The organism is Rhodoferax sp. EU05-FHT12H12 (assembly GCF_058791215.1).
The window spans coordinates 114,433-161,266 of the sequence record NZ_JBYTDI010000003.1 but is presented as its reverse complement, the minus strand read 5'-3'; the positions used below and the strand labels follow the sequence as shown (position 1 = coordinate 161,266).

The following is a 46,834-nucleotide window of genomic DNA, read 5'->3' as shown; positions in this document are numbered from 1 at the left end:
CGCTTACTTTGCTGTGATCAGCGAAGCCTTGAATTATGACACACTTTTTGAAGCCCTGTCAAATCAAGCAAAAGTTTCTGCTTGATTTTTTCGCTCATTCATAAGCGGGGTCGCAGTGTAGCAGAAGAAATCATCTACACGCGATATCGATCTGAAGATCCTTTTAAGCGCTGAAGCAAAGCCGGTGCGATGTCAGTCAAGGGAAGAACCTCGTCAGCGGCACCATTTAAAATTGCCTCACGCGGCATTCCAAATACGATGCAACTCGCCTCGTCCTGCACATAGTTGTAACTACCCGCATCCCTCATCTCTTTCATAGCTTTTGCACCATCATTGCCCATACCCGTCAACATGATTCCAAAAGCGTTGCGGCCAGCCACCTTTGCCGCCGAACGAAAAAGAACCTCGACAGAAGGTCGATGGCGATTAACGAGTTCTCCATCTGCAACCACACACACATAATTAGCCCCACTCTTTTCAACCCAAAACTGCTTGCCACCTGGGGCTACATAGGCATGGCCAGGCAACACACGTGCGCCATTGGCCGCCTCCTGCACAGTAATTTGGCAAAGCCCATTGAGGCGCGCAGCGAAGCTAGTTGTAAATCCAGGGGGCATGTGCTGAGTAATTACCACGCCAGGAGAGTCGGCCGGCAATCGAATCAAGATCTCCTTGATTGCCTCGGTGCCGCCAGTTGACGCACCAATAAATATCAATTTCTCCGTCGAGATGCGGCCAATAGCGATCGGTGCGCTATTGAGACTCGACAACTGCTCAGCCCCCACCGGAGGCGAAGCAACGCGGGAAATTTTCGGGATTTTTGCCGCCGCAGCCACCCGAATCTTGTCAACAATATTGGTCGCAAGCTCCTTGATTCCGTCTACCAAACCGATACGCGGTTTAGCCACGAAATCCACAGCGCCCAACTCCAACGCCTTCATTGTGACCTCAGCGCCACGCTCTGTGAGCGTGGAGATCATCACAACCGGCATGGGGCGCAATCGCATCAAACGCCCTAAAAAATCGAGGCCATCCATTTTCGGCATCTCGATATCAAGTGTGATGACATCGGGGTCCAACTCACGAATCATCTCGCGCGCGACAATCGGGTCATTCGCCGCACCGACACACTGCATATCCGCCTGCTTATTGATGATCTCAGCCAACAAACTCCGCACTAGGGCAGAGTCATCCACCACAACGACACGAATTTTCTTCATCACTACTAACTCAAAAAAGATCTACAGAGCCACCCTGCGTAGACTTCGCAACGGAGGCCGCATTGCCACGCCGCTCCTCGACAGCCAAGGTCTCAGGATGCGAATGTGCCAAGCGCTTCACCAAAGCCTTCCCCGTCACTGGGAAGAAACAAACCTTGCGAGGGTGGATATCCAAAACATCCTGCGATACGACAGGGATGCGCTCCGTGGCAAGATAGTCCAATACAAATTTGGTGTTGCGCTCACCGACATTCATGGTGGTGAAGCCGGCCATCACCTGCGCCCCGCCAAAAATCTTCGCCTGCATTGTTTCTCGCCGGGCTCCCAATTTCAGCATTTCGTTGATTAGCAACTCCATTGCGTACGAGCCATACCGCCCAGAGCCATCCGCTCCGTCACCATCGGGCAGCATGAAGTGATTCATTCCGCCGGTGCGCGCTTTTCCGTCCCAAATGCAGGCGGCAATGCAAGACCCCAGAACCGTCATGATCACGAGATCTTCATTAGAAACGTAGTACTCACCAGGTAGTACTTTCACAGCATCGTATTGAAAGTGATGATCGGCATAAAAGAAAGATGCCTCTCCAGGCTTGCGTGGTTGAGCTTTTAAATGCTCAATTCGAGACACACGCCCGCTTGCCAATGTCTTTGTAGACGGGGCAGCGGCGCCACCTCTGAGAGCTCCCGAGACGAAACTACTTGAAGTTGAAATCATTTGAAGTTGCTATCCAAACAGTTGAGTCGTTTTCTGGTTTCTGATCTGCCGAGGGACTCTCACCTACAACGTTCGTAAACAGTTTTGCCTTTGAGAACAAAAAGATCTCGCGAATCACTGAAGTTCTCAGCATGTCCAACGAACAACAAGGCGCCAGGCTTCATGAAGCGGTGGATTTTCTCCAACACCCTCCTCTGTGTTGCGCTATCGAAATAAATCATCACGTTTCGACAAAAGACAGCATCAAAAGGATCTCGGAATGGCCAGTCGTCCTTGATGAGGTTCACGATTAAGAACTCAATTGCATGACGCAACTCAGGCTTTACTCTGACCAACCCAGCATTGCCCGCTTTTCCGCGCAAAAAATACTTACGCACAAATTCGGCCGGAACCCCTTTTAGCCCCTCCTGCCGATAGACTCCCTGTGCGGCAGTTGCCAGCACCTTTGAATCAATGTCACTTGCTTGCAATGAGAATTTCGACTTGCCAAGCACCTCTGATGCTGTCATAGCGATTGAGTACGGCTCCTCGCCAGTGGACGCTGCGCTACACCAAATCCTGCACTCGGGTGATGACGTACGAGATTTCAAAAAATCTGAAAAGATTTCGAAATGGTGATGCTCCCGAAAAAAAGAGGTGAGGTTAGTGGTCAGCGCATTAACAAACTCCTGCCATTCGGGCCCGTCTGTTGACTCCAGCCAACTCAAATACTCTCTGAAACTGTTATGCCCAGTATCCCGCAATCGTCGCGATAACCGGCTATACACCATTGCATGCTTGCCATCATGCAGGCTGATACCGGCACGCTGATAGATCAGTTTTTGAACATGGTCGAAATCGGAGTTAGTCCACGCGAATTCACGACCTTGCATCTCTCCGGCGGCTTGAGTGGGTGGCAAAGCCATGTTGCGAATGCGCTCCAAAATTTGATCAAGTGGCTAATCGGACGCGCTGACCAGTCCCATCTCAGAAGCAGACATTAGCCGCTCTATATCAAGAAGAATCAGCATCCTGTCGCCAACAGACCCCAACCCAAGTACAGCAGCACTATCAATCACACTGTCGATGTCCGGCGCTGACTTCAAATTCTCTGGAGGCAACTCCATCACATCACTTACAGAGTCAACCACAATGCCTACGATGCGGCTTCGCAAATTCAGCACGATTACGACGGTAAAAGAGTTGTATTCAGCCTTGGAACAATTGAACTTCAACCGCATATCCACGATGGGAACAATAGTTCCACGCAAATTGACGACACCCTTGATGAAGTTTGGCGCGTTAGCCACCCGAGTCGGCGGCTCATACCCGCGAATTTCCTGGACTTTCAGGATGTCGATTCCGTACTCTTCTTGATCCAACCTGAAGGTCAAATACTCCCTCGCGCCAGAGGCCGTCAACTCATTCAGCTTTTCCATCATTCCCATGGTCTTCTCCTTAGGCTTTTATCAATGACGTGAGCGTCTCACCAACGCCCCCGTATCAAGGATCAAAGCAACCTTGCCATCTCCCAAAATGGTCGCACCGGATACATTCGGCACCTTTCGATAATTCGACTCTAGGTTTTTGACAACAACTTGTTGCTGCCCAAGCAATTCGTCCACCAGTAGGGCGACTCGAATACCCTCCGCCTCGACAACCACCATGATGTCACTGGAGCGCTCGAAATCGAAGCGCGGGATCTGGAAAACCTTCTCCAGCTCAATCACTGGCATGTATTCATCACGCACCTTCACCAGCTGCGAGCCCTGCCCAACCGTACTAACGGCATCAGCCTTTACCTGGAACGACTCCACCACCGACGACAGCGGCAAAATGTAGACTTCGTCTCCAACTCCGACGGACATTCCATCCATGATGGCCAACGTCAAAGGCAGACGCACAGACACCTTCATTCCATAGCCCTCAGCAGAGTCAATCTCCACTGTGCCATTGAGGGCTGCAATGTTGCGCTTCACAACATCCATCCCAACACCCCGTCCAGAGACGTCCGTAACCACCGCAGCAGTGGAAAAACCAGGTGCGAAAATGAGTTGCCAAACTTCGGCATCTGACATTTGATCGGACACATCCAACCCTCGCTCTCGCGCTTTCGCCAGGATCTTCGGGCGCGACAAACCACGACCATCATCACGGACTTCAATAACGATTGAGCCCCCTTGGTGTGACGCGGACAAAGTGATGGTTCCAGTTTCTGACTTCCCCGCCGCAATACGATCTGCAGGCATCTCAACGCCGTGATCGCAGCTGTTTCTGACTAAGTGGGTCAAAGGATCCGTAATTTTCTCGACCAAGCCCTTATCCAACTCGGTCGCCTCGCCCTGGGTTACAAAATCGACTTTCTTGCCGAGCTTTCCCGCCAAGTCACGCAGCATGCGCGGGAAACGACTGAAAACAATAGACATTGGAATCATTCGGATCGACATGACTGACTCTTGCAGATCACGCGTATTTCGATCCAAATCAGCCAAACCAGTCAATAGTTGCTGATACACAGCGGGGTCCAGCGCGCGGCTGTTTTGCGCCAGCATGGCCTGTGTAATCACCAACTCACCAACCAAGTTAATGAGTTGATCAACCTTGCTAATCGCGACTCGTATTGTGGCGGCCTCAGGCTGGGACGCCGCAGCCGCGGAAGCAACCTTTCCCGGCGTAGCTTTGGGAATAATTAGCGCAGGCTCCATTACAGGGGTAGCCACAACCTCTGTTGTGGATGGAGTTTGCGGCGCACCCGGTGAACCATCAAAAAACCCAAACCCAATCTGATCAATGCCCCCGCTCTGGACAACCGGGGGCTCAACATGATCCGTCGATTGCTCCAGAATTGCGACTTTTTCTCGCGCAACATGGAAGGCAAACAAATCCAACAAGTCCTCATCACTAGACGTGGTATCCACGTCAAAGACGCGCACGCCAGAGCGATCGCTCACGGCCGCCTTAATGCTTCCCAAGCCGGGGATATCTCTGAACAGCTCTTGAATAGCATCCGCTTGCTCGGGTCGATCGAGTGGACCAATGCTGATCTGTAACCCACGTACGCCATCAGGTCGCGCAGCGGGTTTAGGTGGCGCGGGGAGCGGGGCCGCCGCGACAACCGGAGCCACCGCAGCCGCAACAGGAGTCGGAGCAGGACCGCCGCCAGCAGCGAGCACGCTGATGCGCCGAACCAAATCAGCAGTGGGAGGAGCAACTCCCTCGCCACCCGACTGATGCCGTGCAAGCAGGCCCCTGGACGTATCCGCGGACTCCAACAGCACATCGACCATCGCAGCATTGGGTTGAAGTTCGTGGCGACGCAAACGATCTAGCAGAGACTCCATTTGGTGAGTCAGCTCCGCTACATCCGCAAAACCGAATGTTGCAGCCCCACCTTTTACGGAGTGTGCGCACCGAAAAATTCCATTCAACTCTTCGTCATCGGCAGTTTCCAGATTCAGATTCAGAAGCATGTGCTCCATCTGATCCAGATTTTCTCCAGCCTCTTCAAAGAAGATTTGGTAAAACTGACTTAAGTCAAAATCTCCGCCAGCACCACCTTCGGTATGCATTTCAGCCATCTGAATCTCCTGTTTTCTGCGTCCCGGTTGAATTTTTGAATTTCAACGAATTACTTTTTTGATCACATCGAGCAGTCGCGCGGGATCAAATGGCTTCACCAACCATCCGGTGGCTCCCGCGGCACGTCCGGCCTGCTTCATCAGGTCGCTCGACTCAGTCGTCAACATCAAAATGGGGACCGTCTTGAATTGCGGATGCTCGCGCAATTTGCGTGTCAGACCCAAACCATCCAAACGCGGCATGTTCTGATCAGTCAGCACCAAATCGAAACTCTGCGCCTGCGCCTTCTCATAGGCATCTTGCCCGTCCACGGCCTCAACCACTTGGTAACCAGCCCCAGTCAACGTAAAGGAGACCATTTTCCGCATAGACGGCGAGTCATCAACAGCAAGGATTAAAGGCATGAAAGGCTCCGAAATATTCCGTTAAAAATGTGGTGAAAATCAAAAAAGCTCAATGGATCCGGCATCCATTTCGTCTTGGGTCACAGGATTCGGCCGCTCCGGCACCTCCTCAACAAAAGGAACCGCCTCTCCGTCCTCTGTCCCCATGGACTCTGAGGCCAGCCGATACGCACAACCTTGCAAAATTTTGGAAGTATGAACAATCAGTTGGGAAGCCATATCTTGGAACTGCAACTCAGTGACGGCTGCCCGCAGAGTACTCCGCACCAATTCCAACTCTTGGGACTCCATAAGCGCAGGTGACGCAAGATTCGCACTTGCGGTTGTAAAACGCTCCATGAGGTTCTCCATGGTATGCGCCAGCAAGCCGTCCAAGCGAGTTAAATCATGTACGACCACCAATAGGGAATCTTGAACCTCTGCAACGAGCATAACCGGCAGTTGCACAGCAGGAGCAGCAGGCGAAATCGACGAAGGTTCCATTGTCTTTTTTCCTCTTTGCCTGTCTTTATACCAATCCGCGGCATCCTTGTGAATCACCAAACCAAACCACGCACCTAGCGTATCAGGAATCTGACCCGCTCAGGAAAATTCTGAGTGCGCCGCAGGGTGATGACCATGGGCTCAACACCAATGGCGCCGGTACCATAATGAACCATGATATCGGCAACATTCAGCGCAAAAAGCAACGCCAAAGCGGTAAACATCCTCCACTTAGAGGACTCGTTGCTCGACCATCAATTGGCAGCAAGGATCCTGTCCAAGGCGGAGACACCGTTTAATTTGGTGCGTGTTGATACCTTGCCCATGTTCAAGAAAGCGATGGCCGAAGGGAAGTACCAGTTGGTCATTGCCGATTACCGACTTGGAGACTTCACTGCCATCGATGCCTGGAATTGCCTGGACGACCGCCACAGTGATACCCCCTTCGTTATTTTGTCAGGCACCATCGGTGAAGCCGCAGCGGTCGAGGCTATTCACATTGGTATTAGTGACTATTTGCATAAAGATGAGATCACTGCATTGCCCAGGATCATCCAAAGGACTCTGGATCTGCAGGCTATCAAGGCCGCAAAGAAGAAAACCGACCAGGAATTAGCGCTCTCCGAACAAAGAATTTCTGAACTGGCAGGGCATCTGCAAACCGCCATCGAGCGTGAACGTGCATCCATTGCGCGTGAGGTACATGACGACATTGGCGGAGCCCTCGCCGCCGTCCGATTAGACTTGGGATGGCTAGCACGCCACACTACAGACACGCGATGCTTGCAGCATATTGCCTCTGCCAGCGACATGATCCAGCACGCTGCGCACGCCAGCCAACGCATCATGAAAAATCTTCGCCCAGCCATCCTGGATCAAGGACTCGTTCCCTCGATTGAATGGTTGGCAAGAGAGTTTGAACGAAGGACCATGTGTACCGTGGAGGTAAACGCAGCCACGGAGGCCATGACACTGACACCTGACGTCATGTTGACAGCCTATAGAACGGCACAAGAAGCACTGACCAATGCATCGAAATACGCTATTGATAGCAACCTACGAATTGATATCTCTAATTTGGGTGGCGTACTCACCATAGAAATTGCGGATAGGGGGCCCGGCATGGAAAAAGCTGCACTGCAAAAGCAAAACTCTTACGGGTTACGCGGACTCGCCGAACGCGCAAAGTCGGTCGGCGGCTGGCTGGACGTCAGTTCAACGCCACGCAATGGGACTACGATTACGCTATCGGTCCCATTGAATGGGCCTGCACATCCGACAGAAGAGAGTGAGTCATGATCCACGTTGTACTGTGCGATGACCATGCCATGATCCGCCGTGGAATTCGCGACACCCTGTCGGAGCAAGTGGATATAAAGGTGACGGGAGAGTCGGGCAGCTACGCTGAACTGAAAGACGTCCTACGCGATAGTCCATGCGATGTCCTGGTACTGGACCTCAATTTGCCTGGTCGAGGCGGTCTGGAGGTTTTGGCATCCATTCAAGACAGCCACCCCAATATCCGCGTGTTGATCGTGTCCATGTTCTCGGAAGACCAATACGCCATCCGCAGCCTCAAAGCGGGGGCCTATGGGTATTTGAACAAAGCGGGAAATCCGGATGAACTAGTTGGTGCCGTCCGGTCGGTCGCCCAAGGACGCCGATACGTCACACCATCCGTTTCCGAAATGCTGGTGGAGCAACTATCCAACCCAAACGCAGAAACCCTTCATTCCCGCCTGTCAGAGCGCGAACTGCAAACCTTGCTGAAAATTGCCTCTGGCAAACGCTTGGCAGACATTGCGGAGGAACTGATGCTGAGCCCAAAGACCGTCAGCGTATACCGCGCACGGCTACTGGAGAAACTGGGACTCAGCAATAACGCCGAGCTAGCGGTGTACGCCATCCGAAACGAACTGGTCTAAGCCCGATCACGATCCTGAAAAGATGCCAATCGCCCTCTCCATCAACGCAAGCATCGGCTGATCCAACGCAGGTAGCGTCACAGCAATCCCTACGATCCCCACCACCAAAGTCACAGGGAAACCCACAGCGAAGATATTGATCTGCGGTGCAACGCGGGAAATAATACCTAGTGCCAAATTGGTGAACAGCAGCATGCCAACCATGGGCAGCGCAATCCACAGTGCACTGGCAAACAAATCAGTACCCAGCCGGTAAAGTTGCATGGCAGCAAGAGACTCCAAGAACTTTGGGCTAACAGGAAACGCATCAAAACTTTTGGTGACTGCCAGCAGCACCATGATGTGGCCGTTGAGCACCACGAACAGCAACGTTGCCATTTGCCCGAAAAAACGAGCCACAGCGCTGCTTTGAGAGTTCATCGATGGGTCAAAGAAGGATGCAAAATTCAAACCCATTTGAAATCCGACCACCTCACCAGCCAGCTCTATGGCAGCAAACACCAAGCGCACGGCAAATCCAATCGACAGGCCAATCAGAACTTGCTGCAGCACGACCGCAAGGGCATCAGGCGACGCGATGCTGTAATTGAGGGAGGAAGGAATGGTTGCTTGACAAGCCAGCGCGACAAACAAAGCCAGCGCCACTTTGACGCGCATGGGCACGGCCCTGGACGACAAGACCGGCGCGGAGGTAAAGACAGCCAAGACGCGCAAAAAGGGCCAGAGTAAAGGCGACAGCCAAGCCAGAATCTGCGCCTCCGTAAACGCAATTCCAGGCATGCCGTTCAAACCACTGAAGCTGGAATGGCCTCAATCATCCGCCGGATGTACTCCACCAACATGGTTAGCATCCAGGGACCTGCAATGGCAAACACCGCAATCACCGCCACCAACTTTGGCACAAAGGCCAAGGTAGCCTCATGAATCTGGGTCACTGCTTGAAAAAGGCTTACCAACAAGCCCACCAACAACGCGGCCCCCAACACGGGTGAGGACACCATAAGCAGCATCAACAATGCCTCTTGCCCCATGGTCAGAACGGTTTGCGCATTCATACCCTCTCCTCAGGTCACAAAGCTTGCTGCCAGAGAGCCGACCAGCAAATTCCAGCCGTCGGCCAACACAAACAGCATCAGCTTAAAGGGCAAGGCCACCAGCACCGGTGACAACATCATCATCCCCAAAGACATCAGCACGCTGGCCACCACAATGTCGATCACGAGAAATGGGATGAAAATCATAAATCCGATTTGAAATGCCGATTTCAGCTCACTGATCACAAAAGCGGGAACCAACACCCGCAGAGGCGCAGTATCAGCCTTCACACCGGCATCAAGTTTGGCCAACTTCGCGAACAAGGAGAAATCAGATTGGCGCGTTTGCTTGACCATGAACTCACGCAAAGGCAGCTCCGCTTTGCCAAGCGCCTGCTCAAACGAAAGGACGCTTCGGCTGTAGGGTTCGTACGCATCGGCATACATCCGGTCAAATGTGGGCCCCATCACGAACAAGGTGAGAAACAAGGAGAGTCCAATGATGACCTGGTTCGGCGGGGAGGATTGGGTTCCCAGCGCTTGCCGCAATAGAGAAAGCACAATCACAATCCGCGTGAAGCTTGTCATCATCAATAACACCGCAGGGATGAACGACAGCGCGGTGAAAAACAGCAAGGTCTGAATAGGAACAGAAAAATTCATCCCTCCGCTGCCGGTGCCGACCAGCAAGGGCAGTTGCCCAGGAGTCTGTGCAAATCCCACGGCAGCACCCCCAAGGCACACAACACCCAGACCGAAGCGAATCCAATTACCGAAGCGTCCCAAGCACATCGTTTCTTTCAAATTTCAGGCGAACTGCTCATGCACGCGGGTGCGGTAGCGTCTCAGAGTCCTCATCACGGGACACGGCGACGCTGACTGGTGCGGTGTGCAACAAGGCAATGGACTGCACACTCACCCCCAAAGTCAGCCAAACCCTTGCGTTATCTGGGCCGACTTCAACTGTAACCACTCTTTGATTGGGGCCTACCGCCACTGCAGAAATAAAGCGACTTTGCCGGCCTGCGTCCATCACCCCAGACGCCATGCGCCCACGCAGCCAACGCAAAAACCATGGCAATGCAGCCAGAGCAGCCAAAAAAGCGCCAACCAAAAGCAGTTGCTGCGTCATATCGATCCAGACTAATTCTTGCTGACGCGCCGCAACCGCTCAGAGGGGGTCACCACATCCGTGAGTCGGATGCCGAATTTGTCGTTCACCACCACCACTTCACCTTGGGCGATCAGATAACCGTTGACCAGGACATCCATGGGTTCGCCCGCCAATGCGTCCAACTCCACCACCGACCCTTGGCCCAACTGCAGGATGTGTTTGATGGGAACCTTGGTACGCCCGAGTTCTACAGAAAGCTGTACGGGGATATCCAACACCATATTGATGTCGTTGGCATGCCCCTCGCCGCCCGAACTGAACGGTTTGGGTGGCTCACCAGACAAAGGGCCACCGGACTCAGGCCCGGACTCCGTGGCTTTCTGCTCCAGCAGCGCCTCCGCCCAGTCGGCCATGCCATCGTCGGCAGCAGTGTCTTCGGGTTTTTCTTCAGATGCCATTTCGTTCTCCCAACCAGTTTTGGTCGTTGCCCCGCAGCGCTTTCTCTATGCGAATGGCGTACTTTGAATTGTGAGTGCCGTATTGGCACTCAAAGATAGGGACACCATCCACCGTTGCTTGGATGCGTGGCTCACGGTTCAGTTCAATGAAGTCCCCTTTTTTCATGACAAGCAATTGCTCCACCGTCGCATCCGCGCGCGCCAACTCGGCCACCAGCGTGACCTCTGCGGCTTGAATCTCCCGCGTAAGCACATTCACCCAACGGCGATCCACCTCTATGGAGTCCCCCTGGGTGGATGAGTAAAGCACATCCCGAATAGGCTCCAACGTCGAATACGGGAAACTGAAATGAATTGCGCCTGTGATATCCCCAATTTCCAACTGAAAAGAGGTCGAGATCACAATTTCGCTGGGCGTTGCGATGTTGGCAAACTGCGGCTGCATCTCGCTGCGCTGGTACTCCAACTCCAGCGGATAGATGCCCTTCCAAGCCTTTTTGTACTCTGTGGTAATGACTTCCACCAAGCGATTGATGACACGTTGTTCTGTCGCAGAAAAATCACGTCCTTCAATTCGGGTCTGAAATTTTCCGATTCCGCCATACAAGGTGTCGATCACACCGAAGACCAACGCCGGCTCACACACGATCAAACCACTCCCCCGCAACGGACGGATGGCCACAATATTGAAATTGGTCGGAACTGCCAATTCGCGTAAAAAAGCGCTGTAGCGCTGCACCGCCACCGGGCCTACCGAAATTTCAGGGCTTCGGCGAATAAAGTTAAACAAACCCACGCGCAGGTTACGCGCAAACCGCTCGTTGACGATTTCCATCGTGGGCATGCGCCCACGAACGATTCTTTCCTGGCTAGAAATGTTGTAAGAGCGGACTTCGCCGTGCTCAGCAGCTTCCTCGACCGTCTTCTGGCTCTCGCCAGTAACGCCTTCCAGGAGCGCATCAACTTCCTCTTGAGAAAGAAACGACTCACTCATAGTTCAGTCCTGTTCACCCCTATTGCACAATGAAACTGGAGAAAAGCACCCCGACCACAGGGTACTGAATCGGCGCGGGTTTACTTTTCTTCTTTTTGGTGGATGCAGTTTCCTCTTCATGCGCATCTTCACCCCCGCCAAAGGGGATGGAGGCAACCTGCAAAATATCAGCGGCCAGTTTTTCTTTGCCCTCTGCCTTGAGCAGCTCCTCTGCAGTCCGCTGAGAGATCAACATCAAAATGCCGCTGCGGATGGTTGGCAGGTAAGCCTTGACAGAATCCGACGACTTGGCATCCATCACCTCCAAAGTAATGCCTATCTGCGCCACTCGCTCACCGCCAGGATCGGCCAGATTCACCACCATAGCATCCAGCGGCAAATACGCGGGAGGGGCCTTGGGATCGGCGTGGGCCGCTGCTTTTGTGGGAGCGACCTCCTCCCCATCTTCGGAGGCAGCACGCTGTTTGCTGATGACAAAGAAGGCAGCGGCACCGCCCAACACAAGCACCAACACAGCAGCCACGATGATGATCAGCATCTTTTTGCTCTTGGCGGGGGCCTTGGCGGCATCTGCGGCATCGGGTTTTGCTGACACGGTTGGATCCTTACATTAAAGACGGTAGTCGGATTATTGATGGAGTCACAGGCCACCTAAGCACGAATAAGGTGGGATATTCAGCCACCGCTGCCATTATTGACACAAACCTAGACTCACACGAAGAGATCCAATGCCCTGCCCTGGGGAATCTTGGGCCGCGCCGGACTGTCTGCAAGCACTGGCACCTGGACCGCTATGCTTGCCTGCCGCCCTTCTTGGCGTGGCCGCCCCCCCCCATGCCCCGATGCCTCACCACTGTGCGAAGTGCCAACGGACATGCCAGTCAACACCACCCCCTGACGTTGTAGCGAATCCTTCAGTTGCTCAGCGGCCTTCTCAATGGCATCCCGTGCGTGCAATTCATCCGTTCTAAAGGAAACCTGGGCTTCATTTCCCTGCATGCTAATACTCACTTCAACCGGGCTCAAACCCATGCCATCCAGCGTGAGTTCAGCATTCTGAACATCCTGCGCAATCCAATAGGTCACCTGCTCCGCGACATAAGACTCGATCGACCCACTGGCTTGGGTGGCCACCACACCATCCATCCCCATGGGGGCAGATGTGGACTGGGGTTGCAAGTACACCGCATCCGCAGACACCGGCTTGCCGGCAACCGGTTCCCACAGACGGCGCTCTGCCATGGGCGCCTGGCCGGAGACGGGGGCGGGTACGACCCGGTTTTCCATGCCCACGGTAGACACCAGCTCTTGCAGATGCACCATCTCCATGTCAACCCGTACTTGCGCGGTATCGTCGCCGGCGGGCTGCGCGGCTGGCAGGGGGGTGGCCTGCGCTTTCTGCAAGTCTGCCGTACTGACCGGTTTGGCGCTCTTGTGCCCCGCCGCCAAAAGTCCGGTAGCAACGGCACTCTCCGCGCCCGATGCAGACCAGGAGGGCCGCTTCACACCGAAAAAAGCAGCCCCTTGCTGGGAGGGCGCGTGCTCCTCGGATGCGGGCGCAGTCTGCCCTGCGGTCACGGGCACACCCAATACCCAGCCGGCCAAGGCCGTTACATCAGTCGCAGACGCTAGCGCATCCTCATCCTGGGGCTCGCCCCCAGCCAACGCACCACTGCCGTCGCCCAATAAGTCCGATGCATCCGCAGCCACCGTAAGCGCATCGTCTGCGGCCCCTAGCATGGCGAAAAATCCCGACGCGTCGCCAGCAAGTGCAGGTGCGCCCTTTCCTTTGCCGCCGGCAGCAGTTGGGGGCGTTTTGGCCAGGCCGTGACCGGCGGAAGTTGTTTCGATCGTCATCGTGTGTCCTCCAAATGGGCAGCTGCCACCCTGCGTGCGTGGACCATGGCAGCCATTTCATCCATACGCCCCTGCTCGCGACGCTGCTCGGTGGCCGCCAGCGACAACTTGCGCGTCTCCAGCACCTGCTTCAAACCCGACACCCGCATCTCGGCCTGCACCAGCGAAGCGCGACATTGGGCTTCCTGCCGCGCCAGATTGGCAATCACGCCATCCTGCATGCCCATGGCGTGCTGCAAGCGCTCCACAAACTGGTAATGGTGCCGAATCAACTCTGGCGACAGGGCTGTGTGATGGCCCTGTATCCAGCGAGCATCGGTATCTTGGGCATAACTTTGCAACTGCTGCAACTGCTGCTGCCCCATCTGCGCCTGGCGTTGTGCCCGCGCCAGCACCTGTGCCAGCTCGTCGCGCTGGCGCTCAGCCAGCTCAATCGCAAGTTGCAGACCGTGGAAGGAGTGGTTCATGGTGAGTTTCAAGAAAGCGCATTAGGGGCCAGGCCGCGACAGGGAGGTACACATCTCCATGCCCAGCAGGGCCTCCTCCATGCCAGAGGCTTCCAACATGTCCTGCTGCAGGAACTGGTGCATGGGCGGATGCAGGGCAATGGCCTCATCCAGCAGGGGGTCTGAACCTTGCGCATAGGCACCAATTTGCACCAGATCCCGTCCTTTTTCGTATTTGGAGTACAGGCTGCGGAAGCGCCGAGCCAGCTCAAAATGCGCGCGCGGCACCACGTTGTGCATCACCCGCGAGGCGGACTGCTCGACATCGATGGCCGGATAATGCCCCGCCTCCGCCAAGCGCCGGGACAGCACAATGTGCCCATCCAGAATCGCACGCGCAGCATCGGCAATCGGGTCCTGCTGGTCATCCCCCTCGGACAGCACGGTGTAAAAAGCCGTGATGGACCCCACACCATGCAAGCCATTGCCGCTGCGCTCTACCAACTGCGGCAGCTTGGCAAAGCAGGACGGTGGATACCCCTTGGTCGCAGGCGGTTCGCCAATCGCCAACGCAATCTCACGTTGTGCCATGGCATAGCGGGTTAGCGAGTCCATGAGCAGGAGCACATGGCGGCCCTGGTCCCGAAAATGTTCGGCAATCGCCGTCGCATAAGAGGCGCCCTGCATGCGCAGCAGCGGTGGCGCATCCGCAGGTGCGGCCACCACCACCGAACGCGCGCGGCCATCCGCCCCAAGAATGTCTTCAATGAATTCCTTGACTTCCCGGCCCCGCTCGCCAATCAGGCCCACCACAATCACATCCGCCTGGGTGTAGCGCGCCATCATCCCCAGCAACACACTCTTGCCCACGCCCGAACCCGCAAACAGACCCAGACGTTGACCGCGCCCGACGGTCAGCAAGGCGTTGATGGAGCGAACGCCGGTATCCAGGGGGTCGCGCACAGGCGCACGGTCCATGGCATTGATGGGTTTGCGGTCCATGGGCTTGGACACCACATCTTGCAGCGGCCCCATGCGGTCCATAGGCGCCCCCTGAGAATCCACCACCCGCCCCAACAGGCCATCACCCAAGGGCAGGCGCAACAGACCGGCGGCATTCAGATCACGGGCGGGGGGGGCTTCGCCCAGACGTGGCACGGGCACATAGGCCGACGCAACGGCCACACCGGCACCACTGGAAAGGCCATGGACGTCACCCGCGGGCATCAAGTAGGCACGGTCGCCAGAAAACCCGACCACCTCGGCCAGCACCGGCTCGCGCGCCTTCATGGTCACCACACATTGCGAGCCTACGGGCATGCGAATTCCGCTAGCCTCTAACACCAAGCCAGCCAGGCGCGTCAGGGTCCCCCGGACCTCCAGCGTAGATTCTTGGGCTACCTGCTGACGTGCGCCCTGCAAAAAAGCCTGCCACTTGGGCGCAGATGAGCTGGTTTCATGCATCGTCATCACGCGGCTCCCAGGGGCTGTCAAAACCCAAACTGGCCAGCGCACGCTGCCAGCGCTTCTGAACCGTGCCGTCCACCACCGTACCGGCCGACTCCACCAGGCACCCCCCGCGGGCTACGGAGGCGTCCGGCAGCAACGTCAGGGCCAAGCTGGAAAACTCCTGTCGCAACACCTCCGCCAACACCTCCAAGTCCAGCGGGTGCAGGCGCACCACGGCAGCTTTGCTATCGACGGCCAGCATGCCCAGCGCCTCGCGCACCACGGGCTGCAGGGCGTTGGGATTGGTGGAGAGTTCATGGCGCAGTACCTGCCGCGCCAACTCGCAGGCCAGCTCCAGCACGCCCTGGGCCATCACCTGCTCCGAAGCCGCCAGCTGGGCGCTGGCCTGCTCGAACAGGGCCGCAAAGTTGGCTGTGAGGTCCTGGCCCTGGGTGGCAATGTATTCGTTGATCTGGCGCTGCCCCTCCAGCGTGGCCTGCGCGTGGCCCTGGGCATACCCTTCGGCGTACCCCTCGGCATAGCCAGCTTGGCGGGCCCCGTCCTCTTTGGCCTGTTCCTCTGCCTCTGCCTGGGCTTTGAGCTTGGCGGCAAAACGCACCGCCGATTGGTCTACGGCGCCAAAGTCCCACTCGGTAACGGTGGCGACATCTTCGCCAGAAATAAAGCGTGCTTGGTTACGGGACATCAGACCATGGCGTCGTCGCCACCTCCACTGCCAATGACAATTTGCCCCTCGTCGGCCAGGCGGCGCACCGTCTTGAGAATTTCTTTCTGCTGCGCCTCGACCTCGGACAAGCGCATGGGACCGCGGGACTCCAGATCCTCCCTGAGCGTGGCCGCCGCACGCGAAGACATATTGGCCAGGATTTTTTCCTTGAGTTCAGGCTGGGCACCCTTGAGAGCCACGATGAGCACATCGGAGGACACCTCCTTGAGCACCATTTGGATGGCCTTGTCGTCGAGCTTGATCACGTCGTCGAACACAAACATCTTGTCCATGATCTTTTGGGCCAGATCCGCATCGTGGCTGCGGATGGACTCAATCACCGTGCCCTCGATAGCAGTACCCATCAGGTTGATCATTTCTGCAGCAGTCTTGATACCGCCCAGCGAGGACTTGCGGATCTTGTCTCCGCCGGCCAGCACCTTGAACAGCACTTCGTTCAAATCCTTCAGCGCCGTGGGCTGGATACCTTCCATGGTGGCCACGCGCAGCATGACCTCGTTGCGCTGGCGTTCGGTCAGGTGCTTGAGCACATCGGCCGCCTGGTCATAGTCCAGATGCACCAGAATGGCGGCCACGATCTGCGGGTGTTCGTTGCGCAGCAACTCGGCCACACTCAAGGGGTCCATCCACTTCAAGCTCTCGATGCCCGACACATCGCCGCCCTGCAAAATGCGATCAATCAGCAAGGCCGCCTTGTCATCCCCCAAGGCCAGCTTGAGCACCGAGCGCACATAGTCGCCCGAATTGGACACCAGCAGACTCTGCGAAGCCGCCACGCCGGTGAATTTTTCAACAACCTCGTCCACTTTTTCGCGCGAGAGTTGGGTGGTCTTGGCAATCGCCTCGCCCAGACGCTGCACCTCCTTGGGTGACAGGTGTTTGAACACCTCCGATGCCTCTGCTTCACCCAGAGACATCATGAGGATTGCCGCGTCTTGGAGTCCGTCGTCGTTTGCCATGGTGCTATTTTGCGCTGACCGTCAGGCCGGCGCCTCGCCGTTCATCCACGCTTTGACAATGTTGGCCACCGCAGCGGGGTTGTCGCGGGTCAGCTTGCGGGCATCTTCCAGGCGTAGCTCGCCATGCGACACAACGGCAGTTCCTGTTTCTGCGATGGGGCCACCCAACTGCGGACGGTCAGGTTGCTCGGACTCCAGGGCGTCCAGTTGGCCGCCACGCTCCTCACCCAATGGCTCGGCCGCTGCAGGGGGCTGCGTCAGTGACTTCATGGCCGGGCGAATGACACCCAGCAAGACCAGCGCAGCCAAACCCAGCGTGCCCAAGGGCCACGCCAAGCTGCGCGCCAGGTCCACCACCTCCGGCTGGCGCCACACCGGGATCTCGGTGCTGTCCACCACGGGCGCGGCAAAGGCGGCGTTCACCACATTGACCGAATCGCCACGGTCTTGGCTGAAACCCACGGTTTCACGCACCAGGGCGGTCATTTTTTCCAGCTGCGCCTCGGTCAGCGGGATGCTGGTCACCTTGCCCTTGTCATCGGTGCTGCTCTGGTTGTTGAGCACCACAGCCGCATTGATGCGCTTGATCACCCCGGTGGCGCCTTTGACCACACGCACCGTCTTGTCCACTTCGTAATTGATGATGGACTCTTTCTTGGACGAGTTGTTGGCTCCGGCCGCACCCCCCGCCTGCCCGGCCGCTGCCAACGTTTGGGGCTGCCCATTGATGGGAGCCGCAGGCTGGGCGGGTGGCTGGTTGGTGGTGGCACCCGGCACACCCGACGGTGGACCGGCTTGCGCGCCATTGGTGCTCTCCACCAACTGCTGGCTGCGCACTGCACTGCTGTCGGGCGTCTGGTTGGGCTTGTGCGACTCGGTGGTCGACTCGGTTTGCGAGAAATCCAGCTCCGCGGTGACCTGGGCCTTGACGTTCTGCTTGCCAACCAATGGCTCCAAAATATCGAGAATACGACGGCTATAGAGCTGCTCTATTTGCTGCACATACTGCAATTGCTCCGCGTCGGCCCCCATCGCGCCAGTGCCATCGGGCATGGCAGACAGCAACTTGCCGGAGTCGTCCAGCACACTGACAGCACTGGGGCTCATCTCGGGCACGCTAGAGGCCACCAAGTGCACGATGCCCGCCAGTTGGGTCCGGTCCAAGGCACGGCCGGGGTGCAAACTCAGCAAAACGGAGGCCGACGGCTTCTGCTGCTCGCGGAAAAAACCATTCTGGTTGGGCAGTGCCAAGTGCACACGGGCGTTTTGCACGGATGACAAAGCCTGGATCGACCGGGTCAGCTCGCCTTCCAGGCCACGCTGGAAGGTCAAACGCTCCTGAAACTGGGTCATGCCAAAGCGGTTGGCCTCCATCATCTCAAACCCGTTGACCGACCCCTTGGGCAAGCCCAAAGACGCCAGCTTGAGGCGGACATCGTGCACGCGATCGGCGGGCACCAGGATGGCGCCACCACCCTCGGTGTACTTATATGGAACGTTCAGGGTACTGAGCTGGGCGATCACAGCGCCCCCGTCCTTGTCCGCCAGGTTGGAGTACAGCACCCGCCACTCGGCCTGTCGCCCCATCACCAGACCCACGATGCCAATCGCCACAAACAGCAACACCCCCAAGGCCAGGCGCATGCGCTGGCCCTGATCCATCGCGGCAAAACGTTGCCCGATGGTGGGGTTGACGGGGACGGTGGCTACAGCTTGCATATCCATGGGTTCCAGTGCGGTGGGGCGTGGCTCGCCGGACGTAATGGGGCTGATTATTCGACCCACCCCCAAAAACATTAGGGTAATAAGCACCCGCTTTACCCAGCAATTCAAAAAAATGCCGCATGGCCTCGCGTCTTAGGATCGCCCCAACGTCACGACCAGAGAGACCCTGCCATGGACCTCAAACTCACCCCCGTCACCATGCCCACCACGATTCGCCCCGGCGCCGGGGTGCGTCCGGCGGCCTCCGCGTCGGCAGAAGGGGTGGGGGGCAGCTTCTCCGGGGCGCTCAAAGGGGCCCTGCAATCGGTCAGCGCCACCCAAAACGAATCGACCCGGCTGCAGCGCGAAGTGCAGATGGAAAACCCCAAAGTCAGCCTGGAAGAGACCATGGTGGCGATCCAGAAGGCCCAGATCGGCTTCCAGGCCACCTTGCATGTGCGCAACCGCATGGTGCAGGCCTACACCGACATCATGAATATGCAAGTTTGATTTATTTACTATAAAAATAATAGCTGTTCGCGCATATTCCACGGAGGCTAGAGCCCTATTTGATGCCAAATTTAGCACCCACCCCCGGCAACCCCGCGCGTCGCCGCGTCGGCCAAGCCATGCCTGGTGCAGTCACGGTATCGGCCCAGACAGGCAAATCCTAAAGACTTCTTCAAAACTGCCGTAATAACCATGAGATGCCGAATTGTTAGTTTCGGGGGCACGGGCCTCCGAACGCCCTGGCGCACTCCGCTTGCAGCGAGAGACGTCCAAGGCTAGGCTAGTTAGCAGACCCCAATTTTCGAGAGGCTCGACATGACCACGATCACCATTTCCGGCGGCGACAGCAACCTGACCCTGCCTGGGAACATCGACACGATCATTGGGGGCACTGGCGACGACACGATCACGATCAGCAGTGCGCTGAATTCGACGATCGACCTGGGGGCGAACTCCGGCACCGGGGTGGACTCCCTCACGCTGGGCAATTTCATCAACACCGCCACCATCTCGAACATCGAGACCGTGACTGGCGGCACCCTGGCAGACACCTTGACGCTGGGAGTGGCCACTTCCGGCTCCACCATCTACGCGGGCGGGGGTACCGACAAGGTCACCCTGGCGGATGGCACCAACGACATCACCCTGAACAGCGTCGAAACCGTGGTGGGCGGCACTGGCGCAGACACCGTTGCCCTGGGCGGCTCCATCGGCACGGCCAACGTGAACCTAGGGGCTGGCGATGATGCACTGCTGCTGTCCAGCGTCGTCACCACCGGCAGCTTCGATCTGGGCGCCGGCAACGACGCCATCACCCTGGCCAGCGGCACCAACACCATCACGGTGGCCGGTGCGGAGACCGTCACAGGCGGCACGCTGGCCGATGTGGTCACCCTCACCTCGGCCATTGCTTCAGCCGGTGTCATTGACCTCAAAGCCGGCACCGACCTGCTGACCCTGGCGGCTGGCGCCAACGTCGCCACCATCACTGGCGCCGAAAGCATTGCGACCGCGGGTTCGGGCGATGACACCATCACCCTGGGCGCCGCACAAACGGGCACCATCAACCTCGGCGCGGGCGCCGACGTACTGACCCTGTTTGGCACCGGCACCAACAGCCTGACCTTGTCCAACATCGAAAGCATCCTGGGCGACTCCGCGGCCGACACCATCACCCTGGGTGCAGCCCAAACAGGCGGCACGATTGACCTGAACGATGGCACCGATTCGCTGACCCTGGCCAACGGTGTCAACACCCTGACGGTGTCGGGCACCGAGACCATCACCGGCAACTCTGGCGCAGACACCATCACGCTGGGCGAGGCCATGGTCAACGGCGTGGTCAACCTGGGAGCGGGCACGGACACCCTGACGCTGCTGGCGTCTGACACCACCGGCCAGAGCGTGACTGCCACTGGCGTGGAAACACTGACCGCAGGCTCTGGTGCCGACACCATCACCATGGGTGCCGCCATCACCGGCGGCAACTACAACCTGGGCGACGATGCCGATGCGATCACCTTGGCGGGTGCCGCCAACACCATCACATTGAGCAATGCCGAATCGGTCACAGGCGGAACCGGTGCAGACACCGTCACCTTTGGGGCCGCCATTTCAGGCGCCACGGTGGGGTTGGGCAATGGGTCCGACAGCCTCACCCTGGCAGCTGGCGGCAACACCGTCACCGTAACGGGCACCGAGTCCATTACCGGTGGCGCGGGTGACGATCTGTTGACCCTATCCACGGCATCTTCGGGCGTGACGATTGACTTGGCGGGCGGCACCGGCGACAGGGTCACCTTGGCCGCAGGGGGCAATTCCCTCAATATTTCGGGCGCAGAGTCCATCACTGGCGGCGCCGACGCGGACGCCATCACGCTGGGCGCCGCCCAAGCCAGCGGAACCATCGACCTCGCCGCCGGCACTGACAACCTGACCCTGGCCAACGGCGTGAACACCCTGACCGTGCTGGGCACCGAAACGATTGCCGGCAACTCAGGGGTAGACACCATCACCCTGGGCTCTGCCATTGCCGCGGGCAGCATCAACCTGGGGGCTGGCGCCGACGAACTGACCCTGTTCGACACCGCCACCAACAGCCTGACAGCCACAGGCGTGGAGAGCATTCTGGGTGGCAGCGGTGCGGACACCGTGACCCTGGGCGCCGCCCTTTCAGGCGCAAGCATCGACTTGGCCAGCGGTGCAGACGTACTGACCTTGGCCAGCGGCACCAACAACCTGACGCTATCCAACGTGGAAAGCGTGACCGGCAATACTGGCAACGACACCATCACCTTGGGTGCTGCGGTCACAGGTGGCACCTTCAACCTGGGCAATGGCCAGGACAGCCTGACCCTGCTTCAAACGGGCACCGCCAACAACACCGCCACGGTCACGGGTATCGAGACCATCACCGGCGGCAGTGGCGACGACGACATCACGTTCACTGGCGGCATCACCGGCGGCAGCATCACATTGGGCGATGGCACGGGCGACAAGCTGACACTGGGCGGTGCCTCCACCCTCACGCTGGACGGCACCATCGAAACCGTGGTGGGCAGCAACGGCAACGACATAGTGACGCTGAGTGCTGCGGTCACCGCGGGCAGCTACGATCTGGGCGCAGGCTCCGACAAACTGAACCTGGCCGCTGGTGGCAATACCCTGACCCTGAATGGCAGCATTGAGACCGTGGTGGGTGGCGCGGGTGCCGACAACATCACCTTCTCCGCCGCACTGACCAATGTGGTGATCGATGCCGCCAGCGGCATCGACACCCTGACCTTGGCGGACACCTCCAACTCCTTCCAGGCCTCCAATGTAGAGTCCATCGTGGGCGGCTCCGGCGCCGACCAGATCACACTGAACACCACCGTCACCAACGGCGCCTTTGACCTGGCCGAGGGCGCGACAGACCGCCTGACTCTGGCCAACGGCACCAACAGCCTCACCACCACCGATGTGGAAACCGTGATCGGTGGCACCGGTGACGACACACTGACGCTGACCACCGTCACCACCAACGGCACCTACAGCCTGGGTGCCGGCAATGACAAGATCACCCTGGCCAACGCCAACAACGTGCTGGCGGTATCCAACATCGAAACCATCGTGGGCGTCGCTGGCGATGACACCGTGTCCTTCAACGCCGCCATCTCGGGCGGCATTGTGGATTTGGGCGGTGGCACCGACCAGCTCAATTTGGCCGATGGCGCCAACGTAGTCACGGCGACAGGCATCGAAGCCATCGTCGGCAACTCAGGGGCAGACACAGTCACCATCACCGACGCCATGGCCAGCGGCAGCACCGTGGACCTGGGTGACGGGGCATCGGACGCCCTGATCCTGCAAGGCAACGGCAATACCCTTACCGTCTCGGGCACAGAAAGCCTGACCGGCAGCACTGGCAACGACTTGGTCACCTTGGGTGCAGGCATCTCCGGCGCCACGTTCAACCTTGGCGCGGGCACCGACACGTTGACCCTGTCACTGGGCAACCACACCGTCACGGTTAACAACGTCGAGTCTGTCTTGGGCGATGGTGGTACCGACGCCATCACCTTCTCCAATGTGGTCACAGGGGGCAGTTATGACCTTGCTGCCGGGACCGACCAGGTCACCCTGGGCAACGGCTCAAGTGCCAACACCATCACCGTCAGCAATGCCGAGAGCTTCACCGGAAGCTCGGCCGCGGACACCGTCACTTTCGGTGCCGCGGTAGCCGCAGGCACAGTGAACCTGGGTGTGGGTGCCGACAGCCTGACGCTGGCCAGCGGCACCAATGCGCTCACCGTCACCGCGACAGAAAGCATCACCGGCAACGCAGGGGCCGACACCATCACATTGGGCGGCGCCATGGCAGCGGGCACCTTTGACCTGCTGGGCGGCAATGACGAGCTGATTTTGGCCAATGGCACCAACGCCATTACCGCCACCAATATCGAGTCCATTCTGGGCGGCACGGGCGGCGACACGATCACCCTGGGCACCGGCTCCACGGCGGCCACCGTCGATTTGGGCGCTGGCGCCGATGCCTTGAACCTCGCCGCAGCAGGCGGCACCTTCACGGTATCGGGCACCGAATCCATCACCGGCGGTGCTGCTGCCGACTTGGTGACTTTGGGTGCAGCGATCAGCGGCGCCACCGTCAACCTGGCCGGAGACACTGGCGACGTACTGACGTTGGCCAACGGCAGCAACACCGTCACTGCCGTGGGTGTGGAGACCGTGGTCGGTGGCAATGCGGGCGACACCGTGGTGCTGACCAACACCACCAACGCACTCACCGTGAGTGGCGTGGAAACCGTAGTTGGCAACTCGGGCAACGACTCCTTGTCCCTGACCAATATCGCCAACACCCTGACCATCAGCAGTATTGAGACCCTGACAGGCGGCACACTGAATGACGCCATCACCCTGAGCACCGCCGTAAGCGGTGCCAGCTATGACCTGGCGGGCGGTTCCGACACCATCACCCTGGCCAGCGGCGCCAACAACCTGACCGTTACCGGCGTAGAGAGCGTCGTGGGCGGCGGTGCCACCGACACCCTGACCCTCGGGGGCAATGGCAGCACACTCACCGTGTCGGCCGTTGAAACCATTGCCGGCAGCACCGGTGATGACGTCGTTACGCTGGGCACCAGCGTGAGCGGCGGCAACTTCGATTTGGCGGGCGGCAACGACACGCTGAACTTGGCGGCTGGCGGCAATACCTTGACCGTCAGCGGCAACGTGGAAACCCTGGTGGGTGGTGCGGGCAATGACCTGATCACGATCGGCAGCGCCGTCACCGGCCTGACCTACGACCTGGGCAGTGGTGCGGACCGCCTGACCCTCTCCAGCGCGGGCGACAACGCCATTACCGCCATCGGTATCGAGAGCGTGGTGGGTGGCACGGCCAACGATGCTGTAACCTTCACCGCCGCCATCTCGGGTACGGCCATTGACCTGGGTGCAGGTACCCAAGACAAAATCACGCTGGCCGACGGCACCAACACCCTGTCCCTCAACGCCAGCGTGGAAACCGTGGTCGGCGGCACGGGTGCCGATGCCATCACCCTCACGGCAGCTGTTACGGGCCATGTGTATTCGCTGGGCACAGGCGCGGATAGCCTGACCCTGTCGGGCACCGGCAATAACACCATCACCGCCACCGATATTGAAAGCATCAATGGCGGCAACCTGAACGACACCGTCACACTTGGGGCCGTCGTCACAGGTGCCACCATCAACCTCAATGGTGGCAGCGACCGTCTGATCTTGGCCGATGGCGCAGCCAACACGGTGACGCTCAGCGGCGTGGAATCCATCACGGGTGGCACGGGTGATGACAACGTCACCTTGGCGGCAGCCGTCACGGGCGGCACGATTTCGCTGGGCGCAGGCACCGACACGCTGACCCTGGGCGCTGCCTCCACCCTGACGCTGGACACCACCGTTGAGACCCTGGTGGGCAGCAACGGCAATGACACCATCACACTGAGTGCGGCGGTAAGTACCGGCAGCTACGACTTGGGCGCTGGCTCCAACGACCAGCTCGCCCTCTCCACTACCGGCAACAACACCCTCACACTGGGCAACAGCGTAGAAACCCTGTCATCAGGCTCCGGCGACGACACCATTGTGCTGAGTGCCGCTGTCTCGAATATGCGCGTGGACCTGGGCGCAGGCTCCGACAGCCTGAGCCTGGCCAACGGCAGCAACTCCCTGACGCTGGCCAACATTGAGTCCGTCACCGGTGGCACCGGTGTGGACCAACTGACCTACACCACCACATTGACAGCAGGCCAGATTGACCTCGGCACCGGCTCTGCAGACAAGGTGATTCTGGCCAATGGCGCCAACACCCTGACTACCTCCGGCGTAGAAACCGTGGTGGGCGGCACCGGCAACGACACCCTGAGCCTGGCCGACGCCAGCTCCTTTGGTGTGTATGACCTGGGTGCGGGCAGCACAGACCAAATCAATCTGAGCGCAGCCGGTGACAACAACGTCATCGTGAAAAACACCGAGTCCGTTGTCGGCCTGGGCGCCAACGACACCGTGGCCTTGGGCAACAGCATCACCAATGGCCAGATCAACCTGGGCGCCGGCACCGACACCCTGAATCTGTTTGACTCGCCCAACAGCCTGACCATCACGGGTGTGGAAACCCTGGTTGGCGACTCTGGCGCCGACACCGTGACACTGGCCACGGCCGTCACCGCGCTGGATGCCAACCTGGGCGCTGGCGCAGACACGCTGATTCTGGCCAACGGGGCCAACACCCTGTCGGTAAGCAACGTAGAAACCATCACCGGAAACAGCGGTGCCGACACCGTCACCCTGGGCTCTGGCGTAAGTGGCGGCACCATCAACTTGGGAGCTGGCACCGACAGCCTGACACTGTTCAACGATGTCAACGTACTGACCCTGACTGGCGTGGAAACGGTGGTTGGCGACGCTGGTGCAGACACCATCACTTTGACCGATGCGGTGTCAGGCGCCATCAACCTGAACGGTGGTAACGACACCCTGAATCTGGCCAACGGAGCCAACACGCTGACCATTTCCAACGTGGAAACGGTTAACGGTGGTACGGGGGCCGACACGGTAACCTTTGGCACCGCCATTACCGACACCACGGTCAACCTGGGCGCTGGTTCCGACACCCTGACCCTGGCCGATGGCACCAACGCGGTCACGACCCTGCAGGTGGAGAGCATCGTGGGTGGCACTGGCGACGACACCGTCACCTTAGGCGGCGCCTTGTCGGGTGCCAGCGTTGACCTCAACGCAGGCGCCGACACCCTGATCCTGGCTAACGGCGTCAACGTGCTGACCGTCACCGATGTGGAAAGCCTCACAGGGGGCACCGGGGCCGACACCATCACCCTGGGCAGTGGCAGCACGGCCGCAACTATCGACTTGGGCGCGGCGACAGATATCTTGAACCTGTCCAACTCCGGCGGTACCTTCACAGTAAGTGGCGTGGAAACCCTGACTGGTGGCACGGGCGATGACAACGTCACCCTGGGAGCTGCCACCTCGGGTGCCGTGGTGAACCTGGGCACGGGCACCGACACCCTGACCTTGGCCAATGGCGCCAATACGGTGACCGTGACAGGCGCAGAAACCATCACCGGCGACTCGGGCGCCGACCTGGTCACCCTGGGCGGCACCGTCACCGGCGCCACAGTCAATCTGGCGGATGGCAGCGACCGTCTGGTTCTGGCCAATGGCACCAACACCCTGACCGTCAGCAACACCGAATCGGTGGGTGGTGGCACAGGCAGTGACACACTCACGCTGACCAATATCGCCAACAGTTTGACCCTGAGCAGCATCGAAAGCGTGGTCGGCGGTACCCTGGCCGATGCCATTACCCTGACTACCGCGGTAACGGGTGGCAATTACAGCCTTGGCGCAGGCGCAGACAGCCTCACCCTGTCTGGTGCAGCGGCCAACACGCTCACAGCAACCGACATTGAAACCATCACCGGTGGCTCGTCTGCCGACAACGTGGTACTCGGTGCGGCCCTGACGGCCGGCACCATTGACCTGGGTGCGGGCACCGATGCCCTGACCCTGGCCGCGGGCGGCAACACCCTGACCCTGAGCAATGTGGAAACCATCACGGCCACCGGTAGCGGTGACGATGCCATCACCTTGGCCACCAGCGTTTCTGGTGGCAGCGTGGATCTGGGGACCGGCAGCGACACCCTGACCCTGGGCGCCAGCGGCAACACGCTGACCGTAGCCACCTCCATCGAGAGCCTGGTGGGCAGTGCGGGTGACGACATCGTCACCCTGGGTGGTGCGGTCTCCGGCCAAATCTACGACCTGGGTGCAGGTGCGGCCGACCGCCTTATTTTGTCAGCGGCAGGTGCCAACGACCTCACCGTCAATGCCATCGAAACCATCAGCGGCGCAGGTGCCAATGACACGGTGCGTTTCAGCGCAGCGGTCAGCGGCGTGACCGTGGACCTGGGCGGCGGGACGGGCGACCGCGTGGTGCTGGCCGATGGTGCCAACACCCTGTCGCTGAACGGCACGGTAGAAACCGTGACAGGCGGGACCGGCGCCGACAACATCACCCTCACAACCACCGTGAGCGGAGCCATCTACAACTTGGGCGATGGCGCAGACAGACTGACCCTGGCGAACGGCAACAATACCCTGACTGCCAGTGATGTGGAAAGCATCACGGGCGGAACCGGGGTCGATAACGTCACCATGGGAACCGCCGTCAGCGGCGCACAAATCGACCTGGGCGGCAACATCGGCGACAAACTCACATTGGCCAATGGCGCCAATACGGTGACCGCCAGCAATGTGGAAACCATTGTGGGCGACAGTGGTGCCGATGTGGTGACCCTGAATACCGTGATCGCTGGGGGCAATATCGATCTGGGTGACGGCACAGACCAGTTGGTCCTGAAAAATGGCACCAACAACCTGACCGCCACCAATATCGAAACCATTTCGGGTGGAACCGGAGCCGACACCATCACCCTGGGCGCTGCCCAAACCAGTGGCACCTTCAATCTGGGTGCTGGTACCGACACACTCAACCTGTCCTCCAGTGGCAGCAACACACTGACCCTTGACGCCAGCGTAGAGCGCCTCAACGGTGGCACTGCCGCCGACGCCATCACCCTGACGCAAGCGGTGTCGGGTGCGGTGTTCGATCTGTCCGGTGGTGCAGACAGCCTGACGCTGGCCAACGGCACCAACATCCTGACCGCCTCTTCGGTGGAGTCCATCACCGGCTCGGCCGGCGACGAAGACATTACCCTGGGTGCTGCCATCAATGGCGCAACCATCGCCATGGCAGGCGGCAATGACACCCTGACCCTCTCGGGTGCTGGCAACAACACGGTGACAGTGAGTGACGTGGAGTCTGTGGTCGGTGCGGGCGGCAACGACAACATCACACTGAGCACCATCCTGACCGGCGGCAGCGTGAGCCTGGGTGGCGGCAGCGATGCCCTGATCCTGGCAGCAGGTGCCAACGTCGCCACCGTGGATGGCGTGGAAACCCTCACCACCAGTGGCTCGGGCGACGACACCATCACCCTTTCCAGCGCCAGTCCGTTTGGGGCCAGCGTAAATCTGGGAGCCGGCGCAGACAATCTGACACTGGCCGCGGGTGGCAACACCATGACCCTGACCGGCGTGGAATCTGTCACCGGCAACGCAGGGGCCGACATCATCACCATGGCAGCAGCCATCAGTGGTGCGACCCTGGATCTGGCCGCAGGCATTGACAAGCTGTACCTGGCCGACGGTGGCAACACCGTGACCACGTCCAACGTGGAGAGCGTGACAGGCGGCAGTGGTGACGATGCGGTCACGCTGCTGACGACATTGACAGGCGGCACGATCGACCTGGGCGCAGGCGCCGACGCGCTGACCTTGGCAGATGGTGTCAACACCATCACGGCGTTCAATACCGTGGAAACCATTACCGGCGGCATTGGGGCTGACACTGTCACCTTCAGTGGCGCCATCACAGCCGGCAATTACAACTTGGGCGCTGGCACAGACTCGCTGGTCCTGGCCCTTGGCACCAATACCTTCACTGCGAGCAGCGCCGTAGAGACGATTGTGGGCAACGCAGGGGCAGACACGATCACCCTGGATGGCGGCGTGAGCGGCAACAGCTACGACCTGGGCGCAGGCACCGACCGCCTGAACCTCTCGGGCCTGGCCGACAACACCCTGACCCTCAATGGTTCTATCGAGTCCTTGGTGGGGGATTCCGCGGCCGACACCATCACCCTGGGCAGTGCCGTCAGCGGCCATACCTATGACCTGGCAGGCGGTACCGACACCCTGCAGCTTGCCGACGGCGTGAACAACCTGACCATTGCCAACATTGAAACCATTGTGGGAGGCACGGGCGCAGATACCTTGGTGCTGAACAGCGTTGTCACTGGCGGATCCATCGACCTGGGAGCAGGCAGCGACAAGATCAGCTTGGCCAATGGCGCCAACACCATCACCATCTCGAACGTCGAAACCATTGTGGGCAACTCTGGCAACGACTTGGTGACATTGGCTACCGCCATTGCGGGTGGCTCCATCGCTCTGGGCGCGGGCACCGGCGACGTGCTGACACTGGCAGACTTCAACAACACCCTGTCCATTGACAACAGTATCGAAAGTCTGGTGGGCGGAACGGCCAACGACAGTGTCACCCTCACCAGCGCGGTGACTGGCTTCAGCTACGACCTGGGCGATGGCACCGACACCCTGACGCTCATGAACAGCGGCACGGGGGCCAACACCGTCACCCTGTCCAATATTGAGAATTTGGTCGGCGGTTCGGGGGCAGACACCGTCACCCTGGCGACAGCCGTGACCGCAGGCACCTACAACCTGGGCGCGGGCAACGACACCTTGGTGTTGGGCAACTTCAACAATACCCTGACCACACAGAACATCGAAAACATCACCGGCAACAGCGGTGACGATGACATTACCCTGGGCGCTGGCGTCACATCCGGCAGTTTCAGTCTGGGTGATGGCAACGACGTCCTGCGCTTGGCCAATGCTGCCAACACCCTGTCCATCGGTGGCGATATCGAAACCCTGGTCGGCAACTCGGGGGTAGACACCATCACGCTGACAACTGCAGTCAGCGGACGCACCTTCGATTTGGGGGCCGGCATTGACAAATTGACCCTGGCAAATGGAGCCAACACCGTCACGTTGGGAAATATCGAAACCGTGGTGGGCGGCACGGGCGCAGACAGTGTGACCCTGTTGGCGGGGGCATCGGGTGCCAACATCAGCTTGGGGGCTGGCGCTGACGTCCTGACCTTGGCAAACTTCAACAACACGCTGTCCATCGACAGCAGCACCGAATCGCTGGTCGGCGGCACATTGGCAGACGCCATAACCTTGACTGCGCCGGTCACAGGTGGCATCTACGACCTGGGCGCCGGAACGGATACCTTGCGTCTACTGGCAACCGGCACGGCAGCAAACTCCGTCACCGTGTCCAATATCGAATCGCTGGTCGGCGGCTCTGGTGCGGACACCGTGGTGCTGAGCACTCTGGCCAACAACGCAGTGTTTGATCTGGGTGCTGGCGCAGGTGACAAGATCACGCTGAACGACAGCGGCAACAATACCCTCAGTGTGGGCGGCACCGAAACCATCGTCGGCAACGACGGCAATGACACCGTCACGCTGACAACCGCCCTGTCCGGCACCGGGCTGAGCATCGTGCTGGGCAGCGGTACGGACAGCCTGTCCCTTGCCAACGGCGTGAACACGCTGACCCTGGCAAGTGACATCGAATCCGTCACGGGCAATTCTGGGGCCGACACCATCACTTTGAGCGAAGCGGTGTCGGGCAATGTGTACAACCTGGGGGCTGGTACGGATGCACTGACCCTGACGGGTGCAGGCAACACGGTCACTGCCAGCGGTGTGGAAACACTCACGGGCAGCACAGGGGCGGACCTGGTCACACTCACAACTGCCCAAAGCACAGGGACCTACAACCTGGGCGCCGGGGCTGACGTACTGACTCTGGCTGACGGCCTGAACACCCTGACTTTGAGCGGCGTGGAGTCGCTGACCGGCGGCACGGGGGCAGACACCATCACCTTCAGTGCCATCATTTCGGGCGCCACTGTCGACCTTGGCAGCGGTGTGGACAAGTTGACCCTTGCCCATGGCGCCGGCAACACCTTGACCCTGAGCAACATCGAGACACTGGTGGGAGGATCGGGTGCCGATGTCATCACGCTGACAACCGCAGCCTCGGGCGCAAATATTGACCTGGGTCTGGGCAACGACACCTTGCAACTGGCGGATGCAGCCAACACCCTCACACTGAACGGCAGCATTGAGTCGCTGATCGGCGGCACATTGGACGACAGCATTACCCTGACTGCCGCAGTGTCTGGACGGACCATCGACCTCGGCGACGGCGCTGACAGGCTGGTACTGGCCAACGGTGTGAACACCCTCACGCTCAGCAATGTGGAAAGCCTGGTTGCCAATGCAGGCGCAGATACGATTACCCTGGGCTCCTCGGTCACCAACCAGACCTTTGATCTGGCTGGCGGCATCGACAAATTGGTGCTGAAAACAACAGGCACCGATGCCAACGTACTGACCGTGGCCAACACCGAAACCCTTGTAGGTGGCAGCGGCGACGACACGGTGACGCTGGCTGCAGCCGTCTCAGGCGTCAGCATTTCGCTGGGGGCAGGCACGGCCGACACGCTGGTACTGGCCACCACGGGCACCAACACCCTGGTGTTGAACACGGACATCGAAACCCTGACCGCCGGAGCCGCCATCGACCGCATCACGCTCAGTGCCGCAGTGTCTGGCCGCAGCTTTGACTTGGGCGCAGGTTCTGATTACCTGACCTTGGTCGGCAACGGCAATACGGTGACGCTGTCCAACATCGAAACCGTGGTCGGCAGCACAGGCAACGATGTAGTTACCTTGACCGACGCTTTCACCGGCGGCATTGTGAACCTGGCAGGTGGCACCGGTGACGTGCTCACTTTCACCGCCAGCAGTGGAGCCAACACCGTCACGGTCAACAATACCGAGACCATCGTGGCGGACGCGACTGACGACACCATCACACTAGCCTCGGCCATCAGCAACGGCACGGTGAACCTGGGCGGTGGTACCAACAAGCTGGTGCTGGCTGCGGCTGCCAACACGCTGACGGCTGTCTCCAATGTGGAGTCGGTGGTGGGCGGGGCGGCAGATGACAAGCTGACATTCCTGACCCAGGTGACCGCAGGCAATTTCAACCTTGGCGCGGGCCTGGTTGACACCCTGACCCTGGCCAACTTTGACAACACCCTGACCGCCACCGGTGTGGAAACCATTGTGGGCAGCTCCGGAGCCGATGACATTACGCTGGGGTCTGCCGCGGCCGGTGGCAACTACTCACTGGGCGAAGGCAACAACACCCTGCGCCTTTTCAATGCGGCCAATACCCTGTCTGTCAATAACACCATAGACACCTTGATCGGCAACTCGGGCGTCGACACCATCACCTTGACGAACATTGCAACCGGCAATGTCTATAGTCTGGGTGCAGGCGCGGACAAGCTGACGATGGGCAACTTTGCCAACGTGGCCACGCTGACCAACGTGGAGACTGTGGTGGGTGGCACTGCCAACGACACCATCACCCTCACCACCCTCAGCTCGGGCGGCATCATCAACCTTGGCGCCGGCACGGCGGACCAATTGACGCTGGCAGATTTCAGCAACACGGTCACCCTCACCGGAGTCGAATCCCTGGTGGCGGGTACGGGTAACGACGTGGTCACCCTGAGCGTGGCCCAGACTGCAGGCAACTACGACATGGGCACGGGCACCGACCGCTTGGTTCTGGCCACAGCAGGCAACAATACGCTGACGGTGGCCAATGCCGAAACCATTGTTGGCGCCGGCGGTGTGGACACCATCACGGTCACGGCAGGCCAGACCGGCACGCGCATTGACCTTGGCAGCATGAACGACACGCTCATCTTGAGCAACGATGACAACGACTTCACGGCCCTGAATGTGGAGACCATCACTGGCGGCACCGGGGCAGACATTGTCACCATGGGGGCGGCCATCATTGGCACCACCAACTTCAACCTCGGGGATGGAGCCGACCAGCTGCGACTGTTCAACGCAGCCAATACGTTCACGCTGATGAGCAACACGATCGAGACGGTCACGGGCAACTCGGGCGCGGACTCTATCACCATGGCCGTGCAGGCAACGGGCAACACCTTTGACCTGGGCGCGGGTGTCGACATCCTGACTCTGGGCAACTTCGCCAACGAAGTCACCACTTCAGGCGTAGAGACAGTCACAGGCTCGTCCGGCAACGACACAGTGACCCTGACCACCACACTGTCGGGAGGCCTGATCAACCTGAATGGCGGCAGCGACACCCTCAACCTGGCCAGCGGCGTAAACACCCTCACGCTAAGCAGTGTCGAAACTGTCAACGGTGGCAGCGGCAGTGACCGGATCACCTTCACCAGTGCGATCACCAATGCCGTGATTGACCTGGGGGGCTCCAATGACAGCCTGACACTCTCGGCATCCGGCCCCAACAGCCTCACCATCACCAATGTGGAAACCCTGGTGGCCGGTGCCGGCAACGACACCGTGACCCTGGGCGCAGCAGCCGTGGGTGTGACCTACAACCTGGCAGGCGGCACGGACACCTTGCAGCTTTCAAGCGCTGGCAACAACAACGTCACAGTCAATTCCATCGAAACCATACTGGGTGGTACATCCGACGACACCATCACCATGGTGCTGTCTACCGTTGGTGCCACACTCAGCGGCAGTGGCGGTGATGACACGCTGATAGGCAGCAATGGCGCGGACACCTTGATTGGTGGCAGTGGTGCCGACTACTTTGTGTTCCGCGATACCGCCCAGTCCAGCGCCACCGTCTTCGACACCATTACCGACTTTGTCGTAGGCCAGGACAAGCTGGTTTTCGAGGGGCTTGGCAACGGAAACTTCAGCATGGTGAGTACTTTCACCAACACTGGCGATGCGCAAGCCAAATGGGACGCCGCGACCAATATACTGTTGGTCGACACAGACGGTAACGGCGTCGCTGAAATGAAGCTCACTTTGGTGGCCGCTACGTCTGATGGACTCAGTGCTTCTGATTTCCAATGGACCTAACCACGCCCCATGCCAAGACGGCAGCCAAGTACAGAAACTCCTGATCTGTTTACCCAAGCCCTTGCACACCAAAGTGCAGGGCGTTGGGACTTGGCCCGGGCTTCCTACGAAGCCGTGTTGGCAGAGGCACCGCAGGACACCAATGCCCTGAACAACTTGGGCGTGCTGCTCAATAGCAGCGGCCACTACCCCGAGGCGTTGGAGCGCTTCGACCAGCAAGTGGCGCTGGCGCCACAAGATCCTCGTGCACATGCCAATCGCGGTGTGGCCCTCAAAGCCCTGGCACGCTCGGACGACGCCATTGCCGCGTACGAAGCCGCCCTCGCCTGCGACAAGCAGTTTCACACGGCCCACAACAACCTGGGCAACCTGTTTTATGGCCAAGGCGACTTTGCACGCGCCTTGCCTCACTTTGAAACTGCCGCCGCACTGCAGCCCCTGGCTGACGAGTACCGCTTCATGCTGGCCAAATGCCTCCTGGAGCTAAAACGCATGGAGCGCGCAGAAGCTGAACTGCGACTGGTGCTGCGCCACAACCCGACAGATGCCGATGCGTGGGGCACGTTGGCCCGCTTGTGGACGGAGCGGCACTGCATGCCGGAGGCCCTGCAGTGTTTCGAGCGAGGTTTGGAGGCGAGGCCGGACTACGCAGGGCTGATCTACAACCGCGGTCTGGCCCGGCTGCTGGCTGGCGACCTGGCCGGTGGCTTTGCCGACTACGAGCGGCGCTTTGACGTCCCGGACTTCCCTTCCAAGCGCCTCAAGACCACCAAACCCCTGTGGAATGGCCAGCCCCTGCCCACCCAGACGCTGCTGGTCCACGCCGAGCAGGGGCTGGGCGACACCCTGCAGTTTTTACGCTATATCGACCTCTTGGCCTCACGCTGCCTGCGCGTGCTGCTATTAATTCAGGAGTCTTTGACGCCGCTGGTGGTGTTGCCGCCCAATGTAGAGCTGGTGCATGAAGGCTCCCGCCCGCCCGCCTACGACTGGGTTTGCCCGCTGCTGAGCGTGCCGCATTTGTTGGGCCTGTCCCAGAACGCCCCACCCACCCTGCCCTACCTGCGCATGGAGCCCGCGCGCAGCGCCGCCTGGGCGCCCCGCTTTGCCGCCCCCGGTTTGCGGGTGGGCCTGGTATGGGCGGGCAATCCGGCCCACAAGAACGATGCCAACCGCTCGCTGGCACTTGACGCTCTGGCGCCCGTGCTGGCACTCGAAGGCGCAACCTTCTATTCCTTCCAGGTCGGCGCACGCAGCGCTGATCTGGCACAGCTGCCACCCGAGCTGCAATCCAAGGTGGTGGATCTGTCAGCCGATTTGCATGACTTTGGCGACACGGCCGCCGCCCTGCAGCATCTGGATGTACTGGTGTGTGTAGACACCTCGATCTGCCATGTCGCCGGTGCCCTGGGGCTGCCGGTGTGGCTGTTGATCCCTTGGATGCCCGACTGGCGCTGGCTGCTGGAGCGGGAAGATTCCCCCTGGTACCCCAGTGTGCGCATCCTGCGCCAGCCGCGCTACCGCGATTGGGGCAGTGTGGTGAGCACCCTGACCAAAGACCTCAAGGATTTGGCCAGCCCGCAGTCAGCCGGTGGCAAACGGCGTGCTGCACAGGCGCATGAGTCTGTGGAGCAGGGCCGTGTGCTGCTGGAGCGCAATGAACCCGCGCTTGCCTCGCCTGCGTTCTGGCGCGCCTTGCGCGAGTGCCCCACCCACGCCCGCGCGGCCAGTGCCTTGGCCATCGTTGCGTTTCGCACCGGCCACACCCAGGCCGCCGTCATGCTCGGTCAGCGTGCATGCCGACAAGCACCCCTCGACCCCGAAGCTTGGTCCAATTGCGGGGCTTATTACAAAGCCGTGGGGGATGTGGCCGGCGCCCTGCAGTGTTTCGAGCGAGGTTTGGAGGCGAGGCCGGACTACGCAGGGCTGATCTACAACCGCGGTCTGGCCCGGCTGCTGGCTGGCGACCTGGCCGGTGGCTTTGCCGACTACGAGCGGCGCTTTGACGTCCCGGACTTCCCTTCCAAGCGCCTCAAGACCACCAAACCCCTGTGGAATGGCCAGCCCCTGCCCACCCAGACGCTGCTGGTCCACGCCGAGCAGGGGCTGGGCGACACCCTGCAGTTTTTACGCTATATCGACCTCTTGGCCTCACGCTGCCTGCGCGTGCTGCTATTAATTCAGGAGTCTTTGACGCCGCTGGTGGTGTTGCCGCCCAATGTAGAGCTGGTGCATGAAGGCTCCCGCCCGCCCGCCTACGACTGGGTTTGCCCGCTGCTGAGCGTGCCGCATTTGTTGGGCCTGTCCCAGAACGCCCCACCCACCCTGCCCTACCTGCGCATGGAGCCCGCGCGCAGCGCCGCCTGGGCGCCCCGCTTTGCCGCCCCCGGTTTGCGGGTGGGCCTGGTATGGGCGGGCAATCCGGCCCACAAGAACGATGCCAACCGCTCGCTGGCACTTGACGCTCTGGCGCCCGTGCTGGCACTCGAAGGCGCAACCTTCTATTCCTTCCAGGTCGGCGCACGCAGCGCTGATCTGGCACAGCTGCCACCCGAGCTGCAATCCAAGGTGGTGGATCTGTCAGCCGATTTGCATGACTTTGGCGACACGGCCGCCGCCCTGCAGCATCTGGATGTACTGGTGTGTGTAGACACCTCGATCTGCCATGTCGCCGGTGCCCTGGGGCTGCCGGTGTGGCTGTTGATCCCTTGGATGCCCGACTGGCGCTGGCTGCTGGAGCGGGAAGATTCCCCCTGGTACCCCAGTGTGCGCATCCTGCGCCAGCCGCGCTACCGCGATTGGGGCAGTGTGGTGAGCACCCTGACCAAAGACCTCAAGGATTTGGCCAGCCCGCAGTCAGCCGGTGGCAAACGGCGTGCTGCACAGGCGCATGAGTCTGTGGAGCAGGGCCGTGTGCTGCTGGAGCGCAATGAACCCGCGCTTGCCTCGCCTGCGTTCTGGCGCGCCTTGCGCGAGTGCCCCACCCACGCCCGCGCGGCCAGTGCCTTGGCCATCGTTGCGTTTCGCACCGGCCACACCCAGGCCGCCGTCATGCTCGGTCAGCGTGCATGCCGACAAGCACCCCTCGACCCCGAAGCTTGGTCCAATTGCGGGGCCTTCATGAAATCGGCCGGCATGCTACAGGAGGCTTTGCACTACCAACGCACCGCTGTGAAAGTGGCGCCAACCAATGCCCAGGCACAGTCCAATCTGGGCAATACGTTGGGGGCCTTGGGACTTTGGGATGAGGCGCTCAAGGCAGCCCAGGCTGCCGTATCCATGACCGGAGACTCCCCTGAGTACCAGTACAACCTGGGCATTGCCCTCAAGGAAAACGCGCAGTTTGTGCTGGCGCAGCAAGCTTTTCGCAAAGCACAAAGCGCGCCCCAAGGTCACATCAAGGCGGCCTTGCACGCGTCCCTGCTGGAGTTGCTGACTGGCGACTTCAAGGCGGGCTGGCCGCACTATGAAAGCCGCTGGCAGCAACCCGATGCCAAGGAAAAACGTTCGTTCACCCAGCCCCTCTGGACTGGCCAAAATCTGCAAGGCAAAAGCATCCTGCTGCATGCCGAGCAGGGCTTTGGTGACACCCTGCAATTCCTGCGGTTTGTCCCCCTGCTCGCACAGCGCGGTGCCCATGTGATCTTGGTGGTGCAGGCCGAGGTACACAGCATTGCTGCGCGGGTACAGGGCCTGGGCCAGATCGTGCGCAGCGGCGCTGAACTCCCCCCCTTTGATTACCAGTGTCCGCTGCTGAGCCTGCCGGTCGGCTTCGGCACCACCGTAGACACCATTCCGGCACAAGTTCCGTACCTGCAGGCAGACCCTGCCCAGGTGGCGCACTGGCAGCAGCGCCTGGGCCCCAAGGGCAAATACCGCGTCGCCTTGGTCTGGGCCGGGCGCCCTACCCACGGCAATGACGTCAACCGATCTTTGCGACTGGCACAGCTCCAAGGCCTCATGCAACTGGACCAGGTGGAATACATTTCGGTGCAAAAAGGGGATGCGGCCACACAACTCTCAGCGTTGCCCGCTGGCAGCAAAGTTACCAACCTCAGCCCCGAAATCCACAGTTTTGAAGACACTGCCGCCATCCTGACGCTGGTCGACGAGCTTGTGACGGTCGACACCTCCGTAGCGCATCTGGCGGGTGGACTGGGCATCAAAGTACGTGTACTTTTGCCCCTTATTCCGGATTGGCGCTGGTTGCTTTCTCGTACAGACTCACCGTGGTATCCCAGTGCACAGCTGTACCGCCAAACCCAGCGAAGCGACTGGAGTGCACCCCTCAAAAACCTGCTGAAATCGGTGCGCAGCGAGGCCACCCGTGCCAGCAAGTTGCGTCGCCGTCCCTCGCCCTGAAGAAAGTGCCGCATGGCCTACCTCTCATTCACCCGCAACTTCGAAGACGTGATGATCAACCGGGCCCTGAGCCAGGTTCCCCAGGGGTTCTTCATCGATGTGGGGGCTTACCAGCCGATGGCGGACAGCAATACCTTCTGCCTCTACCAGCGCGGCTGGCGCGGCATGGTGGTAGAGCCGCAAACCCGTTTCCACCGGCTCTGGGAAACACAGCGCCCCGAAGACATTCTGGTGCGTGGCGCCGTGGGCAACAGCACCGGTGAGGTCACGTTCTACGAAATTGCTGAGCGGGAACAAAATGCGACCACATCCGAAGCGATTGCTGCCATGCATGCCCGTGAGGGCAAGCCGGTGCAGAAGCACACGGTGCAGCAATACACCTTGACGGACCTGTTGCTGCAGCACCGCCCGAACGGAGAAATCCACCTGCTCAGCGTGGACGTGGAAGGCGCAGAACTTGCCGTGCTGCAAGGACTGGATCGCACACGATTCCGGCCCTGGTTGATCGTGCTGGAGAGCACCCTGCCCAACCGCCCCCAAACCAATTTTGACGAGTGGGAGCCTGAACTGCTGCGCACTGGCTACGACTTTGTCTACTTTGATGCGGTGAACCGGTTTTATGTCGCCCAGGAGCATGCCGAGCTCAAGCAGTACTTTCAACACCCCCCGTGCGTGTGGGACAACTTTGTCGACTACCGCCTGGTGCAGGCGCAGCAGACAGCCGCCAAAGCGCAGGCAGAGCTGGCACAACTCAAGGCAACGCTGCGCAAGCTGTCTGAATAAGGGACCGGGGCGCCCCGGCCCCTAGGCCAGTTTCTTCACCACAAATTCGATCGCGCTCTCGCCCACCGGGGTGGTGGTTTGGTCCAGACGCTTACCCAGCGCTGCCAGCAGGCTGTAACGGAACGTCGCATCCAGCAACTCGATTTTCTTGACCTGGATGTCGGCACGGGTGTTGGCCAGCAAGGTCGTCACATTGATACTCTTGGGCGACCACGAAGACTTTTTGTGGATCGCAAAGGTGTGTTTGTGGTCACTGTTAAACGTGGACGGGAAGACACCTTGTTCGTACAGGTCTTCGTCGGGCACCAGGCAAACCAAATGGCCGCCGGGCTTTAAAACACGCAACCAGTTATCCAGCGCCACGTCTACATTGCGCATGTGCTCCAAACAGTGGGAGGAGTGCACAAAGTCGAAGGAGTTGTCTGCCACGGTGGCCAGCAACTCCGCGTCTCCATCAGGCATGTCCCATGCACGGCAAGAGCGCATCAAGGGGAAAAACTCCGCGTACTGCCCCAGCGCGTCAGGCCCGGCCCCGATGTCAATGCCTTGGCCCACAAAGTATCGTGTGGCGTACCGCGAGTCTGCCAGGCGGTGAAAAATGGATTTGCTGGTTTCGTACATGATCTAGGTCTCCTGTGATCGGGTGAGCAGGCCCAAGGCCTGGTGAATTTGGGCCAGCACGGGCGCCCACTGGCCCGTGTCAGGCTGGCGGAACAAACGCATACGGGGATACCACGGGGAGTCGTCACGACCGACGACCCATCGCCAATCCGGACTGAAGGGCAATAACAGCCAGACCGGCTTGCCCATGGCCGCAGCCAAATGTGCCACCGAGGTATCGACCGAGACCACCAGGTCCATGGATGCAATCAACGCGGCTGTGTCTGAAAAACTGTGCAACTCACTATCCCACACAGCCACATCACTGCACGTGGACAAGGTTTGTACGTCGGCCGGCCGAAACTCTTTTTGCAGGCAATGGTACCGATGCTCCGGCCTGAATACGCACCGAAACTCCGCCAAAGGTATGGAGCGGTTATGGTCATTTTTGTGCTCCGGCCGGCCGGACCACACCACACCGACGCGCAACACAGAGGCGGTGCCAACTTTGGCCGCCCATGTGTGTGCCAATGCGGCATCAGCCTGCAAATAGGCCTGCGCCTGTGGCATTTTTTCCAGGGTCAGTCCCAAGGCCAACGGCACGCTGAGCAAAGGGCAATGCAGATCAAAGGCCGGCAAAGTTTGCCCCCGAGCAATCAAACCATGCACCCCTGGCAATGGGGCCAGCAACGCAAGCAGCGGCGCCTGAACCTCCAGCAAAACCCGCGCACCACGGGCGGCCAGTACCTGCGTAAAACGGCAGAACTGCAGGGTGTCCCCCAAGCCTTGCTCGGCATGCAACAAGATGGTTTTCCCCTGGAGTGACTCGCCGCGCCATTGGGCTTGGGCAAAGGTGCGGACACCATCCTTGAGTTGGTCGGTTTTCCAGCGCCACTCGTAGTGCTGCCAGCCTGGCCCCCAGTTCCCCGTCACCAAATGGCATATCGCCAGATTCAGGTGGGCACCGCTGTTGTCCGGATCCAGGGCCAAAGCCCGCTCATTCATGGCCACGGCAGCCGGCACGCGCATCATGTCCTTGAGCAGGGTGGCGTAATTCACGATGGCATCGACAAACCCCGCGTCCAGCGTGATGGCACGTTCGTAACTCGCCGCGGCGTCATCCATGCGGCCCAGCCGCTTCAGGACCACCCCGCGGTTCGACCAGGCCTGCGCGTACTGTGGATGGAGCTGCAGAGCGCGCTCGTAGCTTTGCAAGGCTTCTGGCACGCGCTCCATTTCCCGCAAAGTATTGCCGCGGTCCATATACGCCACCGCGTAATCTGGCTTCTGCGCCAAGGCGGCGTCAAACGCAGCGAGACTATCTGTCCAACGCTTCACATCACCAAAGGCCAAGCCCAGGCCGTGCCAGGCTTGGGCATAGTGGGGCTGGCACTGCAGGGCCTGCTGGTAAGACGCAATGGCCTCATCCCCTTGGCCCATATCGCGCAGGGCATTGCCCCGGTTGGCCCAGGCCTGGGCAAAGTCCGGTTTGAGCTGCAGGGCTTTGTCATAGGCCGCCAGTGCCTCCGCATGCCGATGAAGGGCCCGCAAAACCAGCCCCAGGTTGGAGTGCACTGACGGGTCTTGCGGCGTGTATTGCGCTGCGGATTGCAAGGCAGGCAAGGCAGCGCCGTGTTGTTTGAGTTGCAACAGGCACACACCGCGCATATGCAGTGCCTCCCCCCAGCCGGGGTGCGCCTGCACTAGCTTGGTGAACGCTTGTTCAGCCTGTGACACCTGTCCTTGCGTGTACAGCGACCAGGCTGCAGCAAAGGAATCCGTGGCCACCTGGGTCATGACTCAGGGTGCGCTGCTTTCGGCAGAACCCAGCAGTTCGTCGATGTAAGAAACCACCGCCTCGGGTGCGATGCCAGCCTTGTTGTAGAGGCGCAGACGCTGAAAAATATGATCGTAACGGGCTTGTGCCAAGTCGCGTTGTGCCTGGAACACCTTGCGCACGGCCTCCAGCACGTCGACGTTGGTACGCAGGCCAGAGGCTTGCCCGCGCCGGGTTCCCTCCAAAGCGATCTGGCTGGACTCCAGCACATCTTGGTACGCCAGGAGTCGAGCCCCCCCGGAGGACACCGCCAGAAACAAGCGCCCCACCTCCAGTTCGGCAGCGCGCTGCTCAGCCTCCAGCTCGGCCTCGGCCCGGGATTGCTCCGCCACGGCCTGGGTCACCGCGGCCTTCACGGCCCCGCCACTGTAGATGGGGATATTGAGCTGAACGCCCAGACTTCCCTGGTTGACGGACTGGTTCAGGCTGCTGACCGACTCGTTACGGCTGCTGGAGGCACTCGCCACCAGGTCTAGCCGCGGCATATGTCCAGCGTTGCTGCGCGACACCCCCGCCACAGCCGCATCCACGGCGAACTTGCGTGCCACCACATCGGGGTTGTTGTTCAAGGCCATGTCCTGCCACGTCTGCAAGGCGTTGGGAACCAGGGGCGGCGGCGAGAAACCAGCGGGCAAGCGGGTGATGACGTCCTGCGGCTGGCCCGTCAGAGAGTTCAGCGCATTACGCGCGTTGTTCATCTGGTCGCGGGAATCTGCCCATTGCGACAGCACCAGGCTCAGGTTGGCGCGGGCCTCGGCCACCTCGGTCCTGGTACCCTCGCCCTGCTCAAACCGGCGCCGCATCAGGTTGCGCTGCTCGACCACTGCGTGAACCTGGGCATGGATGGACAGGAATGCATCTTCCGCCAACATGCGCTGGAGATAGGCCAGCGCCAGCCGGTCCACCAACTCCGCTTTGCGGCCGGCAAATGCGGCTTCCGCAGACCCTACTTGTGCGTTGGCCTGCCGGTAGCGGGCCGACGCCTCCAGGTTGATCAAGGGAGCTCGCAAGTTGATGCTTTGGGATGGCGCACGGTAATCCAGGTCACTGGACACAGTGCCACCACCCGCCACATCGGTGTTTCGGGTACCTTGCACAGCGGTTTCGGACAGACTTGCCGACACGCTCGGCAGCAAAGAACTCAAGGCCAGTGGAGATGCCTGCTGCGCCGAGGTCAACGCATATTTGGCAGCCTGGTAGCGCGCGTCATTTTGCAAGGCGGCCAGATACGCCCGTTCAAAGTCACCCGCCCAAGCGACGCCATACAAACTGGCGTTGGCAAAAAAAACGAGCCCCAGCACCAACACTCTGCGGTGCACAAGCGGCCATTGCTTCATGGCTCTATCAACGCGCGATTCATGCGGTCCAACAGGGGCTTGAGCAGATAACTCATGAAAGTGCGCTCTCCAGTCTTGATAAATACCTCGGCAGGCATGCCCGCCCGGATCTCCTGGTGCTGCAGCTGCGTCATGCCTTGGGGGGTGACCTCAACCACCACCTTGAAGTAATTGGTATTCTGCCTTGAATCGGCCAGCGCATCGGCAGACACCTGGACCACGCGCCCCTCAATATGCGGAGTGCTGGCCTGATTCAGGGCACTAAACAACACATGCACTGGCAAGCCCGGTCGAACCTTGTCCACCATGTGCACGGGCAACTGGGCTTCCACCCGCAAAGGATCGTCTTTGGGTACCAACTCCATGAGCGGAGTGCCGGCACTCACCACTCCACCCACCGTATGCACAGAGGCCCCCATCACGGTCCCGGTGGCCGGTGCACGAACCTCGGTGTTCGCCAGGTCAAACTCCAGTCCTCGCATGCGGCTCTCCAGCCCGGACGTCTCTCGCTGAATATCCGAGAGCTGGGACTCAATGTCCTTGCGAAACTCCTGTTGCCGGGTGGCAATGCGAGCCCGCACTTCGACAATCGCCTGCCGGGTCCGCCCCACACTGCTGGAGTCCTCCGCCACGCCCCCCTGTATCCCCGCAAACAAGCGTTCCTGCTCGGACACCCGGTTGCGCGGGAAAAATCCCTCATCGGCCAGCGTACGCTGGTTGCGCAACTCCTCACGCAACATGCGACTTTGGGTTTCTTTGGCCTGGCGGGCAGCCTCATGCCCTTGGGCCTGGTACTCCAGCCCCCGCAAAGTAGCTTCCAGACTCTGCATTTCATTGTTGCGGGTTTGCCTTCGGGATTCAAGCAATCGGGACTGCAACTCCATCACCTCGGCCACACGCGCATCGTTTCCGAGCTCCAGCAACTCGGGAGGGAAGTCCACTGCCGCCAAGCCTTGGTTTTCGGCACTCAAGCGTGCCTGCGTGGCCATAGCGACCAACCATTGGCCACGCGCAATGTCCAGCAGGGCGCGGCTCTGCGTGCTGTCCAACCGCAACAACACCTGGCCTGCGACGACCTGGTCACCGTCCCGCGCCAAAATGGCGGCCACTTTGCCACCGGATACCGGCTGCACCAGCTTGCGGCTGCCGCTCACCACCACCGACCCACTGGATGTGACCGCGGCATCCAGCGGCGCCAGCGTGGCCCACGCCATAAAACCGCCCAAGCCCAACACCAGCAGCCACCAACCCCAACGACGGGGGCGTGCGTCATTCAGGTCCACCACGGGGGCGGAACCAAAGGGCGTGTTGTCCAGCACGGCGCTCATGTCAGTCGTTGAACTTCAGGTTAAAAGGCGGCAAACCACCGGCGGGGGCAGGTGGCGGTTTGTCAACCAACACAGGAGGCGTAACCCCTTTGGGAGGGCCAGGCGGTGGCGTGCTGGGCGGCAACTCCGCAGCCCTGGCGTTGACAGCAGCCAATACGTCTTCTCTGGGACCAAACGCCGCAACCACACCATCCCGCAACACCATCAATTTATTGGCTACGGTCAATGCGGAGGGGCGGTGTGTAATTAATACGGAGGTTTTCCCCCGGCTGGACAGGTCCCGAATGGCATCCGCCAAGGCTTTCTCGCCCGCATCGTCCAGATTGGAGTTGGGTTCGTCCAGCACCACCAGCACCGGATCCCCATACAAGGCCCGCGCGAGCGCAATGCGCTGCTTCTGCCCCCCCGACAACGAAGCCCCGCCCGGCCCCAGAGGGGTGTCATACCCTTGGGGAAGGCGCAGTATCTGCTCATGGAACCCCACCCGCTGTGCGGCCAGCACCACCCACTCCGGGTTGACATCGCCAAACCGGGCAATGTTCTCCGCCACCGTGCCGTCAAACAACTCAATGTCTTGCGGCAAATAACCGATGTGTGGCCCCAGGTCTTGCTTGCTCCAGCGAAACAGGTCTGCACCGTCCAAGCGCACTGTGCCGGCCAGCGCAGGCCACACCCCCACCAGCAAGCGCGCCAACGTGGACTTCCCTGCTCCGCTTGCCCCAATGACCGCCACCGAGTCACCCGCCTGCAAAGTGAAGCTGACTTGCTTGATGATGGCCTGGCGAGACCCCGGGGCGGCAGTGGCAACCCCCTCAAACGCGACCTGTCCCGTTGGTGCAGGCAGGGGCATGGCCGTTGCGCGTGCGGGAAAGCTGCCCAACAACTCGCGCAAACGCAGGTAGGCGGAACGGGCGGTCGCCAACGTTGCCCAGTGGGCCACGACCGACTCCGCTGGCGCCAGCGCCCGGCTCGTCAGCAAGGACACTGCGATCATCATGCCCGGGGTCAAACGCCCCTCCAGCACCAACAACGCGCCCAAACCCAAGGCCAAAGATTGCATGGACACGCGGACAAATTTGGAGGCGTTGCCCATCACCGCGGCCCGGTCACTGGCTTTGGCTTGCAGGGCAATTTCCTGCTGGTGGCTATTGCGCCAGCGACGCTGGATGTTGCCCAGCATGCCCATGGCCTCTATCACCTCGGCGTTCTGCAAATGGCTGCTGAGCTCGCGCTGCCCCTGCATGCTGAACTTCTGGGCTTCTGCCAAGCTGCCTTTGGCCAGTTTTTCATTGAGCAAAGTCAGCGCCACCAACACCAACGCCCCCACAAGCGTAAAAACCGCCACCTCCGACGAAAACAAGGCAATGACCACCAAATAGACAGGCGCCCATGGTGCATCGAACACCGCAATCAGCCCAGGGCCCGTCAAGGTCTGCCGCAGGGTTGCCAGGTCCGCCAGTGGCTGCGACGTGCTGTTGCCAGGCTGGCGCAGCACCCGCTCAAAGGTTGCGCCCAATACCCGCAGGCCCAACACATCATCCAGGCGTGCCCCCACACGGATCAGGACCCAGGAACGGATCGTTTCCAACGCCCCCATAAACAGGTAGGCCCCAAGGATCAAAACCGTCAGGACTACCAGCGTCGTCTCGTTGCGGCTGCTGAGCACCCGGTCGTAGACCTGCATCATGTAGAGCGAAGGCGCCAACATCATGAGGTTGAGGAAACCGCTGAAGATCGCAACCGTGACGAACGCCGCCCGCAACTGGCGCAAAGCCAGCTTCAGTTCATCAGGGGGTAACGAGGGCGGGGCAACCATGTGCAGGGTGTAGAGATAGAGCCGTATCGGCCACCATCTTACGGACGCCCCTGCGTGCAGAGCCTCCGAACAACACCCCAAAAACCCCGGTTATGCCGCTTTGAATACGGCTTTGCATGCCTGCGCGGTCAGTGCAAAAAGGCGGGCTGACCTTCCAGCTTGTGCTCAAAGTGTGTCAACCAGGGCTCTGCCAAATAGCGAATCTGCGCGTCGTTGTGCAAGATGCGTCGCATGATTTTGGACTTCTCTGCCCGGGAATGCACGTCCAGCTCTTCGGAGCGGGCACGCTCCCGCAACTGCTCGATCAGGACCGCACAGGCCCCCTCAAAGCGCATCACGCCATCCCAGTCTTCCGCCTTGGCGGCTTCCAGCATCTTGGCACTGCTGTCTTCAATGGCTTTGTAGTAATCAATCAACATCAAAGGCATGTGGCGTACTCCCTACTCACACTGGCCGCAGATAGGCGGGTGTTTTCCCCTGGATCTGTTTCCATCCATTGGCCACGGGCTCAATCAAGGCT

Annotated in this window: 33 protein-coding genes (1 of these 33 cut by a window edge); 6 read left to right on the top strand and 27 right to left on the bottom strand. The window is 60.0% G+C overall.

Features of this window, described 5'->3' with window-relative positions:
• Nucleotides 1-134: 134 nt before the first annotated feature.
• From AC3WS7_RS10160 to AC3WS7_RS10130, 7 genes are read right to left on the bottom strand one after another with little or no spacing between them, the layout of a single operon-like run.
• Nucleotides 135-1,223 carry a protein-glutamate methylesterase/protein-glutamine glutaminase gene (locus tag AC3WS7_RS10160; protein ID WP_492656259.1) on the bottom strand — a complete coding sequence of 363 codons (1,089 nt, stop codon included), beginning with the start codon at nt 1,221-1,223 and terminating at the stop codon, nt 135-137.
• Between the two features lie 7 nt (nt 1,224-1,230).
• On the bottom strand, nt 1,231-1,935 hold the full coding sequence (gene cheD, locus AC3WS7_RS10155; RefSeq protein ID WP_296472051.1) for a chemoreceptor glutamine deamidase CheD: 705 nt from the start codon (nt 1,933-1,935) through the stop codon (nt 1,231-1,233).
• Nucleotides 1,936-1,994: 59 nt separating this feature from the next.
• The gene (locus AC3WS7_RS10150) at nt 1,995-2,840 is read right to left on the bottom strand and encodes a CheR family methyltransferase (RefSeq protein WP_492656258.1); all 846 of its coding nucleotides are present in this window, start codon (nt 2,838-2,840) and stop codon (nt 1,995-1,997) included.
• A gap of 33 nt (nt 2,841-2,873) precedes the next feature.
• The gene (locus AC3WS7_RS10145; RefSeq protein ID WP_296472047.1) at nt 2,874-3,362 is read right to left on the bottom strand and encodes a chemotaxis protein CheW; all 489 of its coding nucleotides are present in this window, start codon (nt 3,360-3,362) and stop codon (nt 2,874-2,876) included.
• 21 nt (nt 3,363-3,383) lie between these two features.
• Nucleotides 3,384-5,492, bottom strand: a complete 2,109-nt coding sequence (locus AC3WS7_RS10140; RefSeq protein WP_296472045.1) for a chemotaxis protein CheW — start codon at nt 5,490-5,492, stop codon at nt 3,384-3,386.
• 42 nt (nt 5,493-5,534) lie between these two features.
• Nucleotides 5,535-5,897: a response regulator gene (locus tag AC3WS7_RS10135; RefSeq protein WP_094475562.1), complete on the bottom strand. Its 363-nt coding sequence runs from the start codon at nt 5,895-5,897 to the stop codon at nt 5,535-5,537.
• A 39-nt stretch (nt 5,898-5,936) separates the two neighbouring features.
• On the bottom strand, nt 5,937-6,380 hold the full coding sequence (locus AC3WS7_RS10130) for a hypothetical protein (RefSeq protein ID WP_296472061.1): 444 nt from the start codon (nt 6,378-6,380) through the stop codon (nt 5,937-5,939).
• 174 nt (nt 6,381-6,554) lie between these two features.
• Between AC3WS7_RS10130 and AC3WS7_RS10125 the strand changes: the two genes are divergently transcribed.
• Nucleotides 6,555-7,679, top strand: coding sequence for a sensor histidine kinase (locus tag AC3WS7_RS10125; RefSeq protein ID WP_492656257.1), 1,125 nt, complete (start codon nt 6,555-6,557; stop codon nt 7,677-7,679).
• Complete coding sequence (locus tag AC3WS7_RS10120) at nt 7,676-8,305, top strand: response regulator (RefSeq protein WP_492656256.1); 630 nt, start codon at nt 7,676-7,678, stop codon at nt 8,303-8,305. Before AC3WS7_RS10125 ends, AC3WS7_RS10120 begins: the two co-directional genes overlap by 4 nt.
• A gap of 6 nt (nt 8,306-8,311) precedes the next feature.
• Here AC3WS7_RS10120 and fliR read toward each other — a convergent pair whose 3' ends face one another.
• The 13 genes from fliR to fliF all read right to left on the bottom strand — a co-directional run bounded on the left by fliR (nt 8,312) and on the right by fliF (nt 19,083).
• Entirely contained in the window at nt 8,312-9,085 is a 774-nt protein-coding gene (gene fliR, locus AC3WS7_RS10115; RefSeq protein ID WP_492656255.1) for a flagellar biosynthetic protein FliR, read from the bottom strand.
• A gap of 5 nt (nt 9,086-9,090) precedes the next feature.
• Nucleotides 9,091-9,360 carry a flagellar biosynthesis protein FliQ gene (fliQ, locus tag AC3WS7_RS10110; RefSeq protein ID WP_094475570.1) on the bottom strand — a complete coding sequence of 90 codons (270 nt, stop codon included), beginning with the start codon at nt 9,358-9,360 and terminating at the stop codon, nt 9,091-9,093.
• A gap of 9 nt (nt 9,361-9,369) precedes the next feature.
• A complete protein-coding gene (gene fliP, locus AC3WS7_RS10105) occupies nt 9,370-10,131 on the bottom strand; it encodes a flagellar type III secretion system pore protein FliP (protein WP_492656536.1) in 762 nt (253 codons plus the stop codon).
• Between the two features lie 28 nt (nt 10,132-10,159).
• Nucleotides 10,160-10,471 carry a flagellar biosynthetic protein FliO gene (locus AC3WS7_RS10100; protein WP_492656254.1) on the bottom strand — a complete coding sequence of 104 codons (312 nt, stop codon included), beginning with the start codon at nt 10,469-10,471 and terminating at the stop codon, nt 10,160-10,162.
• An 11-nt stretch (nt 10,472-10,482) separates the two neighbouring features.
• On the bottom strand, nt 10,483-10,911 hold the full coding sequence (fliN, locus tag AC3WS7_RS10095; RefSeq protein ID WP_296472036.1) for a flagellar motor switch protein FliN: 429 nt from the start codon (nt 10,909-10,911) through the stop codon (nt 10,483-10,485).
• Complete coding sequence (gene fliM, locus AC3WS7_RS10090) at nt 10,901-11,905, bottom strand: flagellar motor switch protein FliM (protein WP_296472034.1); 1,005 nt, start codon at nt 11,903-11,905, stop codon at nt 10,901-10,903. Before fliM ends, fliN begins: the two co-directional genes overlap by 11 nt.
• Nucleotides 11,906-11,924: 19 nt before the next feature.
• Complete coding sequence (locus AC3WS7_RS10085; protein WP_492656253.1) at nt 11,925-12,443, bottom strand: flagellar basal body-associated FliL family protein; 519 nt, start codon at nt 12,441-12,443, stop codon at nt 11,925-11,927.
• Between the two features lie 173 nt (nt 12,444-12,616).
• The gene (locus tag AC3WS7_RS10080; RefSeq protein WP_492656252.1) at nt 12,617-13,762 is read right to left on the bottom strand and encodes a flagellar hook-length control protein FliK; all 1,146 of its coding nucleotides are present in this window, start codon (nt 13,760-13,762) and stop codon (nt 12,617-12,619) included.
• Nucleotides 13,759-14,229 carry a flagellar export protein FliJ gene (fliJ, locus tag AC3WS7_RS10075; protein ID WP_492656251.1) on the bottom strand — a complete coding sequence of 157 codons (471 nt, stop codon included), beginning with the start codon at nt 14,227-14,229 and terminating at the stop codon, nt 13,759-13,761. Before fliJ ends, AC3WS7_RS10080 begins: the two co-directional genes overlap by 4 nt.
• A gap of 21 nt (nt 14,230-14,250) precedes the next feature.
• Nucleotides 14,251-15,678: a flagellar protein export ATPase FliI gene (gene fliI / locus AC3WS7_RS10070; protein ID WP_492656250.1), complete on the bottom strand. Its 1,428-nt coding sequence runs from the start codon at nt 15,676-15,678 to the stop codon at nt 14,251-14,253.
• On the bottom strand, nt 15,665-16,363 hold the full coding sequence (locus AC3WS7_RS10065; RefSeq protein WP_296472023.1) for a FliH/SctL family protein: 699 nt from the start codon (nt 16,361-16,363) through the stop codon (nt 15,665-15,667). The genes fliI and AC3WS7_RS10065 overlap by 14 nt, the downstream gene beginning before the upstream one ends.
• Entirely contained in the window at nt 16,363-17,364 is a 1,002-nt protein-coding gene (gene fliG / locus AC3WS7_RS10060) for a flagellar motor switch protein FliG (protein ID WP_296472021.1), read from the bottom strand. The genes AC3WS7_RS10065 and fliG overlap by 1 nt, the downstream gene beginning before the upstream one ends.
• 21 nt (nt 17,365-17,385) lie before the next feature.
• Nucleotides 17,386-19,083, bottom strand: coding sequence for a flagellar basal-body MS-ring/collar protein FliF (gene fliF / locus AC3WS7_RS10055; protein WP_296472019.1), 1,698 nt, complete (start codon nt 19,081-19,083; stop codon nt 17,386-17,388).
• Nucleotides 19,084-19,260: 177 nt separating this feature from the next.
• On the opposite strand from fliF, the gene fliE reads away from it, so the two are divergent.
• The 4 genes from fliE (at nt 19,261) to AC3WS7_RS10035 (ending at nt 39,396) form a co-directional block, all read left to right on the top strand.
• Nucleotides 19,261-19,578 (top strand): flagellar hook-basal body complex protein FliE, encoded by a 318-nt coding sequence (gene fliE / locus AC3WS7_RS10050; protein ID WP_296472017.1) that lies wholly within the window; start codon nt 19,261-19,263, stop codon nt 19,576-19,578.
• Between the two features lie 315 nt (nt 19,579-19,893).
• The gene (locus tag AC3WS7_RS10045; protein WP_492656249.1) at nt 19,894-34,251 is read left to right on the top strand and encodes a beta strand repeat-containing protein; all 14,358 of its coding nucleotides are present in this window, start codon (nt 19,894-19,896) and stop codon (nt 34,249-34,251) included.
• A 9-nt stretch (nt 34,252-34,260) separates the two neighbouring features.
• Nucleotides 34,261-38,613, top strand: coding sequence for a tetratricopeptide repeat protein (locus AC3WS7_RS10040; RefSeq protein ID WP_492656248.1), 4,353 nt, complete (start codon nt 34,261-34,263; stop codon nt 38,611-38,613).
• Between the two features lie 12 nt (nt 38,614-38,625).
• Nucleotides 38,626-39,396, top strand: coding sequence for an FkbM family methyltransferase (locus AC3WS7_RS10035; RefSeq protein WP_296472011.1), 771 nt, complete (start codon nt 38,626-38,628; stop codon nt 39,394-39,396).
• A gap of 21 nt (nt 39,397-39,417) precedes the next feature.
• On the opposite strand, the gene AC3WS7_RS10030 is transcribed toward AC3WS7_RS10035, so the two are convergent.
• The 7 genes from AC3WS7_RS10030 to fliS all read right to left on the bottom strand — a co-directional run.
• Nucleotides 39,418-40,017: a methyltransferase domain-containing protein gene (locus tag AC3WS7_RS10030; protein WP_296472009.1), complete on the bottom strand. Its 600-nt coding sequence runs from the start codon at nt 40,015-40,017 to the stop codon at nt 39,418-39,420.
• 3 nt (nt 40,018-40,020) lie between these two features.
• Nucleotides 40,021-41,793, bottom strand: a complete 1,773-nt coding sequence (locus AC3WS7_RS10025; RefSeq protein WP_296472007.1) for a tetratricopeptide repeat-containing glycosyltransferase family protein — start codon at nt 41,791-41,793, stop codon at nt 40,021-40,023.
• Between the two features lie 3 nt (nt 41,794-41,796).
• Entirely contained in the window at nt 41,797-43,170 is a 1,374-nt protein-coding gene (locus AC3WS7_RS10020) for a TolC family outer membrane protein (RefSeq protein WP_492656247.1), read from the bottom strand.
• Nucleotides 43,167-44,498 carry an HlyD family type I secretion periplasmic adaptor subunit gene (locus AC3WS7_RS10015; protein ID WP_296472003.1) on the bottom strand — a complete coding sequence of 444 codons (1,332 nt, stop codon included), beginning with the start codon at nt 44,496-44,498 and terminating at the stop codon, nt 43,167-43,169. Before AC3WS7_RS10015 ends, AC3WS7_RS10020 begins: the two co-directional genes overlap by 4 nt.
• Before the next feature lies 1 nt (nt 44,499).
• Nucleotides 44,500-46,314, bottom strand: a complete 1,815-nt coding sequence (locus AC3WS7_RS10010; protein ID WP_492656246.1) for a type I secretion system permease/ATPase — start codon at nt 46,312-46,314, stop codon at nt 44,500-44,502.
• Nucleotides 46,315-46,442: 128 nt separating this feature from the next.
• Complete coding sequence (locus AC3WS7_RS10005; RefSeq protein WP_296471999.1) at nt 46,443-46,742, bottom strand: flagellar protein FliT; 300 nt, start codon at nt 46,740-46,742, stop codon at nt 46,443-46,445.
• A gap of 16 nt (nt 46,743-46,758) precedes the next feature.
• Nucleotides 46,759-46,834: the final stretch of a flagellar export chaperone FliS gene (gene fliS, locus AC3WS7_RS10000; protein ID WP_296471998.1), read on the bottom strand. It continues 344 nt past the right edge of the window; the window shows 76 of its 420 coding nt (coding positions 345-420); its start codon lies beyond the right edge, outside the window; its stop codon occupies nt 46,759-46,761.

What these genes read in the sequence shown, in the direction of transcription:
- fliJ (WP_492656251.1), bottom strand. Translation starts at nt 14,229, where the DNA reads ATGAACCACTCCTTCCACGGTCTGCAACTTGCGATTGAGCTGGCTGAG.
- AC3WS7_RS10005 (WP_296471999.1), bottom strand. Translation starts at nt 46,742, where the DNA reads ATGCCTTTGATGTTGATTGATTACTACAAAGCCATTGAAGACAGCAGT.
- cheD (WP_296472051.1), bottom strand. Translation starts at nt 1,935, where the DNA reads ATGATTTCAACTTCAAGTAGTTTCGTCTCGGGAGCTCTCAGAGGTGGC.
- fliE (WP_296472017.1), top strand. Translation starts at nt 19,261, where the DNA reads ATGGACCTCAAACTCACCCCCGTCACCATGCCCACCACGATTCGCCCC.
- fliP (WP_492656536.1), bottom strand. Translation starts at nt 10,131, where the DNA reads ATGTGCTTGGGACGCTTCGGTAATTGGATTCGCTTCGGTCTGGGTGTT.
- fliQ (WP_094475570.1), bottom strand. Translation starts at nt 9,360, where the DNA reads ATGAATGCGCAAACCGTTCTGACCATGGGGCAAGAGGCATTGTTGATG.
- fliF (WP_296472019.1), bottom strand. Translation starts at nt 19,083, where the DNA reads ATGCAAGCTGTAGCCACCGTCCCCGTCAACCCCACCATCGGGCAACGT.
- AC3WS7_RS10135 (WP_094475562.1), bottom strand. Translation starts at nt 5,897, where the DNA reads ATGCCTTTAATCCTTGCTGTTGATGACTCGCCGTCTATGCGGAAAATG.
- AC3WS7_RS10140 (WP_296472045.1), bottom strand. Translation starts at nt 5,492, where the DNA reads ATGGCTGAAATGCATACCGAAGGTGGTGCTGGCGGAGATTTTGACTTA.
- fliG (WP_296472021.1), bottom strand. Translation starts at nt 17,364, where the DNA reads ATGGCAAACGACGACGGACTCCAAGACGCGGCAATCCTCATGATGTCT.
- AC3WS7_RS10040 (WP_492656248.1), top strand. Translation starts at nt 34,261, where the DNA reads ATGCCAAGACGGCAGCCAAGTACAGAAACTCCTGATCTGTTTACCCAA.
- AC3WS7_RS10065 (WP_296472023.1), bottom strand. Translation starts at nt 16,363, where the DNA reads ATGTCCCGTAACCAAGCACGCTTTATTTCTGGCGAAGATGTCGCCACC.
- AC3WS7_RS10025 (WP_296472007.1), bottom strand. Translation starts at nt 41,793, where the DNA reads ATGACCCAGGTGGCCACGGATTCCTTTGCTGCAGCCTGGTCGCTGTAC.
- fliN (WP_296472036.1), bottom strand. Translation starts at nt 10,911, where the DNA reads ATGGCATCTGAAGAAAAACCCGAAGACACTGCTGCCGACGATGGCATG.
- AC3WS7_RS10100 (WP_492656254.1), bottom strand. Translation starts at nt 10,471, where the DNA reads ATGACGCAGCAACTGCTTTTGGTTGGCGCTTTTTTGGCTGCTCTGGCT.
- fliM (WP_296472034.1), bottom strand. Translation starts at nt 11,905, where the DNA reads ATGAGTGAGTCGTTTCTTTCTCAAGAGGAAGTTGATGCGCTCCTGGAA.
- fliI (WP_492656250.1), bottom strand. Translation starts at nt 15,678, where the DNA reads ATGACGATGCATGAAACCAGCTCATCTGCGCCCAAGTGGCAGGCTTTT.
- AC3WS7_RS10130 (WP_296472061.1), bottom strand. Translation starts at nt 6,380, where the DNA reads ATGGAACCTTCGTCGATTTCGCCTGCTGCTCCTGCTGTGCAACTGCCG.
- AC3WS7_RS10085 (WP_492656253.1), bottom strand. Translation starts at nt 12,443, where the DNA reads ATGCTGATCATCATCGTGGCTGCTGTGTTGGTGCTTGTGTTGGGCGGT.
- AC3WS7_RS10015 (WP_296472003.1), bottom strand. Translation starts at nt 44,498, where the DNA reads ATGAGCGCCGTGCTGGACAACACGCCCTTTGGTTCCGCCCCCGTGGTG.
- AC3WS7_RS10125 (WP_492656257.1), top strand. Translation starts at nt 6,555, where the DNA reads ATGATATCGGCAACATTCAGCGCAAAAAGCAACGCCAAAGCGGTAAAC.
- AC3WS7_RS10020 (WP_492656247.1), bottom strand. Translation starts at nt 43,170, where the DNA reads ATGAAGCAATGGCCGCTTGTGCACCGCAGAGTGTTGGTGCTGGGGCTC.
- AC3WS7_RS10030 (WP_296472009.1), bottom strand. Translation starts at nt 40,017, where the DNA reads ATGTACGAAACCAGCAAATCCATTTTTCACCGCCTGGCAGACTCGCGG.
- AC3WS7_RS10145 (WP_296472047.1), bottom strand. Translation starts at nt 3,362, where the DNA reads ATGGGAATGATGGAAAAGCTGAATGAGTTGACGGCCTCTGGCGCGAGG.
- fliR (WP_492656255.1), bottom strand. Translation starts at nt 9,085, where the DNA reads ATGCCTGGAATTGCGTTTACGGAGGCGCAGATTCTGGCTTGGCTGTCG.
- AC3WS7_RS10150 (WP_492656258.1), bottom strand. Translation starts at nt 2,840, where the DNA reads ATGGCTTTGCCACCCACTCAAGCCGCCGGAGAGATGCAAGGTCGTGAA.
- AC3WS7_RS10045 (WP_492656249.1), top strand. Translation starts at nt 19,894, where the DNA reads ATGACCACGATCACCATTTCCGGCGGCGACAGCAACCTGACCCTGCCT.
- AC3WS7_RS10035 (WP_296472011.1), top strand. Translation starts at nt 38,626, where the DNA reads ATGGCCTACCTCTCATTCACCCGCAACTTCGAAGACGTGATGATCAAC.
- AC3WS7_RS10120 (WP_492656256.1), top strand. Translation starts at nt 7,676, where the DNA reads ATGATCCACGTTGTACTGTGCGATGACCATGCCATGATCCGCCGTGGA.
- AC3WS7_RS10010 (WP_492656246.1), bottom strand. Translation starts at nt 46,314, where the DNA reads ATGGTTGCCCCGCCCTCGTTACCCCCTGATGAACTGAAGCTGGCTTTG.
- AC3WS7_RS10080 (WP_492656252.1), bottom strand. Translation starts at nt 13,762, where the DNA reads ATGACGATCGAAACAACTTCCGCCGGTCACGGCCTGGCCAAAACGCCC.